This window comes from Methanobrevibacter sp. (genome assembly GCF_045611865.1).
Lineage (GTDB): Archaea > Methanobacteriota > Methanobacteria > Methanobacteriales > Methanobacteriaceae > Methanocatella.
In genome coordinates this window covers 1-57,671 of sequence record NZ_JAZKXX010000060.1, presented here as the reverse complement: position 1 = coordinate 57,671, position 57,671 = coordinate 1, and the positions used below count along the sequence as shown (strand labels likewise).

52 protein-coding genes, 1 pseudogene and 1 riboswitch are annotated in these 57,671 nt (G+C 33.1%); of the genes and pseudogenes, 18 read left to right on the top strand and 35 right to left on the bottom strand.

From position 1 onward, the window contains the following. Positions 1-124: 124 nt before the first annotated feature. Entirely contained in the window at positions 125-7,075 is a 6,951-nt protein-coding gene (locus ACKI32_RS05950) for an Ig-like domain repeat protein (protein WP_407414487.1), read from the bottom strand. 458 nt (positions 7,076-7,533) lie between these two features. On the opposite strand from ACKI32_RS05950, the gene cfbB reads away from it, so the two are divergent. Together cfbB and ACKI32_RS05940 are read left to right on the top strand one after the other, a co-directional pair. Further along, complete coding sequence (cfbB, locus tag ACKI32_RS05945; protein WP_407414485.1) at positions 7,534-8,883, top strand: Ni-sirohydrochlorin a,c-diamide synthase; 1,350 nt, start codon at positions 7,534-7,536, stop codon at positions 8,881-8,883. After that, positions 8,884-9,918: an oligosaccharide repeat unit polymerase family protein gene (locus tag ACKI32_RS05940; RefSeq protein WP_407414483.1), complete on the top strand. Its 1,035-nt coding sequence runs from the start codon at positions 8,884-8,886 to the stop codon at positions 9,916-9,918. It abuts the gene before it with no gap. Here the strand turns inward: ACKI32_RS05940 and ACKI32_RS05935 are convergent. After that, a complete protein-coding gene (locus ACKI32_RS05935) occupies positions 9,899-10,780 on the bottom strand; it encodes a restriction endonuclease (RefSeq protein WP_407414481.1) in 882 nt (293 codons plus the stop codon). The two genes, ACKI32_RS05940 and ACKI32_RS05935, sit on opposite strands and share 20 nt — an antisense overlap. Before the next feature lie 268 nt (positions 10,781-11,048). Between ACKI32_RS05935 and surE the strand changes: the two genes are divergently transcribed. Further along, positions 11,049-11,825 carry a 5'/3'-nucleotidase SurE gene (surE, locus tag ACKI32_RS05930; RefSeq protein ID WP_407414479.1) on the top strand — a complete coding sequence of 259 codons (777 nt, stop codon included), beginning with the start codon at positions 11,049-11,051 and terminating at the stop codon, positions 11,823-11,825. Positions 11,826-11,830: 5 nt separating this feature from the next. On the opposite strand, the gene ACKI32_RS05925 is transcribed toward surE, so the two are convergent. Further along, entirely contained in the window at positions 11,831-11,974 is a 144-nt protein-coding gene (locus ACKI32_RS05925) for a hypothetical protein (protein WP_407414477.1), read from the bottom strand. A 75-nt stretch (positions 11,975-12,049) separates the two neighbouring features. On the opposite strand from ACKI32_RS05925, the gene ACKI32_RS05920 reads away from it, so the two are divergent. Next, positions 12,050-12,241, top strand: coding sequence for an LSM domain-containing protein (locus ACKI32_RS05920; protein WP_407414474.1), 192 nt, complete (start codon positions 12,050-12,052; stop codon positions 12,239-12,241). A 37-nt stretch (positions 12,242-12,278) separates the two neighbouring features. Here the strand turns inward: ACKI32_RS05920 and ACKI32_RS05915 are convergent, their stop codons facing one another. The 5 genes from ACKI32_RS05915 to ACKI32_RS05895 all read right to left on the bottom strand — a co-directional run bounded on the left by ACKI32_RS05915 (position 12,279) and on the right by ACKI32_RS05895 (position 17,137). After that, positions 12,279-13,286, bottom strand: a complete 1,008-nt coding sequence (locus ACKI32_RS05915) for a methanogenesis marker 12 protein (protein ID WP_407414472.1) — start codon at positions 13,284-13,286, stop codon at positions 12,279-12,281. Between the two features lie 39 nt (positions 13,287-13,325). Then, entirely contained in the window at positions 13,326-14,318 is a 993-nt protein-coding gene (ilvC, locus tag ACKI32_RS05910) for a ketol-acid reductoisomerase (protein WP_407414470.1), read from the bottom strand. Positions 14,319-14,427: 109 nt separating this feature from the next. Then, positions 14,428-14,955, bottom strand: a complete 528-nt coding sequence (locus ACKI32_RS05905) for a beta-class carbonic anhydrase (RefSeq protein WP_407414468.1) — start codon at positions 14,953-14,955, stop codon at positions 14,428-14,430. A gap of 1 nt (position 14,956) precedes the next feature. Next, a complete protein-coding gene (gene ilvN / locus ACKI32_RS05900; protein WP_407414466.1) occupies positions 14,957-15,442 on the bottom strand; it encodes an acetolactate synthase small subunit in 486 nt (161 codons plus the stop codon). Then, positions 15,443-17,137, bottom strand: a complete 1,695-nt coding sequence (locus ACKI32_RS05895) for an acetolactate synthase large subunit (RefSeq protein ID WP_407414464.1) — start codon at positions 17,135-17,137, stop codon at positions 15,443-15,445. An 83-nt stretch (positions 17,138-17,220) separates the two neighbouring features. On the opposite strand from ACKI32_RS05895, the gene ACKI32_RS05890 reads away from it, so the two are divergent. Together ACKI32_RS05890 and ACKI32_RS05885 are read left to right on the top strand one after the other, a co-directional pair. Then, the gene (locus tag ACKI32_RS05890; protein ID WP_407414462.1) at positions 17,221-17,553 is read left to right on the top strand and encodes a DUF2085 domain-containing protein; all 333 of its coding nucleotides are present in this window, start codon (positions 17,221-17,223) and stop codon (positions 17,551-17,553) included. After that, positions 17,543-17,794, top strand: coding sequence for a zinc-ribbon domain-containing protein (locus tag ACKI32_RS05885; RefSeq protein WP_407414460.1), 252 nt, complete (start codon positions 17,543-17,545; stop codon positions 17,792-17,794). Before ACKI32_RS05890 ends, ACKI32_RS05885 begins: the two co-directional genes overlap by 11 nt. Here the strand turns inward: ACKI32_RS05885 and argF are convergent. The 3 genes from argF to purD form a co-directional block, all read right to left on the bottom strand. Continuing rightward, positions 17,786-18,691 (bottom strand): ornithine carbamoyltransferase, encoded by a 906-nt coding sequence (argF, locus tag ACKI32_RS05880; protein WP_407414458.1) that lies wholly within the window; start codon positions 18,689-18,691, stop codon positions 17,786-17,788. The two genes, ACKI32_RS05885 and argF, sit on opposite strands and share 9 nt — an antisense overlap. A gap of 61 nt (positions 18,692-18,752) precedes the next feature. Next, positions 18,753-19,598: a TMEM175 family protein gene (locus ACKI32_RS05875; protein ID WP_407414456.1), complete on the bottom strand. Its 846-nt coding sequence runs from the start codon at positions 19,596-19,598 to the stop codon at positions 18,753-18,755. Between the two features lie 21 nt (positions 19,599-19,619). Continuing rightward, on the bottom strand, positions 19,620-20,930 hold the full coding sequence (gene purD, locus ACKI32_RS05870) for a phosphoribosylamine--glycine ligase (RefSeq protein ID WP_407414454.1): 1,311 nt from the start codon (positions 20,928-20,930) through the stop codon (positions 19,620-19,622). A gap of 93 nt (positions 20,931-21,023) precedes the next feature. On the opposite strand from purD, the gene ACKI32_RS05865 reads away from it, so the two are divergent. Beyond that, positions 21,024-22,394, top strand: a complete 1,371-nt coding sequence (locus ACKI32_RS05865; protein WP_407414452.1) for an MATE family efflux transporter — start codon at positions 21,024-21,026, stop codon at positions 22,392-22,394. A 32-nt stretch (positions 22,395-22,426) separates the two neighbouring features. On the opposite strand, the gene argS is transcribed toward ACKI32_RS05865, so the two are convergent. The 8 genes from argS to ilvD form a co-directional block, all read right to left on the bottom strand. Further along, positions 22,427-24,127: an arginine--tRNA ligase gene (gene argS, locus ACKI32_RS05860; RefSeq protein ID WP_407414450.1), complete on the bottom strand. Its 1,701-nt coding sequence runs from the start codon at positions 24,125-24,127 to the stop codon at positions 22,427-22,429. Positions 24,128-24,146: 19 nt separating this feature from the next. Further along, entirely contained in the window at positions 24,147-24,572 is a 426-nt protein-coding gene (locus ACKI32_RS05855; RefSeq protein ID WP_407414448.1) for a signal peptidase I, read from the bottom strand. Positions 24,573-24,576: 4 nt separating this feature from the next. Further along, positions 24,577-25,851, bottom strand: a complete 1,275-nt coding sequence (gene hemL / locus ACKI32_RS05850; protein ID WP_407414446.1) for a glutamate-1-semialdehyde 2,1-aminomutase — start codon at positions 25,849-25,851, stop codon at positions 24,577-24,579. 9 nt (positions 25,852-25,860) lie between these two features. Next, the gene (locus ACKI32_RS05845) at positions 25,861-26,490 is read right to left on the bottom strand and encodes a cobalt-precorrin-8 methylmutase (protein WP_407414444.1); all 630 of its coding nucleotides are present in this window, start codon (positions 26,488-26,490) and stop codon (positions 25,861-25,863) included. A gap of 63 nt (positions 26,491-26,553) precedes the next feature. Then, on the bottom strand, positions 26,554-27,756 hold the full coding sequence (locus tag ACKI32_RS05840; protein ID WP_407414442.1) for an NAD(P)/FAD-dependent oxidoreductase: 1,203 nt from the start codon (positions 27,754-27,756) through the stop codon (positions 26,554-26,556). Positions 27,757-27,780: 24 nt separating this feature from the next. Further along, entirely contained in the window at positions 27,781-29,100 is a 1,320-nt protein-coding gene (gene aspS / locus ACKI32_RS05835) for an aspartate--tRNA(Asn) ligase (protein ID WP_407414440.1), read from the bottom strand. Between the two features lie 202 nt (positions 29,101-29,302). Next, entirely contained in the window at positions 29,303-30,580 is a 1,278-nt protein-coding gene (hisD, locus tag ACKI32_RS05830; RefSeq protein ID WP_407414438.1) for a histidinol dehydrogenase, read from the bottom strand. Between the two features lie 7 nt (positions 30,581-30,587). Continuing rightward, positions 30,588-32,237, bottom strand: coding sequence for a dihydroxy-acid dehydratase (ilvD, locus tag ACKI32_RS05825; RefSeq protein WP_407414436.1), 1,650 nt, complete (start codon positions 32,235-32,237; stop codon positions 30,588-30,590). A gap of 105 nt (positions 32,238-32,342) precedes the next feature. Here ilvD and ACKI32_RS05820 point away from each other — a divergent pair, with 105 nt between their 5' ends. Next, positions 32,343-33,455: a radical SAM protein gene (locus tag ACKI32_RS05820; RefSeq protein ID WP_407414434.1), complete on the top strand. Its 1,113-nt coding sequence runs from the start codon at positions 32,343-32,345 to the stop codon at positions 33,453-33,455. Between the two features lie 166 nt (positions 33,456-33,621). Here ACKI32_RS05820 and ACKI32_RS05815 read toward each other — a convergent pair whose 3' ends face one another. From ACKI32_RS05815 to ACKI32_RS05805, 3 genes are all read right to left on the bottom strand, one after another. Then, positions 33,622-34,122, bottom strand: coding sequence for a hypothetical protein (locus ACKI32_RS05815; protein WP_407414432.1), 501 nt, complete (start codon positions 34,120-34,122; stop codon positions 33,622-33,624). Beyond that, on the bottom strand, positions 34,122-34,901 hold the full coding sequence (locus ACKI32_RS05810; protein WP_407414430.1) for a ParA family protein: 780 nt from the start codon (positions 34,899-34,901) through the stop codon (positions 34,122-34,124). The genes ACKI32_RS05815 and ACKI32_RS05810 overlap by 1 nt, the downstream gene beginning before the upstream one ends. Positions 34,902-35,313: 412 nt before the next feature. Then, positions 35,314-36,615 carry a TrpB-like pyridoxal phosphate-dependent enzyme gene (locus tag ACKI32_RS05805; RefSeq protein ID WP_407414428.1) on the bottom strand — a complete coding sequence of 434 codons (1,302 nt, stop codon included), beginning with the start codon at positions 36,613-36,615 and terminating at the stop codon, positions 35,314-35,316. A 92-nt stretch (positions 36,616-36,707) separates the two neighbouring features. Here ACKI32_RS05805 and ACKI32_RS05800 point away from each other — a divergent pair, with 92 nt between their 5' ends. Beyond that, positions 36,708-37,739, top strand: coding sequence for a DUF1786 domain-containing protein (locus ACKI32_RS05800; RefSeq protein ID WP_407414426.1), 1,032 nt, complete (start codon positions 36,708-36,710; stop codon positions 37,737-37,739). 1 nt (position 37,740) lies between these two features. Beyond that, positions 37,741-38,400 carry a PHP domain-containing protein gene (locus ACKI32_RS05795; RefSeq protein WP_407414424.1) on the top strand — a complete coding sequence of 220 codons (660 nt, stop codon included), beginning with the start codon at positions 37,741-37,743 and terminating at the stop codon, positions 38,398-38,400. A gap of 6 nt (positions 38,401-38,406) precedes the next feature. Here ACKI32_RS05795 and albA read toward each other — a convergent pair whose 3' ends face one another. From albA to ACKI32_RS05765, 6 genes are all read right to left on the bottom strand, one after another. Continuing rightward, positions 38,407-38,682, bottom strand: a complete 276-nt coding sequence (gene albA / locus ACKI32_RS05790) for a DNA-binding protein Alba (RefSeq protein WP_407414422.1) — start codon at positions 38,680-38,682, stop codon at positions 38,407-38,409. A gap of 180 nt (positions 38,683-38,862) precedes the next feature. After that, positions 38,863-40,401 (bottom strand): 2-isopropylmalate synthase, encoded by a 1,539-nt coding sequence (locus tag ACKI32_RS05785; RefSeq protein ID WP_407414420.1) that lies wholly within the window; start codon positions 40,399-40,401, stop codon positions 38,863-38,865. Between the two features lie 63 nt (positions 40,402-40,464). Further along, positions 40,465-41,664 carry a PQQ-binding-like beta-propeller repeat protein gene (locus ACKI32_RS05780; RefSeq protein ID WP_407414418.1) on the bottom strand — a complete coding sequence of 400 codons (1,200 nt, stop codon included), beginning with the start codon at positions 41,662-41,664 and terminating at the stop codon, positions 40,465-40,467. A gap of 11 nt (positions 41,665-41,675) precedes the next feature. Then, positions 41,676-42,830 (bottom strand): ABC transporter permease, encoded by a 1,155-nt coding sequence (locus ACKI32_RS05775; RefSeq protein ID WP_407414416.1) that lies wholly within the window; start codon positions 42,828-42,830, stop codon positions 41,676-41,678. Beyond that, entirely contained in the window at positions 42,817-43,866 is a 1,050-nt protein-coding gene (locus ACKI32_RS05770; RefSeq protein ID WP_407414414.1) for an ATP-binding cassette domain-containing protein, read from the bottom strand. The genes ACKI32_RS05775 and ACKI32_RS05770 overlap by 14 nt, the downstream gene beginning before the upstream one ends. Beyond that, positions 43,850-44,254: a PadR family transcriptional regulator gene (locus ACKI32_RS05765; RefSeq protein ID WP_407414412.1), complete on the bottom strand. Its 405-nt coding sequence runs from the start codon at positions 44,252-44,254 to the stop codon at positions 43,850-43,852. The genes ACKI32_RS05770 and ACKI32_RS05765 overlap by 17 nt, the downstream gene beginning before the upstream one ends. Before the next feature lie 67 nt (positions 44,255-44,321). Here ACKI32_RS05765 and ACKI32_RS05760 point away from each other — a divergent pair, with 67 nt between their 5' ends. Both ACKI32_RS05760 and ACKI32_RS05755 read left to right on the top strand, forming a co-directional pair. Then, positions 44,322-45,035 carry a sugar phosphate isomerase/epimerase family protein gene (locus tag ACKI32_RS05760; protein ID WP_407414410.1) on the top strand — a complete coding sequence of 238 codons (714 nt, stop codon included), beginning with the start codon at positions 44,322-44,324 and terminating at the stop codon, positions 45,033-45,035. A 112-nt stretch (positions 45,036-45,147) separates the two neighbouring features. Beyond that, on the top strand, positions 45,148-45,711 hold the full coding sequence (locus tag ACKI32_RS05755) for a Bsp6I family type II restriction endonuclease (RefSeq protein ID WP_407414408.1): 564 nt from the start codon (positions 45,148-45,150) through the stop codon (positions 45,709-45,711). 2 nt (positions 45,712-45,713) lie between these two features. On the opposite strand, the gene ACKI32_RS05750 is transcribed toward ACKI32_RS05755, so the two are convergent. Both ACKI32_RS05750 and ACKI32_RS05745 read right to left on the bottom strand, forming a co-directional pair. Further along, positions 45,714-47,009 carry a DNA cytosine methyltransferase gene (locus ACKI32_RS05750; RefSeq protein ID WP_407414406.1) on the bottom strand — a complete coding sequence of 432 codons (1,296 nt, stop codon included), beginning with the start codon at positions 47,007-47,009 and terminating at the stop codon, positions 45,714-45,716. Beyond that, the gene (locus ACKI32_RS05745) at positions 46,999-47,193 is read right to left on the bottom strand and encodes a CopG family transcriptional regulator (RefSeq protein ID WP_407414402.1); all 195 of its coding nucleotides are present in this window, start codon (positions 47,191-47,193) and stop codon (positions 46,999-47,001) included. The genes ACKI32_RS05750 and ACKI32_RS05745 overlap by 11 nt, the downstream gene beginning before the upstream one ends. Before the next feature lie 177 nt (positions 47,194-47,370). Between ACKI32_RS05745 and ACKI32_RS05740 the strand changes: the two genes are divergently transcribed. After that, entirely contained in the window at positions 47,371-48,426 is a 1,056-nt protein-coding gene (locus tag ACKI32_RS05740) for a hypothetical protein (protein ID WP_407414400.1), read from the top strand. On the opposite strand, the gene ACKI32_RS05735 is transcribed toward ACKI32_RS05740, so the two are convergent. After that, positions 48,407-49,201 (bottom strand): HAD family hydrolase, encoded by a 795-nt coding sequence (locus tag ACKI32_RS05735; protein WP_407414398.1) that lies wholly within the window; start codon positions 49,199-49,201, stop codon positions 48,407-48,409. The two genes, ACKI32_RS05740 and ACKI32_RS05735, sit on opposite strands and share 20 nt — an antisense overlap. Before the next feature lie 104 nt (positions 49,202-49,305). Here ACKI32_RS05735 and gatA point away from each other — a divergent pair, with 104 nt between their 5' ends. From gatA to ACKI32_RS05720, 3 genes are all read left to right on the top strand, one after another. Continuing rightward, complete coding sequence (gene gatA / locus ACKI32_RS05730; RefSeq protein ID WP_407414396.1) at positions 49,306-50,676, top strand: Asp-tRNA(Asn)/Glu-tRNA(Gln) amidotransferase subunit GatA; 1,371 nt, start codon at positions 49,306-49,308, stop codon at positions 50,674-50,676. A 112-nt stretch (positions 50,677-50,788) separates the two neighbouring features. Beyond that, a complete protein-coding gene (locus ACKI32_RS05725; RefSeq protein ID WP_407414394.1) occupies positions 50,789-52,282 on the top strand; it encodes a DJ-1/PfpI family protein in 1,494 nt (497 codons plus the stop codon). After that, on the top strand, positions 52,282-52,707 hold the full coding sequence (locus ACKI32_RS05720; RefSeq protein ID WP_407414392.1) for a hypothetical protein: 426 nt from the start codon (positions 52,282-52,284) through the stop codon (positions 52,705-52,707). The genes ACKI32_RS05725 and ACKI32_RS05720 overlap by 1 nt, the downstream gene beginning before the upstream one ends. Position 52,708: 1 nt before the next feature. Here ACKI32_RS05720 and ribB read toward each other — a convergent pair whose 3' ends face one another. Further along, complete coding sequence (gene ribB, locus ACKI32_RS05715) at positions 52,709-53,389, bottom strand: 3,4-dihydroxy-2-butanone-4-phosphate synthase (protein WP_407414390.1); 681 nt, start codon at positions 53,387-53,389, stop codon at positions 52,709-52,711. A 51-nt stretch (positions 53,390-53,440) separates the two neighbouring features. After that, positions 53,441-53,573: riboswitch (FMN riboswitch) on the bottom strand. A gap of 44 nt (positions 53,574-53,617) precedes the next feature. Next, positions 53,618-53,992, bottom strand: coding sequence for a DUF120 domain-containing protein (locus ACKI32_RS05710; protein WP_407414388.1), 375 nt, complete (start codon positions 53,990-53,992; stop codon positions 53,618-53,620). 123 nt (positions 53,993-54,115) lie between these two features. On the opposite strand from ACKI32_RS05710, the gene tfrA reads away from it, so the two are divergent. Continuing rightward, a complete protein-coding gene (gene tfrA / locus ACKI32_RS05705) occupies positions 54,116-55,759 on the top strand; it encodes a fumarate reductase (CoM/CoB) subunit TfrA (RefSeq protein ID WP_407414386.1) in 1,644 nt (547 codons plus the stop codon). Here tfrA and ACKI32_RS05700 read toward each other — a convergent pair. Then, the gene (locus tag ACKI32_RS05700) at positions 55,752-57,056 is read right to left on the bottom strand and encodes an amidohydrolase family protein (RefSeq protein WP_407414384.1); all 1,305 of its coding nucleotides are present in this window, start codon (positions 57,054-57,056) and stop codon (positions 55,752-55,754) included. The two genes, tfrA and ACKI32_RS05700, sit on opposite strands and share 8 nt — an antisense overlap. A 39-nt stretch (positions 57,057-57,095) precedes the next feature. Continuing rightward, positions 57,096-57,302, bottom strand: a complete 207-nt coding sequence (locus tag ACKI32_RS05695) for a histone family protein (protein ID WP_407414382.1) — start codon at positions 57,300-57,302, stop codon at positions 57,096-57,098. A gap of 241 nt (positions 57,303-57,543) precedes the next feature. Here ACKI32_RS05695 and ACKI32_RS05690 point away from each other — a divergent pair. Further along, positions 57,544-57,671 (top strand): annotated as a pseudogene (locus ACKI32_RS05690) (ATP phosphoribosyltransferase); the annotation flags it as partial.

Here is a 57,671-nt window from a genome sequence, read left to right as displayed (position 1 = left end):
CAGGATTAATGTGAATTTAATTAATCAACAGTGATATTTTGTTGAATCTTAAAAAAAGTTTATGGTTTTTTATTAATGTGATGTATGGTTAAAAAAATAAAAAAAGAATAGAGATTAAAAATCTCTATTTTTTAATAACAAGTTTTTTACTAACAGCGTCTTTTCCGTAAGTTGCTTTGTAAGTGTATTTACTACCAACTTTAAGTTTGCTTACCATAGCTTTAGTAACTTTCCAGTAACCAATACCTTTAGCATTAGTTGTTACTTTGTAGGTTGTGCCTCTGAATTTAATTTTGATAGTTTTCTTAGCAAGATATTTACCATCAACTTGTTTCAATGCAACTTTAACTTTAGTAACTGTACTGGATTTTTTAACTGCTTTGTTAGCAACTTTAAGTACGTGAGTAACTTTTACAGTGTTTTTAACTTTTGCATCTCCGCAGGAAGCTGTAATAGTGTATGATTTAGGAGCAAGTTTAGTAGTTTTAAATGCGTAGGTTGCATAACCTTCTGCATCAGTAGTAACTTTCTTAGTAGCACCGTTGATTACAATAGTTACAGTTTCACCAGCAGCAGGTACACCATCTTTAGTTACAAGAACTTTGTAGGTTGCAGTACCAGAGTAAACAACTGCAATGTTTTTGTTTTCTGAAATTACGTATACAGGAACACGTACATTAATAGCAGCAGTTTGAGCATCTTCAGAGTATATAGCAGATCCACCATATACAACTGTGATGTTGTGGTCACCAGCAGGAATGTCTGCTACAGGAATAATAGCAGCACCATTAGTTACTTCAGCACTAGCAACGTATACACCATCGACATAAATTCCAACAGCTAAAGTAGCTTTATTATCAATAGTTACGATAACATTAGCAACTTCTCCTAAGGTAATGTTGTTAGTTTTAACAACTAAGTTAGAAGGTAATTTTGCAACAGTGAAAGCAATAGTGTTTTGTCCAAATGTTAAGTTTGCGTCACCGTCGTAAACAGCTGTGAAAGTGTAATCGGTAGCTTCAAGTACACCAATGTTGTAAGTACCAACACCATCAACTAAAGGAACAGAGATATTAGTATTTAAACTTACACTATCACCTGTTGCGTATGGGATAGTAATAGTAAGAGTAGCATCTTCACCAATAGTTTGAGTGTTAACAGTAAGAGTAATTACAGGAGTACCTTGAGCAACAGTTACATTACCCATTACAGTGGTTTTATCGAAATTATCATTTCCGCCGTAAGCAACAGCAATATCGTGAACACCAGCACCTAATACACCAAGAGGAACAACTACAGGTTCACCAGCAGTGAAGATACCTTCAGTAACAGGGAGAGTGCCCATAATTATAGTGTATGCACCATCAGCATTGCTTGTAACGGTTACAGAAGCTGCTTCTGGGTAAGTAGCATCATTACCTACAATAGTAATAGTAGGAAGACCTTTAGCTACAGTTAAGTTACCAGTTGCAGGATCAGCAACATAATCGTTACTATCATACTCAACAGTGAAAGTGTAATCTCCAGCAGGAAGTGCGATAAGAGCAATAGTGTTTTCACCAGCAACTAAATCTCCAGTAGTATTATAATACATAATACCGCCTTTAGCTACTTTAATAGTGTAAGTACCAGCTTGGCCAGCTTTTACAACTACAGTAGCAACATTAGGATAAGCTACAGGTAAAGCATTAGCTTCAATAGTAGTAACTGCTTTTGCAATTTGGAATACATCACTAGTATTAGTTACACCAGTGTAGTTTTCGTTTTCAAGATAGTTTACTTTTGCAGTGTATTTACCACCATCTAAACCAACGATAGCAACGGTAGTAGCATTGTTTGCTGCTACAGCACCAACATCAATAGATTTAACAACAACGCCAGAAGCATCAACTATATCAATAGTGAAATTACCAGCAGCATCACTAATGAATGTTACAGTAGCATTGTCAGGGTAAGTTCCACCAGTTACAGCAGTAACATTTACAAATGGAGTGAGTTTTGCTATGGTGATTGTAATCACATCAGTAACGCCAGCGTAAATACTGTTACCAGTGTAAGTAACATTAAGTGTGTATTCACCAGCAGGTAAGTTAGATCCTAAATCAAAGGTGTAGTTTTTATCACCGTCTACAGTTACACTACCAACATCAGAAATGATAAGAGTACCAGTAATAGTAGCTTCATCATTTAAATTACCGAAAGTAACATTTACTTTAGCATCGTCTTTATAGGATGCATTATTGAAAGCAACGTTAATTACAGGAGTAATTTTAGTAACGTTGAATGTAGCTTGTTCTAAACCACCGTTGAAGTTAGGGTCATTTAACACTACAGTAATTACGTGTTCACCAAATGCAGTAACTTTAGGTATGGTTACATTAGCAGTTTCATTTACTAAAGGTAATTCTTGTTCAGCTAATATATCACTACTTATTTTAACTGTACCAGTACCATAAGGAACAGTGACAACAATAGTTACGTTATCATATACACTGTAAGTATCTTTAACATCAATGTTAATTACAGGAGTAGCTTTAGCTACATTAAAGACATATTGAGCTTCGTCAACTGTGAAATTACCATCAAGAACTGCTTTATCTACAGTAGCTGTGTAAGTACCATACCCTAACATGTTAAGTGTTTGAGTAACACTTGCCATGAAACCAGGAGTTGTTTCAATAGTTACATTGAACTCTTGAGTGCCTACTTTAATAGTATAAGTACCACTTACATTAGCAGATACAGTAGCAGTAGCGTTTTCAGGGTAAGTAACGTTAGTAACTTCAATAGTTAAATTAACTTTAGCTTGATTAATTTTAACAGTTGCAATATTAGGGTTTAAGTATGGCATGTAATCTTTAATGTTAGCAGTTAATTTAACAGAATAATCACCAATAGGTAAAACATCTAAAGTTACATTACCTTTACCGTTTACAACATTTACAGTGTAATCTTTTTCAGCTACAGTTACAATATATTCACCATCAGTATCTGATTCAACAACAACGACAGCATCTGCAAGGTAAGGTACCACAACATTAGCTACAGTTGGGTGAACAGGACCATAAGTAACAACAACATTAGCTTGTTCAGTAACTTCTGTGTAATTAGCATTTTTACTAGTTACAGTTACTAAATATGCGTTGATAGGTAATCCTTCAAAGTCGACTGCGACATCTGATGAGTTAACAAATACTTCTTGAGTAGCATCTCCAACACTTACGATGTAAGTACCGTTAATATTACTATTTACAATGTGTACAGTAACATTTGCAGGATATTCTACATTTGAAACACTAATATCAAATGTGGTAGTGCCTTTTGCTACTTCAAATGTAGTAGTGTTGAATGGAGTTGCACTTAAATCATAATATATGAATGCAGGATCTGATTCAATAGGAACTACTTTAATTGTGTAAGTTCCAGCACCTAAAAGTGGTAAATCAACTGTTTTATCAGTGTCATCACCGTTAATGTAAGCTAAAGGAGATGTTGCATCACCAAGGTAAATTGCATAACCTTTTTTGGTTGTAGCTTCAGTACCTTTAACAGTAGCAGTGAGTGTTACTTGAGATATGGCTGTACCATCATAGGTAATGTTAGTAGCAGCAATACTGTATTCAAGTAAACCTTTGGTAACTTCGAAAGTCTTGTTAAGTTTTACAGGGTCATAATAATCAATAGTAGCAGCTACATCAATAGTGTAAGTTCCAGGAAGCAAATCATCAGTAATTGTAGTTTCTTTAGCTTCACCAGCATTTAAAGTTACAGGATAGGTATTAATTACAGTAGTACCATTAAGTACGGTAATAGTGTAAGCTCCACCAACAGTTGCATTAAGGATTACAACAGGTTTATTTGGATAGGATACATCATCAACTGTTAAATTAACATCAACAGTACCTTTATTTACAGTGAAGTCAAGTGTATCAACTTTAGAATTTGTGTAGTTGTCATTTTCAGCAACAATACCCCATAATGCTAAAGTGTATGTACCAGGTAACATTTCAGTGAAAGTTACATTACCAGTACCATTTACAACAGTTACATCAAATACATCAGCACTGGATTCTGAACGAATTTGGTATTTACCGTCAACATTAGCAGTTACATATGCAATACCTTTAGTAGGATAATCTACATTAGCAACAGTAAATGTGGCAACTACAAGTCCTTTGTCAATAGTGAAAGTAGTTTGGTTAGTTTCGGATGGATAAAGTTCCATAATACTTTTTACAGTAGCTGTATAAGGACCAGGAGCTAAAACATCGAAAGTTACACTACCAGTTCCATCAACAACATGTACAGTATAAACATCACCAGTTTCTATTATTGTTACATTGTAATCACCATCAACATCAGCAGTTACAACTGCAGTAGCATTATCAGGATAATCTGCACCCATAGCTTCGATAGTAAGACTTTTTACAGCGCCTTTTACATTAAATGCGTTGGAAGTAGTACTATTTGCGAAACTTACATCATCACCAGGATATGAAAGTACAGCAGTGTAAGTACCAACACCAAGGGTTACATTTAATTTACTTGGTTCAGTAGGGCTATTTATTAAAGAAATAGGAATTTCTTTAACGGTTACATTTTTAGCATCTTTAATAGCAATAGTGAAGTTTACTGGAAAACTTACATCTGCAAGATAATAAGGTTGATAAGCGCCTAATTCAATAGTGGTATTTTGACCAAGAGTAGCATTATCAATATCCTTAATACGAAGGTAAACAGGCCATTTTTCTGCTTCAAATGTGAAGTCAGTGGAATTAGGATTATAGTTGTAATTATCACCAAGATATGCTACATTAATAGTGTATTTACCTAATGCAGTAATTTTATCAGCAGGAATTACTAAACCATTATCTTCTCCATCAGTAAGTGTACCTGTTGCGATAGTTTCACCATTCATGGTAATTACTAAAACACCATTAGGACCTAGACCAGTACCATGATTTGATAAATAAACATCAAGATCTACTTCGCGGTTAACTAAAGCTACTCCATATGTAAGAGTAACATTAATTTGTGGAGTTACTTTAGCAATAGTGATAGTTTTGTTAATCTCTTTTTCTTCAATATTGGTTAAATCAGTAGGTGTGAAATAAGCATAAAGTGTCCAATCACCAGCTTCATCATTATAAGCAGCAGGAATGGTAAATTCAGCAACACCATTAGATACTGCTACAGTACCAACGAGATTACTGTCAAACCATAACTCAACATTACCCTCGTAATCTTTAACAGTCACATTTACTTTAATATCTTTAAATAACTCAACTTGACCAACAACAATAGTCATTTCAGGAACAGCTTGAGATACTTTGAATGTAGTATTAGTAGTACACTCTTCGTATTTGTCGTCTAAAGCTTTAACTGTAATAATCCAGTCAGCAGCGTCGAGTTTACCTTTATTAATAGTTGCAGTACCATTAGTTAAAGCAACGGTTTCGAAATTATCAGCATCGCCTACTTTTACTACAGATACACTAGCATTACCAACATCTTTATTTAAAGTAATAGTGAATGTTGCATTATTACCATAAGTAATGTTTTCTACAGCAATGTCAATAGTAGTAGTTAATTTAGGTACTGTGAATGGAACAGTATCAGCATAATTAGCATAATTACCATCAGAAATAAATGTAATTTCTAAATCATAAGATCCAGGTTGTAAATTTGCATCGAAAGAAGCTGAACCAGTTACATGAGTACTTTGGATATATGTGTCACTACCAATTTTTGCAGTTATATAACCAGCTGCATCACTTGGTAATGCAATGCTAATAGTTTGTTCACCAATTTTAGTTTGATCAACAGTTATGTTTTTATCAGTTATTACAATTGTTTTTGCAGCTACTTCAAATGCTGGTTGATCATTTTTAGTAGCAGCATTGAAGTTATCATCTCCACCATATTGGATTAAAACAGAGTAACTTCCAGTAGCAGCATTTTCAATTACATAAGTTGCAACACCTGTTTTATTAAATGTTAAGGTTTCTTTAATACCACCAGGAGTAATACTAATATTAACATCACCAGTAGCGTATAAATCACCAAGGTCATCATCATGGAATGGAGTTGCAGTTATAGTAAGGTTAACATTATCATTCCATTTTGGAGTACCAGGTGCAAAAGTTAAAGTTAAAACAGTATCTTGTTTTACAGGAGCTATATTAACAGTAGCAGATACAACATCAGCAGCTGCTAAAGCAGTGTTGGTAATTTCAACTCTTTGTTCGCCATAACTTTTTGCATTAGCTTTACCACTTACATTTCCAGCTTCCCATGTAGGAGTAGTTGTTACTGCAACATCATTGAATGTAACAGCCCAAGTACCTACACCATATTCAACTTCTACAATATTATTATTATCATCCACAATACGGGATGTTCTATAATTAATTTCTTTAAAGTTAGTAGCAGGGTCAACAGAAGCTTCAACATAAATTGTAGATTCACTAGTTAATGAACCAGCCATAAGTGTTGCAAAATACAAAGTTCCATTATATGCATTATTATCTAAAGATAATTTTCCATAAGATACAATTCCACCATGAGCAGTTTCACCAGCAATGTCAAAAATACAATTATTCACGGTTAAATCACCATGTGCAGTGATTGCTCTATTATCATAATTAAAATTATTATAAAATGTAACATTGTCTAAAATTAATGTACTACCAGACTCGGTATAAATAGCACCACCATGTTCAGAAATTTGGGAATTCCATACTGCATTTTTTAAAATCATATTTTTTAAAGTTAATGTACCAGCAGAATTAACAATAAATATTCCACCTTTTCCATCAGCGTCAATTGTATGTCCTTGACCATCAATAGTTCCAATTCTATCAATAGTAACTACAGTTTCACTTTCATTTCTTATATAATCAGAAGTTAATACAACATTACCAGCAGCAGCAACATCTGTACTAAGATCCGTAAAATTCTTTACACCATCTGCTATAGCCACATCCGTGTTAGATATGGACAGTGCATCATCGTCAGCTGCTCCTAAATCAGAAGCATCTTCAGCTGCACTTACAGCAGAGACAGATATAATCATTATTAAAAATATTAATAACGTTATCACCGATTTCTTCATATTTAAACCTCTTCGAATTCGAATCGTATTTTAAAATAAATATAAAGATTTACATTAAAATACAGTATTATATTAGATAGACATTTTATTTAAACTAATAGGTTTTTTTTCGTTAAAAAAAGACAAAAAATATTAAATAGACAAATAAATCATTTAAAATTTATTAAATGTTAACAATAAAATATCCAAATTTCTAGACAGTTGTATATTTTAAACCATTTTTGGTAAACATGAAAATGGGAAGAAAATTTGCAGAAATGTAAAAAATATTTTTATACAATATTTTCCGGCTATCCCTATAATAATATATATTATATATTAAAATTAAATCCCAATTCCCGAAAATGAAAAAACAATCATTGCCAAATGTTTAATAACATAGATAATTTAATAAAACCCACCCCATAATATATTATAATATGAGAATAATTTTAGCGGGAACAGGTAGTGCGGTTGGAAAGACAACAATATCTACCGGAATAATGAAGGCTTTAAGTGAAAAATATAATGTTCAGCCATTCAAGGTTGGACCCGATTACATTGATCCGTCATACCATACCCTTGCCACAGGAAACACTTCAAGAAACCTTGACTCATTTTTCATGAAAAAGGGACAAATCAGAGATTCCTACCTGAAGGCTATGGATAAAAAAGACATTGCAGTCATTGAAGGTGTAAGGGGACTTTATGAAGGAATCGATTCAATAAATGACATCGGCTCAACCGCAAGTGTTGCAAAGGCTCTGAAAGCTCCTGTGATTTTGATAATCAACTCAAGAAGTCTTGTTAAAAGTGCCGCCGCTTTGGTTTTGGGTTTTAAAGCTTTAGATCCAGAAATCAACATTGCCGGTGTTATCCTAAACAAGGTCAAAAACAAGGCACACTTCGAAAAGACCAAAAGGTCAATTGAAGAGATTACAAAAACCGAAGTCATCGGAGGAATCATAAGGGATGAGAGCATTTCAATCGAACAAAGGCATTTGGGCCTTGTTCCGGCAAGAGAAAGGGAAAACTCACTTAAGTTCATTGACCTGTGGAGTGATGTGATTAAAAACTCAATCGATTTGGACCGTCTTGTTGAAATTGCAAATACCGCACCGAAAATAACCTCTGAAATCATACCAATCTGGAACAAAGGCAATAGACAGCCTGTAAAGATTGCAGTTGCATATGATGAGGTATTTAATTTTTATTATAAGGAAAATCTAGAATCACTTGAAGCTAACAACGCTAAAATTCAGTACTTTTCACCATTAAATGATGAGGATTTGCCTGATGCTGACGGCCTGTACATAGGCGGAGGATATCCTGAGCTGTTTTCAAAGGAGTTATCTCAAAATAAAAGCATGTTGACACAAATCAAAGAGTTCCACTTGGAAAATAGACCGATATTTGCTGAATGCGGAGGCCTTATGTATCTTATGAATTCAATACATGACGACAGGCAGGTTGGAATCTATCCATACAAATCCGTCCTTACCGATAGGGTTCAGGCACTAAAATACACAATTGCCGAGGTAACCCAGGATAACATCATCTCCAAAAAGGGTGAAACCTTCAACGGTCATGAATTCCACTACTCAAAGGTAATAGTTAACGAACTTAAAAATCCTCTAGCATTTAAAATCACAAGGGGTAAAGGTTCATATAACCTTCAGGACGGTTTTATCGAAAAAAACACCCTTGCAAGTTATGTTCACACACATGTAGCTGCAATGCCTGATTTTGCAGCTAACTTCACAACATCTGCAAAGGAATTAGGAGATTAAATGAAAAGAGATTTTTTCAATCCCTTGATTGTTGTTGTGGCAATTCTTGCCTTTCTGGCGATGGGATATATCGGATCATTCAACTACCGATTCGAAGACCCGTTAAGCACAGGGGTAATCCTGACTGTAATATTTTCATGCATAATATTTACGGCAGGTGTTTTGGCCGTTAAATATAAGGTAAATATTGAAAACGTCAAGGACATCTCCTTTTTAAGTGAAAGACTGCTTTTAGGCTTAGCAATTCTTGCCCTGATCCTTCAAACAATTAACATGATTTTACTTGGAGGAATTCCACTTTTTGACAGCGTCTTAAAGTCAAATGCAACAACAAACATTTGGAGAGTTGCCTATCCTTTATTTTTAATAGCTTTAAATCTTCTTTTAGCTAAATACTACAACAGAAAATACCTAATCGTCATACTTCTAGGTGCATTAATCTTCGGTCTTAACGGTTATAGAACCTCTGTTTTGGGAATCTTGGGAAGTTCATTTATAACATTATACTACCTGGACAAGATTTCAAGAAAAGCGGGAATAATATTCATTGCAATAATAGCCGTTGGAATTATGGGTGTCGGATACATTGCATCACAGTCCATTGCAAACCAGACCTGGACATTAAATCCTTTGGAACTAATATTTTACAGGGCCGCCTTTACCCTGGAAGTATTTGAAAAGATAATGCCTCTTGCAGGAACCACAAACGGAAAAATATTAAGCATGATTTTCTCATCAGGAAGTCCGAGAACATTTATCGGCCAGTACGTCCTGCACTACGACGTGTGCCTGACATCAACACTGTTTGGACCTGTATATTTAGACTTCGGCCTGATAGGCCTTACAATTCAAATGTTATTTATGGGAGTGTTTTTAGGACTCATCCATAAACTAAAAAAAGGAATTGGAATAGGAATTTATTCCATAATATTAACACACACTATTATTTGGATAGAAACCGGACCAACAGACATTATGATATGGTTTTTATACCTAATCGGCCTTATTTACATAATTATACAAAGATTAAAATAATCAATATAATCAATGAAATAAAGAATACAAATGTTCCTCTGATAATGAATTCACTGTTTCTTTCTGTGTATAGGGATAAACCATAAGACATTAAAAGGGCAACAAACATTTCAATTAAACCTGTTATGCCAGCATCCATTTTAAGTAAGTTACCACAAATGTAAGCAATAATGTAGGCAACAATAACAACGAAAACGATTAAAACAATAGGATTGCTGATAAGTTTAAAGAATAGGGAATCAGCTCCGCCACCAATTAAATTACCTGAACTATATCCGGATAAACTGCGGGTAGTTTTTTGGCCCTTATTTAAAATACCAGACAACATGTTAGTTCTTGGCTCATCGACCTGTCTGTATAAAGTATTTTTGTAAACGTGCGGATTTTGATCTCTTCTCTGCATTAAATACTCCATATCTGATGCATCATAGGAGTATTCAGGATAATCCTCTTCAATATATCCTCCGTCATAATAAGAAGTATCCCCAACACCTTGTTGGTTCATATTGTCCTGATATCTCTTAGCCATTTCAACTAAATTGTCCCTGTCGACCAATTTGATGTTTTTTCTAAGAGCATAGTTTTTAGCTTGCTGTGAGAAATAACAGGAAGCAACAATAGTGACTTTGGAAGCTTTAAGGCTATCTTGGACCTGTTCCATTTCCCTTAAAACATCCACACCAATCTCAAATGTTTTATCATAATTCTTACATGCTACAACTACCCCAAAATCCCCAATTGTAGTAGGTAGAATAGCATAAATATCAACAACTCTTTGTGAGGTCTTAAAATTCTTATAAACCTTAAAACCTGAGTCCTCCATTACTTTCGCTATAAAATTAATCAATTGTGGTTTTTCCAAGTTTCCACCCTTAGTGTATTTTTGTTAATATTATAATTTATCTTATTTATGCAAGAATACCTCTACTTCTTTAAGCTGAGGATGAATTGCACAAAGAATATGAGTAGCACTTACTTCACAAATACTCTCTTACTAATTTTTAATATATGTATTAATTATTTAAATACATATTGTAAAAAACCATTATAATGTTTTGGGTAATCTGTTTGATGAAGGTTGTTATCATAAATAAAAAATTATTTAAAAAACAAACTACCCAAATTAATATATGAAAGCATTAATAAGTAATGATGATGGAATAACCGCATCAGGAATACTTGCTTCAAAAAAAGCGATTGAAAATTTATGTGATACTTATGTAGTGGCTCCTGAAATCCAACAAAGTGGAATAGGCCACGCAATAACATTATATGAACCATTAAGAGTAAATGAATACACACTTAAAGACGGAAGTTTGGGTTATGGTGTAAGCGGAACTCCAACAGATGCCGTTACACTAGCACTATTTGAAATCATGGATGAAAAGCCGGATTTGATGATTTCAGGAATAAACACCGGGTTTAACCTTGGTCAAGCTGAACTCACAACATCAGGAACACTTGGAGCTGCAATCGAAGCTGCAAGCTTTAACATCCCAACAATAGCAATTTCACTGGAAGTAACAAGGGATGACATCAAATTTGAAAACGGAGATGTTGAAATCGATTTTAGCTTTGCGGGAAAAATGCTAAACAAACTAGCAAAAATAGTTTTAAAAAAAGGTTTACCTGAAGGAATTGACCTATTGAATGTTAATGTCCCTGCAAACCCTTCAGATGAGAATTTTGAAGTTGTTAAATTGGGCCGTAGGATGTATACCCCAATAATTCACAAACGCTTAGACCCGCGCCACAAACCATACTATTGGATTGGCGGCATTCCATATGAATCAGATGCGCCTGGAAGCGATGGTTATGAACTAAAAAGAGAACAGAAAACTACCATAACGCCATTGAAAATTGATTTAACAAGTGATATGAGTTTATTAAAAGAATGGTTGGATTAAAATACTTACATGTTTAAATCTTTAAGTATTTTATCTCTTTCTTCACGAAGTTCATTTAAAACTTTTTCATCACTACAACCGTCTTTTTTAAGTTGGGCTATTGTACGAGTAATAGCTTCTAAAGTACTTTCTAATTGATTTATTGCCATGATTATATTATAAACATTAAAGTATTTAAAGATGAAACATTAATATTAATGTAGAATTACCAAGGATTTGAAAAAATGAGTGACGATGTAAACAAATTATTCAGACAATTTAAAAATAAAAACGTATCTGTAGATTTAAGAGGAGATTATCAAACCGAAGGAAAAATAATAGCAATAGATAACTACTTAAATCTTGTTTTGGAAAATGAAAACGGCCTTGAAACAATAAAAGGCGGAAATATCATATTCATAAGTATTAAAGAATAGACTCATTTTTTTAAAAAACCATCACTAAAAAAAAGAATTAAGAAATATTAACTTCAATGCCTAATATTTCTTTTTTTCCATTGTAAACATCCATCGCAATTTGAGCTGCACCAATAGCTCCGGATTCAGCTGAAATTACTTTTAGAGGATATTTATCTTTGAAATATTTATTAATTTCATCTGCAAAATTAAACGGTTCGGTTGCACTTCCAATAGATCCTGTTAAAACAATTCCTTCAATGTCATTTTTACATACAACATCCAAACCCGCTATCTCCATTGCAACAGTCATTATCAATGTATCAATAGCCAATTTTGCCTTTTCATCACCTACTTTGTAATTTGAAAGCAGTTGATTTTTCATGTTTGCCACTTTACCATCAATTCCAGCGATTTTAATGGCCCCCGCATGTGAAAAGCAATCGTTTGCAGACCTTCCGTTATCGTCAATGTCTCTGAGCATTTCCAAATCAAGTGGTCCGTGGACAACACCCATTGCACCCAGACATGCATCAATTGCACCTTTGATTTTTCCATCCTCTATTAGGATATCTACACTGTTTGATGAGATATCGGCAACGATGAAGTTATTCCATCCTGTTTCCTTTAAGGCATTGTATGAAATGCTTACCTTTTCAGGACTTGCCTGGTGTGAGTAAGCTGCTCTGAATAATTTATCTAGGGAAGTGGAATCCTTGTGAAGGCCAGGAATCATTATTGAATCAATATCCAACCTTTCAAGCTCTGAAAATACGGATGTTCCACCGCCAGTTACCTTACCTGCACCGCTGATTGACAATATTCCCCTGTCTTTTACTTTGGATGTAGGTATAATCTCGCTTATTCCATCACCCATCGCATAGGTGATTGCCATTAGCTTAACTGAACTTAAATCAACACGTTTTTTCAACTCTTCGGTTGCAGATACAAGACCCTTTTTGCTTTCCTCTCTTCCGATTTTAAATACATCAATAACCTCACCGGATGATGACATTATGCAAAAAGAGATTCCAGTAGTTCCATGGTCCATTCCAATAAATACCATTATTATCACAAAAAAATAAAATAAAAAAAGAAAAAAGACTTAATCGTCTTTTTGTAATCCACAAGCTTTTCTAAGTCTTTTACCAACAATTTCAATGTCTTTTTGACCTTCAGCAGCTCTCATTTCTTTTAAGTTAGCGCCGTTGGTAGCGTTTTCATCAGCCCATTGTTTTTTGAAGGTTCCATCTTGGATTTCTTTTAAGACTGCTTTCATACCGTCTTTTGCTTCTTGAGTAATGATTCTGTTTCCTCTAGTTAAACCACCATACTCAGCAGTATTACTTACATCGGTCCACATTCCAGCAAAACCTTTTTCATAGATTAAGTCAACGATGAGTTTTACTTCGTGACAAGTTTCAAAGTAAGCGATTTCAGGTTGATAACCAGCTTCAACTAAAGTAGTAAATCCTGCATTGATTAATTCAGTGATACCACCACATAAAACTGTTTGTTCACCGAACAAGTCAGTTTCAGTTTCTTCTTGGAAAGTGGTTTCTAAAACGCCAGCTTTGGTTAAACCACAAGCTTTTGCCATACCTAATGCAAGTTGTAAAGCATCTCCAGTAGCATCTCTTTCAACTGCTACTAAACCAGGAATACCGAATCCTTCTTCGTAGGTTCTTCTTACCATAGATCCAGGTCCTTTAGGTGCAAACATTACAATGTTTACGGTTTCATCAGGTTTGATTAATCCAAAGTGAATGTTGTAACCGTGGGAGAATGAAATGGTGTTTCCAGCTTCAACATATGGTGCGATTTGTTCTTTGTATACTTTTTCTTGGATTTCATCAGGAAGCAAGATGTGAATGATGTCAGCCTCTTTAGCTGCGTCTTCAATAGTTTTTACAGTCATTCCATCTTCTTGAACTAAGTTCCAAGAACTACCGTTTTCTCTAACACCAACAATAACATTAGCTCCACTGTCAGCCATGTTTCTGGATTGTGCTCTACCTTGAGAACCATAACCGATTACAGCAATGGTTTTTCCTTCAAGAGCGTCAGTACTTACATCTGCATCGTAATACATTTTCATTTAAAATCATCTCTTTAATCTTTAAGATATAGTAAAATATCACTTAATAAATATAATTTTCAATATTAATAAAACTAACCAAATCAAAAAAAAATTTAAAAATAGATGATTAGTAACCATCTACTAAAACTTTCAACTCACCGCTTACAATATCAATTATAAGACCATGTACCGGTACATCAGGAATCAATGGATGGTTTTTGATTTTTTCAACGACGTTTTTAACGTTTTCTTCTTCGTCTTCAAATCCTCCAATCCATTCGGCCAAATCATACTTGGCAATGTCTTCTTCAGCAATTCCACGTGCAAGCATTTTTTCTTTTAAAGCTTCAGCATCTGCACCGGCCATACCACATTCAGTATGTCCTACAACCAGAACCTCTTCACAGCCTAAATTATAAAGAGCAGCACCGATTGATCTGATTGCGTCTTCGCCGACAATTGAATTTCCTGCATTTCTTACGATTTTTGCATCTCCTCTTTTAAGACCAAGTGCAGGTTCAAAAAAGTCAATCAATCTGCAATCCATACAAGTTAGGATAGCTAACTTTTTAGCTGCATGGTGAGACATTTCCTCGCCCTCGAAGTTTTCAACAAATTTCTTATTATCCTCTAAAACATTTTCCAAAATAGTCATTTTATACTCCCCTTGCCATTGCTGTGAGGCCGGTACGTGAAATCTTTTTGATTCCATAACCTTCTACTAAAGATATGAATGCATTAATCTTTTTTGTATCTCCAGTCAATTCAATAATCAATGTTTCTTCGGTAACATCAACTATCTTTGCCCTGAAAATATTTGAATATTGCATTATTTCGGCTCTTGCCTTTTCATTAGGGATATTTACTTTAACAAGACATAATTCCCTTTTTACTGCATTTTTAGTAATATCTTTAATCTTGATAACATCAACTAACTTGTTTAGTTGTTTTGTAACTTGTTCTAGGCCTTTTGTATCTGCATGCACAGCAATTACCATACGTGATAGGCCTTCTACTTCTGATACTCCAACGGTTATGCTGTCAATATTGAAACCTCTTCTGTTAAACAAGCCTGCTACTTTCTGTAGAACTCCAGGCTTATCTTCAACTAATGTGGAAATAACATGGTATCCTTTCTCCATTTAATTCACATCCTTTTCAAGTTTATATTCACCAATCATCTCATTAATTCCAGCTCCTGGAGGAAGCATCGGAAGTAATTCATCTGGATCAACAACAATATCCAATAATATTGCTTCATTATCCTTAATAGCTTTAGATAAAGCATCTTTTGTCTCACCAGGTTTTGTAATTCTAACTCCATTTATGCCAAAACTTTCTGCGAGTTTGACAAAATCAGGACTATTGCCCAATAAAGTTTGAGAGTGTCTTTCATTATATAATAAGCTTTGCCATTGATATACCATTCCTAAAGTTCTGTTTTCTAGAACCACTGCAATTACAGGTATATCATATTCACGAACTGTTGCAAGTTCCTGACAAACCATTAAAAATCCACCATCTCCATTGATGGAAACGACAGGATCATCCGGACAAGCCACTTTTGCACCGATTGCTGATGGGAATCCAAAGCCCATAGTACCTAAACCACCGGATGAAATGAATTTACGTGGCTTTTGAGTGTCATAGAAATGAGCCGCCCACATCTGATTTTGACCTACATCGGTTGTAAGAATAGATTCTGGGGTTAAAACCTCTGAAATTTCCTTAATAACAGTTTGAGGTTTAAGTGGAACATCACTATAAGTTACACGAGGAAGTAAATCCTGTTTTCTTTGTTTTATCATGTTTGTCCAGTTAACAACATCCTGCGGTACGGTATAATCATTTAAAACCTTATTTAGGGATGACAATATGTTTTTAGCATCACCTACGATTGGTAGGTCCACATCAACATTCTTACCGATTTCAGCAGGGTCTATATCAATATGAATAACTTTTGTATCAGGAACAAAACTATCTAATCTACCTGTTGTTCTATCTGAAAATCTAATACCAACAGCAATTAATAAATCAGCTTCATTGATTGAATCGTTTGATACCTTACGTCCATGCATACCAAGCATTCCTAATGCCAAGTCATCAGTTTCGTCAATAGCTCCTTTTCCTAAAAGTGAAGTCATTACAGGAGCATTAATAGTTTCTGCAAGTTTTTTAAGTTCACAACATGCATTGGATATAATTACGCCTGCACCAGCTAAAATCAATGGTCTTTTAGCCTCTTTAATTAAATCACGAGCCTTTTTAATTTGCCTGATATTACCTTTAATGGTTGGATTATAGCCAGGCGTATCGATTAAAGTATCATCGAATTTGGTAAGTTCCCCTTCCTGAACCTCTTTTGGAACATCAATCAAAACAGGACCAGGCCTTCCGGTTTTTGCAATTTCAAAACTGGATTTGACCATTGAAGGAATTAAATCAGGATCTTTTGGCTGATAACTATGTTTAACAATGGGCATAGTTATTCCAATAATATCCGCTTCTTGAAATGCATCATTACCAATCAAATGAGTAGGAACTTGTCCAGTAATAGCTACAATTGGAGAAGAATCCATATAAGCAGTAGCAATACCGGTTACAAGGTTAGTTGCACCCGGACCAGAAGTTGCCAAACACACACCCACACGACCAGATGCCCTTGCATAACCGTCAGCTGCATGAGCTGCGCACTGTTCGTGTCTTACCAGTATATGATCCATATCTGCATCATATAACATGTCATAGAATGGTATGGTTTGTCCGCCAGGATAACCAAATATTGTCTTGACCCCCATATTTTTGAGGGATTCTATTATCGCTTCTCCGCCTCTCATTTTCAAAACCTTTATATCTATTATGCAATTACATATGTAAATGAAAATATATATAATTATGTAAGCGTAATAATGTGAATAAAATGAACATTGCAAAATACATCTGCCACCAAAAACCGGAGCGAAGTTTCTTTATCAAAGGTCGTCAATTTCCAGTTTGTGCAAGATGCACAGGTTTTTACACTGGATTGGTTGTTTATTTAATTTGGAGCTTATTTAACTCCCATAGCTACGATTTAAATATGTTAATCATATCAATGATATTGATGGTTCCGGTGGCAGTTGATGGCATGACACAATATTTCGGTCCAAGAGAAAGTACCAATACCCTAAGGTTCTCTACAGGATTCATTGGTGGAATAGGTTTGATAATATTTTTAAAAATAATAATAAGGTGGGTTTTAGTTGTATTGTAGACATTGCGGTGAAGAAAATCCTGAAGAAGCAGTATACTGTAGAAATTGTGGTGAATTACTAAAAGAAGAAAAAGCAAAAAAAGCAGAAGTAATCGAAAGTCCAACTTACCAAAAAAGAGAAAATAACTACCAAAATAGCCAAACAACTACAAAATTCAGTACCGATAAATTTTCTTGGATGGAATGCTGCTTATGTGTAATTGGGGTTTTTATTATTTTTGCAATTATCGGATTACTTTAAATAATAGTATAAAACAGCCTTTTGAGCATGCATTCTGTTTTCGGCCTCATCATAGATAACAGATTGAGGCCCATCTATAACCTCACTGGTTACTTCTTGGCCTCTGATTGCAGGCAAGCAATGCATGAAAATAGCACCATCATTGGCTAAACTCATCAAATCAGTGTTTACCTGGAACGGCGCAAAATCAATTTCTCTTTGAGCGGCCTCTGCCTCATCGCCCATACTGACCCAAACATCGGTATATACCACATCTACATTTTCAAGGGCAACACCAATATCATCGCTAACAGTAATTTCAGTACCATTTTCTGTAGCATATTCTTTAGCAGTATTTAAAATAGCTTCATCAGGCTCATAGCCTTTAGGGCATGCTACAGACATGTCCATTCCTAAAAGTGGGGCAATCAATAAAAGGGAATTACAAACATTATTACCATCACCGACAAAACAGATTTTTTTACCTTCCCAATTACCTAAATGCTCTTTAATTGTCAACATATCAGCCAAGGCTTGACAAGGGTGTTCCAAATCAGTCAATCCACTGATAACGGGCACATCAGAATGTAGGGCTAGCTCTTCAACATCACTATGTTTGATGGCTCTAATCATTATTCCATCAACAAAACGGCTTAAAACCTTAGCAGTATCTAAAATAGGTTCTCCTCTTCCCATCTGCAAATCATTGGAAGACAAAAAGATAGCTCTTCCACCTAACTGGTACATTCCAACATCAAATGAAAGTCTTGTTCTTGTTGATGACTTTTGGAAAATCATTGCTAATGTTTTACCTTCAAGAGGTTTTTCTTCCATCTCTCCCGCTTTGATTTTACTAGCCAAATCCAAAATGTCTTTTACATCCTCTTTGATGTCAGTTATTGACAATAAACTACCCATTTAAATCCCCTTTTAAATATGATAAAAAAAGATATATGTAGAATATATATATTAAATGTTTCTATGATTTCATCTTAAACATGATATCACGAACTGCAGAGATTACCGGGACAAGTAAGAATAGATATATGAAATTGCTTGACACGTTGAAGTCCAGGAGATTTACAATAACTGTCAAGCCCATCAATATGAAAAATGTATGGTAAATATAATGTCTTTCATCATGTGAAGGTGTTTTCTCAAGAAAATTCCTAGAATAAGAATAATAATACATCAACAAGAAGAATACGATTGTTAAAAATATATTTAAACCAAAGACTGCCTCAGATAAGAAGAAATGTGAGTATTTTCCAATTAAAGAAGTTGTAAATGGGATAAATGAAATGCAAATTAAGAAAATTATGTTAATCCACAAATATATAATATCAAAAGTTTTTATCTTAATGAATTCATGGTGGCAGATCCAAAAGGAACTGATTAAAACAAAACTAACTATAGTAATGCCAATTGTTGGGGTTAATGTTGAAATGAATACTATAAAATCGGAATAATTAGCAATTTGAAGTTCTGGAAGAGCAATAGCAAATACCAATAATGTCATTACCATTCCAAAAATACCATCAGTTAAACCCATCAAACGGCCAGGATCTATATTAACATCACTTTGCAGGGCTTTTTTGAAACGTTGGTAAAAACTTATTTTTTTACTAGTCCTTTTGAGCTTTTTTACTTCTCTACGGGGACTTTGATGTTTATCAGTTTCTTCATCTAAAGAATCTAAAAAATTGTCTATTTTTTCAATAGTTTTACTATCATCAGTATTTTCCCTTAAAACTTCCAATTGATTGGAAATATTATTTTTTAACTCATCCACATCATCAGAAGTATATTTTTTAATTTCAATCACCAAAAAAAGAAAAAAAGAAATTTAGTTTAAAATTTCTTTCATATGTTCAACACGTTTGTTTACAAGGTCTGTTGTTCCCACATCTCTTCTGTGGTAGACATTACCTTTGACAAACTCGCATGCCTTTTCAGCTACTTTTTCAGCTTCTTCAATGGATTCACCACTAGCTACAATACCCAATGCTCTTGAACCGGACAAGTGAATTCCATCGTCTTCCTGACTTACGGCTGCATAAAATACTTTAGCACCAAGTTCTTCAATAGCTTCCTCATCAACTTCAATGAGTTCTCCAGCATATTTTGTTTCCGGATATCCATCAGGAACAATGTATTTACATACACTGGCTTTGTTTTCAAATTCAGCTTTATCTAGGTTACCGTCAACAATAGCTTGACAAATATCAACTAATGGAGTTTTTAAAAGTGGTAAAACATTCATAGCTTCAGGATCACCAAATCTTGCATTGTATTCTATGAGTTTTGGTCCATCAGCGGTTAACATGAATTGACCGTATAAAATACCTTTGTAAGGTTCTGCTTCCTCAGCAATAGCTTTCAATGTAGCTTTCATAATTTCTACAGCTTTATCATAATCATCTTGGCTTAAAAATGGTAACAGACCACCAACATCAGAGTAGGAACCCATACCACCAGTAATAGCTCCAACATCACCTTCAAATGCATGAGGATGGTCTTGTGCTGCAGGCATAGGAGCTAAGTTTTCACCGTCACAGAATGCCTGGATGGTAAATTCCTCACCGATTAATCTCTCTTCAATGATTACTTGAGCAAATCCGCCCATGACATTATCAATTACTTCACATGAGTATTCCTTTGCTTCCTCATTGTCTTTTAAGTGGTCACCGACAATTTTTACTCCTTTACCACCGGTTAAACCTACCGGTTTTACTACAACGTCACGGTCAAACTCATCCAAAAATTTAGATACGTCTTCAGAGTTATCAAATACTTTATAGACAAGTGACCCTTCAATTTCATAGTCTTCAAAGAGTTTTCTCATAAATGATTTATCGGTTTCAATACGTGCTGCACTTTGGGTTGGTCCAACACATTTAATTCCATTTTTTTGAAGTTCATCCACGATTCCTTTTCCAAGTGGAGCTTCAGGACCGATAAATGCAATGTCAATATCATTTTCAACTGCATATTCTGCTACTTTTTCAACTTCCCCTTCGTCACCTTGCTTGAACTCGGCAATTTTACTCATTCCAGGGTTTATTTTACTCATGTAGCAGTATAATTCTACATCGTCTTTTAGGGCATCGGCAATAGCATGTTCACGAGCACCTGTTCCAACAACTAAAACTTTCATAGTAAATTCTCCTATAAAAATATATATTTTTAAAAATATTTAATACTAACTTACATATAAAAGAGTATAGTTGCTATACAAGAGAGGTAAATTATGGAAAAAAATTCAAACATAGAAATGATAACAGGAGACCCAAAAAAGGCAATAAACAAGTTATCAGTACCAATTATAGCAAGTATGTTCCTAATTTTTGCAAACAACATTATTGACAGTATTTGGGTAGCAGGACTTGGTGCAGAACCACTAGCTGCACTTGGATACATCACACCACTATTCATGATACTTGTCGGTTTTGGAAACGGACTTGGAGCCGGTGGTAACTCATTGATATCAAGATATATCGGAGCGGAGGACAAACACTCCGCAAACAATGCGGCAATACACAACCTGATTTTAAGCCTGATATTTTCAATAGCTATTTCAATAATATTTTTAGCATTGATGAAACCAATGCTTTTGATGATGGGAGCAAGTGACGTTCTAAATTATGCAATGGACTATGGATTTATAATATTCATCTGGACATTTGCAATATTAATGCCACCAATCGTGGGGGGAGCATTCAGAGCAGAAGGAGACATTAAAAGGGCAACAGTTCCAATAGCACTTGCTGCGATAATCAATATGATATTGGATCCAATATTTATCTACACATTAAATATGGGAATTCAGGGAGCAGCATGGGCAACAGCCCTAGGGCCATTCATAAGCCTGCTTTTAATGTTCTACTGGATATTCGTTAAAAAAGACACTTACCTCTCATATAACATAAAAGATTTCCATAATGACCTTAAAATGTATAAGGATATACTCGTAGTCGGTATTCCTGCAAGTTTAGAACAATTGGTATTGTCCGTTTTAACAATATTTGTAAATTACATGCTTACAATCGTATCTGGACCTGTGGCAGTGGCAGTATATACTGCAGGTTGGAGAATAGTAAACATCGGAATGCTTCCGGCAATTGGAGTTGGAACAGCAGCAATATCAGTGGCCGGAGTGGCATTTGGTGCAAAAAAATATGAAAACCTAAGAGTAACTGCAAGATATGCCGTTAAAGTGGCTTTAATAGCTTCAATAATAGTGTGCATAATATTAAATATATTTGCAAATCAAATTGTGTTTATTTTCTCATATTCTGAAAACAGTGCCAATTTGGCGCCTCTAATAGCTGGTTTCCTACAGTTAATGTGCCTATTCATCCTATATGTTCCATTTGGTGCAAGTGCAGGTAATGTTTTCCAGGGTGTTGGAAAAGGAACAATATCATTTATCCTAACAGCATTCCGGGAATTCATTTTAGTGTTAATCTTTGCATATCTACTAGGATTTACATTCAATATGGGTGAATTTGGAATATACTGCGGAATGCTTCTAGGTGGTGGAATCGGTTCGCTGATATGTTACGGATGTATTGAGCTTTACATCAACAAATTAATCAAAAGTCAACATCCTGCTAATTAAAAAAAAGAATTAAAGATGAGTTAACAACTCATCTACATTTTTTCAGGTGCAGAAACACCTAAAATATCTAAAGCATTTTTAATAGTTGTTTTAGCTCTATCAACTAAAATGAGTCTTGTATCTTCCACGTCAGAACCTATAACCTGTTCTGTTTTGTAGAATTTATTGAATGAACCGGCTAAATCCTGACAGTATTGTGTGATATTGTGAACCCTTTTCTTATTGGCACAATCCTCAACGACTTGTGGGAATTTAGCGATTTGTCTAATTAAATCTTGTTCCGCTTCATCAGGAGTCCAATCATCACTGACAGTCAAAGAACTGATATCCTTACCGGATTTGTCAAGCAATTTACATGCTCTTGCATGTGCATATTGAATAGAAGCACAACCTCTTTCAAAACTTAATGCTTCATCCCATTTGAAAGTCAAGTGTTTTTCAGGAGACAATTTAGCTATGAAGAATCTTACAGCTCCAACACCGATTTCTTCAGCCATTGGTGCAATTTCTTCTTCAGTTAAATCAGGATTTCTTGATTTGATTTCATCATGTGCTCTTAAAACAGCTTCATCAATCAATTCATCAACAGATACGAATTTACCTTTTCTTGTTGACATTGATCCTTCAGGAAGAGTAATGAATTCGTAAAAGATTACTTCAGGAGCTTCTTGTCTAAATATCTCTTCAAAAATTATTTTGATTTGTTTTGCAGCCAATTTATGGTCTGAACCTAAAATATCAAGGACTGTGTCACCTAAAGTAGCTTTATATTTGTGATAAGCCAAATCTCTAGTAGAGTAAAGTGAAGTGCCATTGGATCTTCTTAAAACAAATTCTTTTTCAATATTGAAGTCTGTTAAATCAATGTATAACACATCGTTTTCTCTGGTAAATCCTTCTCTTTGAATAAAGTTAACTGTACTGTCTACATCACCGTTTCTTACAAATTGACCTTCCCACACAAAGTCATCATGGACAATGTTCATTCTTTGAAGGGATTCCTTCATACCTGAAATACATTTTGATACAACATCTTCAAAGACCTTGTTTAACTCTTCATCAGCGCCTTCTTCGTATTTTTGAATCAATTCATCTACTTTAGCATTTAAAGCTTCATCTTCTTCAACAGCCTTATTTGCATCAAAGTATAATTTTCCAATCTTGTGGTCAAGTTTATCGCCTTCATAGTCTTCTATCTTAAGACCACATTCAGTTATACCGCATACGATAATAGCAATTTGCCTTCCCATATCATTAACATAATATTGTGTTATGACATCCCTTCCGGCCACTTTCAAAAGTCTTGCAAGGGAATCCCCAAAAATGGAGTTTCTAATATGTCCAATGTGAAGCGGACCGTTAGGGTTTGCTGAAGTATGTTCCAAAACGATTTTTTCTCCATATTCCGGAAGTTGACCGTAATTTTCATCTACTTTTTCCAAAAGCAATTTTGAAAATTTATCATAGTCAATGAAGAAATTAACGTAAGGCCCAAAGTTTTGAACTTTAGAAAATATTTCTGGAACTTCAATTTTTTCAACCAAATCTTTTGCAACTTCAGGAGGTGAAGTCCTTAATTTTTTAGTAAGTGCAAATGCAATTGTACTTGCAAGGTCACCTAAATCTGGATTTGGAGGAAATTCCAATTTGAAATTCCTATCGATTTCTACATCATATTGATCCAATGCTTTATTTATAGCATCAATCGCTTGTTTTTCAATTTCAAAATACATTAACTCACCTAAATAATAATTATAATCCTCTTAACCAGAGGGAAAGATATCCGATTTTTGGAATAACAACCAAATTATCGCCAAATGTTACTACCTTTTCTTTAATTTGGCTTGGATTGACATAATATGGATCCGGAGAGTTGTTATTGTCTCCCTTAATTACATACATCGTAGTTCCGTTTATATCGGCCGTACCAATAATTCTATGAATAACAGGTTGGTCATACCATGCAGCATCATAAACAACAACATCACCAACTTCAACATCCTCTGGGTTGAACTCGCTAATACCGAAGAGGTCTGCTTTTTCAACCAAAACAATGTCTCCTCTGTAAAATGCAGGTTCCATACTACCTGAAACAACTACATTTAAATGTTGAGCGGCAATTAAAACTATAATTAGAATAATTACATATGATGCCATTTCTTTATAATCTATATCCATAATATTACCTTCTTCTTTTCTTAAATGCGGCTTCTAGAGCTATTTCAATAGCTTCAGAAGTTTTCTGTAAATCTGCCATAGAATGGGCATTTGAAATAAAATTACATTCAAATTGTGAAGGTGGAATAAACACACCTTGTTTTAATAAAGATTTAAAGTATCTTAAGAATTGTTTTCTATCTGATTTTTGTGCATCAGCATAGTTGTAAACTGGTGCAGGATTGAAATAAATTTGAAACATTGAAGCAAGTCCAACCGGTTGAATATTATACTCTTCCTCATCAATGATGGATTGGATATTTCCACGAAGGAAGTTTCCTTTACGCTCTAATTCTTTGTAAAATGCATCATCAAGTTGAGTTAAAGTAGAAATACCAGCTTGAACTGAAATAGGGTTTCCTGAAAAAGTACCTGCCTGATAAACTGGGCCATTAGGAGCAATCAACTCCATAATTTCTTTTTTACCACAAAAGGCACCCATTGGAAGTCCACCACCAACAATTTTACCGAGGGTTGTTAAATCAGGAGTGACACCATAATACTCTTGAGCTCCACCACGTGATGCTCTAAAACCTGTGATAACTTCATCAAATATTAAAATTATATTATTTTCTTCAGTAATTTTTCTTATAAATTCTAAAAATCCTGGTTTAGGTTCAATGCAACCAACATTGCCCATGACTATTTCCATAATAATACAAGCAATGTTTTCACCTTCTTTTTCAATTAACTCAGTTAATGCTTCTTCATCATTAAAAGGAACGGATAAAGTATTTTTAGTTGTATCTTCAGGAATTCCTGGACTATCAGGTAGGGTTGCAGCACCAGATCCCCCTTTTACAAGGACATAATCATGCGCACCGTGATATGCTCCTTCAAATTTAACTATTTTGTCTCTTCCAGTAAAACCTCTCGCAAGTCTTATTGCGCTCATTGTAGCTTCAGTTCCACTATTACAAAATCTTACCATCTCAGCAGAAGGAATTCTATCAATAACCTCTTTTGCAAGAGTTATTTCATTTTCGGTTGGAGCACCATATGCTGTTCCAATAGTTAATTGATTGGAAACTTCCCTTACAACTTTAGGATCTGCATGTCCAAGTATTAATGGACCATAAGCTAAACAATGGTCAATATAAGTTTTTCCATCTACATCAGTGATTTTAGAACCTCCAGCGCTTTTAACAAAAAACGGATATGGTTTAAAAGCACGAACTGGAGAGTTTACTCCACCAGGAAAATATTTTTTAGATTCATTGAACAATTCTTCAGAATACATTATATCACACTATAAATGTTGGATTAATGAATTTACACAAGCTACAGCAATTGGTGTTCCACCTTTCGGTCCTTCAACAATAATATTTGGAATATCTGAATTGTGTAGAGCCTCTTTTGAGTCAGCTGCCCCAACAAAACCAACAGGAACTCCAACAATAGCTTTAAGATTCATTTCACCTTTTTGGTATAAATCCATAGCTTCAAAAACAGCAGTAGGAGCATTACCAGAAACTACAATACCTTCAAAATCATTACTTGCCGCATATCTCATTGCTGCGGCCGCTCTTGTAATTTGATTTTCTTTAGCGATTTTAATAACTTCTTCATTTCTGATATAACACTCAACTTCCCCATCATATCTTGTAATACCATATTTAACCATGTTGATATCAGTTAAAATGGTTTCATTATTTTTAAGGGAAGCCATAGCTGCATCTACAAAATCAGGACTTATTTTAACTAATTTTGCATACTCTGGATCTGCAGTTGAGTGAACAATTCTCTCAACAATGTCTCTTTCAGCAGGATTTAAATCTTTGACATCATCTCCAATAAGGCCACGGATAATTTCTCTACTTTTAGTAGCAATATCTAAACCTTGTTTAGTTGATGCACCCATGAACATTTTGTCTGTCATAATGTTAGTTATATATTAAATATATGTTAAATATTTTGTTAAAAATCAAAATTTTAAAAAAAATTATTTTTCACTAGCTGAAAGCCCTGCTAGATAACCAGTTGAAAATGCAATTTTCAAATTATAACCGCCAGTAGGGCCGTGTAAATCTAAAACTTCACCAGCAAAATACAAATTAGGAATCAAAGTTGACTCCATAGTCTTTGGATTAATATTGTCCAAATCTACTCCACCAATAGTCACCTTTGACAAATCTCTATTAAAATCAGTTATTTCAAAAGCAAATCTCTTTAAATTTTCAATTAAACGATTCTTACTTTTCTTGTTGATTTTAGATAACTGTATTTCACCATCCAAATCACTTTGGGCTAAAAAGAAATCAATAAAATTATTTGTTAAAAACAGCTTGAGATAATTTTTAAGCATTGTCTTTCCCTTAAGCTGAAAATCATTTGTGAATTTCTCTTTAAGGTCTTCACGAGTGAAATCAGGGCATAAATCAATGGCTATTTCAATATCAAAATCAGGATCATTTTCCAACAGATTATAATCAAGGCCCTGGGAAATCTCATTGCTTAAATTAATTATTCCCGGCCCTGTTAAGCCAACATGTGAAAACAATACATTGCCCTTAACTTTTGATTTTTTATAACTTATAACAACATCATATAACGTAATACCGGCAATATCTGACAAGTCTTCTTTAGTTATTAATGGAACAAGTCCGTATTTAATGTCAGTTAAAGGTTGTGAAGTTAATGAATAGTTTTTTATGTTACATCCAGTCTGTGGATAAGTTATACCGCCAGTGGCTAGGATAATCTTGTCAGCCTTTATCTTATCGTTTATTATAAAGTCATCTGTGATAGAGCTAACTTCAAAGTTATAAGTTATAACAACATCATCCAGATAATCAGTTAAGATATCCAAGACATCACTAGATTTTTCAGACATCGGAAATATTCTACCCTCATCTTCCTCAATGAAATTTAAGCCTTTATCCTGAAAAAGCGAAAGGAGCATTTCATTTGTAAATGTAAAAAAAGAGTGTTTTAAAAAGTTTTTTTGAGGATAAATATTCAATAGCTTTTTAATTGGTTTTTGGTTTGTGATATTGCATCTTCCCCCACCTGTCAAAAGAAATTTGCGACCAAGTGAGGAGTTTTTCTCAAGCAACACTACACTTGAGGAATTCTGGCTTGCAGCAATCGCCGCCATTATTCCTGCAGGGCCACCACCAATGATAGCTATCTCATATTCTTCCATATCAATCTTAAAAAAGAAAAAAGATTAAGGGGTTAATCTGTGTCTGTCTCTTGGGAAGAGTACACATTCACGGATGTTTTGAGAACCTGTAAGTACCATAGTTAACCTGTCAGCACCTACACCCCAACCTGCGTGTGGAGGCATACCATATTTAAATGCGGTTAAGTAGCTTCCAAATCCATCAGGATTAAGGCCTTTTTCTTCAATTTGTTTTACTAAAAGATTATATTGGTGTACACGGGTAGCACCAGAAGATAATTCTAAGTTGTTGTACATTAAATCGAATGCATGAGCATATTTTTCATCATCTTCAAATGGCATTACGTAAAACGGTTTTATTTCAGCAGGCCATTTGGTTAAGAAATAAAATCCTCCCATTTCTTCGCCTAATGCTTTTTCAGCTTCACGGGATAAGTCTTCTCCCCATTGCATTTCAACTCCAGCCATATTGACAATGTCAACAGCATCGTCGTAAGTTACAACTGGGAAATCTCCTGAAGGAACTTCCAATTCATGACCTAAAATTTCTAATTCATTAGCACAATTTTCATTGACATCATTTAAGACTTGAATAATCATGTCATTTAATATTTTCATTACATCCTCATCATCAGCAAATGAAGCTTCAGCATCTATAGAAACAGCTTCATTTAAGTGTCTTAAAGTATCGTGCTCTTCTGCTCTGAAAATTTGACCGATTTCAAATACTTTATCCATTCCTGCACCCATCATCATTTGTTTGTATAATTGTGGGGATTGACCAAGGAATGCTTCTTTTTCAAAGTATGCGATTGGGAATAATTCAGTTCCTCCTTCAGTAGCGGATGCTACTAGTTTAGGAGTGTTAATTTCATAAAATCCATTATCATAGAAGAAATCTCTGATAGTATGGAACATTTGACCTTTGATTTTGAAAATTGCAGAAACGTTTTCTTTTCTGATATCTAAGAATCTTGAATCTAGTCTTGTATCAATTCCTGCTTTTACTTTTTCTGTTGGATCCATTGGTAAAGGTTGATCAGCCATATTTAAAACTTTTACTTCTTTTGGTATAATTTCAACACCATTTGGTGCTTTTGCTGATTCTTGTACTGCACCTTTAATTGCAACAACGGATTCTTTTCTTAAGTCTCTTAATTGTTTTAATACGTCTTCATCTACTTTTTTACTTGGAGCGGTTACTTGAACTCTACCAGTTACATCACGAATGATTACAAACATGATTCCACCGAAATCACGGATTTCATGTACCCAACCCATGATAGTAACATCACTACCTGCTATTTCAGGATTGTGTTGGTTTGCATAGTGAGTCCTTCTCCAATCATTTAATAAACCTTGCAAATTATTCACCTTTTTGTGGTTTGTAAAAATAAAATAATGATAAAATTTTCATTATAATCATAATATTAGTTTTAATGTTTTATAAAAGTATGTAATAATAGCAGAAATAATAAATCGAATAGATTTAAAAAAAATATGTGAAAGTTTGGGAAATCCCTAAAACTGCCACATTTAAGATAAGAGTAGTTGTTTTAGAAAATAGTTACTCATCTCTTAATCTTGTTTTGAATGAATTTGCATGAGCAAAGAATCCTTCATATTCAGCTATTGGAACTGAAGTTTTAGATAACTCTTTAAGACCTTCTTTTGTAATCCTTTGAACTGTAGGTTTTTTAATAAACTCTTCAGTAGAAAGTCCTGAATACATTTTTGCTCCACCACCGGTTGGAAGAACATGATTGGTACCAGACCCATAGTCTCCAGCTGCAACAGGTGAATATAAACCTAAAAATATTGAACCTGCATTGTTGATGTGTGATAATGTTTCATCATCATCTATTGTAGATATGATTAAATGTTCAGGAGCATATTCATTTGTCACATGAATAGCCTCCTCGAGTGTGTTAGTGATAATAATTTTTCCACTTTTAGATAATGATTCTTCAATAATTTCACGTCTTGGTGCAACTTTTGTTAACTCTTTTACATACTCATCAGTTTTAAGTGCCAAGTCTTTTGAATTGGTTACTAAAAAACATGAAGCATTAGGATCATGTTCAGCCTGTGCCAATATATCAGTTGCTAAAAATTCAGGATTTGCACTTTCATCTGCTAATATTAACACTTCAGATGGGCCGGCCGGAAACTCTATATCTACTTGACCATATACTAGTTTTTTTGCAGCGGTAACAAATATATTTCCAGGACCTACAATTTTTTCAACTTTAGGTATTGATTCTGTTCCATATGCAAGTCCAGCTATAGCTTGTGCCCCACCGACCTTATAAATCTCATCTGCACCTGCAATGTCAGCTGCAACTAAAATAGCATCAAGAATTTTTCCATCCTTTTGGGGTGGTGTTACACATACGACTTTTTTAACACCAGCAATTTTTGCAGGTATAACAGTCATCAAAATTGATGAAGGATATGCTGCACGACCTCCTGGAATATAACAACCTGCAGAATTGATTGGTCTTACAATTTGACCTGCAGTGATTCCCGGATTAACTTCAATATTCCATTCATTTGGAATTTGTTTTTTGTGGAATTTCTCAATATTGGATGCGGCTTGCTTTAAAGCAACAAGTAAAGAGTCGTCTAAAGTGTCATAAGCCTCATTAATTTCATCTTTGGATACTCTTAAATTTTCTATTATAACACCATCAAACTTTTCAGTATATTCTCCAATAGCCTTATCACCATTTTCCTTGACATTTTCTAAAATATCAGAAACAATGTCTAAGACTTTATTAACATCTTCTTCTGATCTTTTGATGGTTTCGTGTAAATCAATATCAGAATAAGTAAGTATTTCCATTTTAACACTACCTTAAAATAGCTCCAGTATCAGCAGAGTGAACAAGCTTTTGATATAGTGCTAACCATCCATCAACATCACTTTCAGGGTGTTTAACAGATTTTAATCTTTCTGAAATTTCTTCATCAGTTAACTCAACATTTATCAATCTATTGTTAATGTCAATTTCTATTATATCACCATTTTGAATTGCTACAATCGGTCCGTTTTCCATTGCTTCAGGTGATACGTGGCCTATACAAGGTCCTCTTGTTCCTCCTGAAAATCTACCATCGGTGATTAAACCTACATTCTTGATATTCATTCCTGCAAGAGCTGAAGTTGGATTTAACATTTCACGCATTCCAGGACCGCCTTTTGGTCCCTCATATCTGATAACAACGATATCCCCTTCTGAAATTTCATGGTCAAATATTGCTTGGGTAACATCCTCTTCAGAGTTATATATTTTTGCAGGGCCTTTAAGATACATTAAATCATCTGCAACAGCGCCTTTTTTAACGACACTACCATTAGGTGCAAGGTTTCCTTTTAGGATTGCAATTCCACCGTCTTCATGTACAGGATTGTCTAAAGTATGAATAACTTCAGTGTTTTTATTTTCAAAGTTTTTCAAGTTCTCCTTAATTGTTTTTCCTGTGACAGTTAACTGATTGGTATCAATTTTATCACCTAATGTTTTTAAAACAGCTTGAATTCCACCAGCTAAATGTAAATCCATCATGGAATCTTCACCAGCAGGAGAAATAAGTGCAATGTGTGGAACATTTTTAGAAATCTCATCAAATAATTCTAAATCAACATCAACACCGTTAATTTCATTAGCGATAGCTGGAATGTGAAGTGCAGTATTAGATGATCCGCCTAATGCCATGTCAACAGCAATCGCATTGTTGAATGCTTCTTGGGTCATGATATCTGATGGTTTAATGTCATCTTTAACAAGTTCAATTATTTGGCGACCAGACTCAAATGCGATTTTATTGTTTTCTTCTGTTCTTGCATGGGTGGTAGCACAAGTTGGAAGGGATAAACCAAAAGTTTCTGTTATACATGCCATAGTATTGGCTGTAAATAAACCGGAACAGCTTCCAGCACCTGGACATGCACATCTTTCAAGTTCCAAAACATCTTCTTCAGACATTTTACCGGCTGAATAAGCACCGACAGCTTCAAATACTGTAATTAAATCAGCAGGTTTTCCATTATATTCACCAGATGCCATCGGCCCACCAGTAACAACAATTGATGGAACATTAACTCTTGCTGCTCCCATAATCATTCCAGGAACAACCTTATCACAACTTGGAATCAAAACCAATCCGTCAAATGCATGGCCTTTAGTCATGGATTCAACTGTAGCGGCAATAATCTCACGTGAAGGAAGGGAATATTTCATTCCTTCGTGGTTCATACTGATTCCATCACAAACCGCCATTGTATCAAACTCAAATGGAATACCTCCAGCTTCGATAATACCTTGTTTTACAAATTCAACAAGTTCCCTTAAGTGAATATGGCCAGGTACAATATCTGTAAAACTGTTGGCTATTCCAATGAATGGTTTATCAAAATCTTCATCCTTAAGACCACAAGCCCTTAAAAGGGATCTGTGTGGTGCTCTTTGAATTCCTTTTTTAACATTATCACTTTTCATCTAATCACACAATTTAATCAAATCATTATTATATATTTATTTAATTATTATTATAATTGATAGTTTAACAAAAAAATAATTAATTTAAAAAACATAAGTATTAGTATGACCACATTAGAGAAGATGAAAATCTTAACAGATTCCGCTCAATATGATTTATGTGATTATGTAAGTCACAATAAAAGTTCTCAGGTAAATCTACCCGGGATATATGAAGCAACTGGTCATAACGGATGTAAAATCCCTCTTTTTAAAACACTCTTAACCAATAAATGTAAAAACGACTGCAAGTATTGTATTAACCAATCAAAAAGAAATTTTACACGACTTGAACTGTCACCTGAAGAACTTGCAAGAGCATTCCTCGGATATTATAATCGAGGTTTGGTAAATGGATTGTTTTTAAGTTCAGGTATTTCAGGTGATGTAGATTCTACAATGGAAAAACAAATAGAAACTGTAAGTCTACTTAGAAAAAAATATGGATACGATGATTATATTCATCTTAAAGTTGTTCCAGGTGCAAGTAAGGATTCTATTGCAAGAGCAATGGCACTTGCAAACAGAGTCAGTATAAACATTGAGGCTGCAACACCTTCTGGTCTTGCAGAACTGTCATCCACAAAAGATTATAAAAAGGACATTCTTAGAAGGTTATCCTGGATAAACAGCATGCAACATAAAAGTACAACATATCCAAATTCTACTCATACCACCCAACTGATTGTCGGTGCAAACGGTGAAAGTGACAAGGAGATTTTACAGAGAATGGAAAAAATCTACAAAAAATCTGAATTGAAAAGAACATATTTTTCTGCATTCACCCCAATTGAAGAAACTGAATTTTCAAATAAAGAGGCATGTTCAACAGATAGAACTGCAAAATTATACAACGCTGACAGTTTACTTAATGATTATCATTTTAAAGTTAAAGAACTGGTATTTGATGAAAATGATAAACTTTCACTTACGCAAGATCCAAAAATTTTAGCTGCAAAAAATATGAATATATTTCCTGTAGAAATTAATTCAGCCCCACTTTTTGAACTGATAAGAGTGCCGGGTATCGGTATAAAATCAGCACATCAAATAATTTCTATTCGTAGAAAAACTCCATTTACATCAAAAGAACAATTGAGAAAATTAGGGGTTATAGTAGATAGAGCCGAACCATACATTAAAATAAGTGGGGAATATCAAACTACTTTTGATTTTTAACTTTTTTTATTGATTTATTTAATATTTAAAGGAATAAAATAATCAAATATTTTATTGTAGAATCAATTAAAATAATAGAAAAAAATTTTTATTAATAGATTTATTGAAAATATCAAGTAGACAATTTCAAATGTAAAATATAATATATTATAAAAAAAGTAGAAAATTAATAGTCATCAAACAACGCCCAAATTTCAGGGTATTTTTTAGAAACTGCCTCTTCAATTAAAACTGATGCTTCTTTTGAAATACTGAATTCAGGTTCTGTTTTCCTTAAATATCTGAAAACTGCAGAAGATCTTGAAGACCATAAAGTAATCCTTGGATTTTTATCAACAATCTCTTTTACTTCAGCTATATGTTCGTTTTGAATCTTAACTTCCTCTGGAACTTCTTCAGGAACTGGTTCTTCGACAACTTCCTCTGGAACTTCCTCTTCTTGAACCTCTTCTACAGGTTCATTGTCTTCTTTTTGAGCTTCTTCTTCTTGAATTTCTTCAAATATATTTTTTTGCTCTTCTTTTTGAGGTTCAACTTTTTCTTCAACAGTTTCTTCATTGTCTTTTAACATGTCTTCAAGAGACTGTGTTGAATTACTGTCGAAATCCTCATCATAAAAATTAGGAATTAATGAATCTAAACCTTTTCCAAGTCCTTTTCTAGCCATTATAATTCCTCCCCATCCCGTTTAAGGATTTCTTTAGCTAGTTTTAAATAAGCTTTTGTTCCTGTACTTTCCGGATCATATACCAAACATGGTTTTCCATAACTAGGAGCTTCAGCCAATCTAATGTTTCTTGGAATGATTGTTTTAAACAATAAATCTGTTCCACTGAAATAGCTTTTTAATTCTTTGTGAACGTCTCTACTAAGTCTAGTTCTTTTATCAAATAGAGTGAGGAGAATTCCTTTAATTGGAGTCGGACTTCTAAGTCTTTTTTCAACTAATTTTATTGTATTAATTAAATCAGCTACACCTTCTAAAGCATAATACTCAGCTTGGATAGGTATTAATACGCTATCTGAAGCTACTAATGCATTGACAGTAATTACACCTAATGAAGGTGGTAAATCGATGAATATGTAATCAAATAATGGAACAACATCTTTTAGAGTTTCTTTGAGAATTATATGATAATTTTCACGTTTAGAAAGCTCCATTCCAGCACCACTTAGGGATATATTACTTGGGATAATAAATAAATTTTTAATAAACGTAGGAATTGTTGCTTTTTTAACACTAATATCCCCTATGATAGCATCATATATTGTATTTTCTATCTTAGTTTTATCAATCCCAAAACTAGTTGTAGCATTAGCTTGGGGATCCATATCAACAACTAAAACAGATTTTCCCATTACTGCTAGGGATGTTGCAGTATTAACAACGGTAGTTGTTTTACCACAGCCCCCTTTTTGATTCATCACCGCAATTACTTCACTCATTAAAGAATTCTCCTATATCTAATAAGTTTTAAGTTATTAGTTATGATTTATAACTTAAAAATTTTAAGTTTAAAAGAATAACGAATAAGTTACTCAGTATAAGTTAAAAGGATTAAGTTATTCCTTTTAAATTAAAACTTAAAGGAAATAACTTTTAAGTTCTAACTTCTAAGGGATAGGAAATAAGTTTTAAGTTAAAACTTCTAAATTATAAAAAATAAGTTTTAAGAAATAACTTATCATAACTAACTTTTAACAAATAAGTTATATTTTATAACTTCTCTCTTATAAAGTATTTGTTTTCACAAATAAGTTATTAGTTATTTGTTAGTAGTTATAAGTTATAACTAATAATTAAAAAATGATAAGTTATAAGTTATAACAAAAAAATATTAAAAAAAATAAAGAAGGATTATTTAGCATTTTGCATAGTTCCTTCAAAATAGCTAGCATATCCTTTTAAGTCTAACATTCCATGACCTGAGAAGTTAATGACAATAGTTTTTTCTTCTCCGGTTTGTTTACATTTCAATGCTTCATCAATACCAACTTTAATTGCGTGAGTAGTTTCTGGAGCTGGAACAATACCTTGGTTACGAGCAAAAGTAATTCCTGCATTGAAACAATCAACTTGATGAGCAGATCTAGGTTCAATGTAGCCTTCTTTAGCTAAAAGTGAAACGATAGGTGACATTCCGTGATATCTTAAACCTCCAGCATGAACGGTAGGAGCAACGAAATCATGGCCTAAAGTGAACATTTTAAGCATTGGAGTAAATTCATTGGTATCTCCAAAATCATATTCATAAGAGCCTTCGGTAAGTGTTGGACAAGCACTAGGTTCAACAGCAATAAATTGAGTATCTGAATTTCCATCAATCTTATCTTTAATGAATGGGAATAAAGATCCTGCCAAATTACTTCCACCACCAGCACAAGCAATCATTACGTCAGGTTCTTCTTCAGCAATTTCAAGTTGGGTTTTGAGTTCCTGACCTATAACAGTTTGGTGTAACATTACGTGGTTTAAAACACTACCTAATGAATATTTAACTTCATCATTTTCTAAAGCTTCTTCCATAGCTTCAGAAATAGCAACTCCTAAAGAACCTGGGTGGTCAGGAGTATTAGCTAAAATTTCACGTCCAACTTTAGTGTTTTCACTAGGGGAAGCAAAGACATTACTGTCGTAAATATGCATGATGTTTTTTCTGTCTGGCTTTTGATTGAATGAAACTTTAACCATATAAACAGTACATTCAATGTCTAATAAATTACAAGCCAAAGATAAAGCGGTACCCCATTGGCCTGCACCGGTTTCTGTAGTTAATCTTTCAACACCTTCTTTTTTAGCAAAATATGCTTGAGGAATAGCAGAATTTAACTTATGTGAACCGGTAGGAGAAGAGTCTTCCCTTTTGAAGTAAATTTTAGCAGGAGTATTCAAATATTCCTCGAGTTTATTTGCTCTTACTAATGGAGATGGTCTACCCATTTCCATATATAATTCTCTAACTTCATTTGGAATCTTGACATAACGATCAGTAGCGAATTCTTGTTCTAAAGCAGCTTTAGTAAAAGCAATTTGTAAAGATGAAATTTGATCTTTTCCTTCACTGTTCTTAGGAGCAGGAAGTTCTACTGGTAAGTCAGCAAGCATATTGTACCATTGTTTTGGCACTTCATCTGATGATAATTCTATTTTATAAGTCATAGTAATAAGTTTAAATAATGTACTATTTAAAGCTTTGTTGTACAAAAATGTACTATTAATTTATTAATAATATAAAAAACACATCTTAAAATATGAGAATTTTAGCTATTGATGTTGGAACAGGAACACAGGACATAATGATTTATGACACAGAAAAGGAACTGGAAAACTCAATTAAACTGGTTTTACCTTCTCCCCATTTGTATGTGTCTCAACAAATGATAGAAATCGAAAATGACATTTATTTCAAAGGAGAAATAATGGGTGGAGGAAAAATAAAAAAAAGCATCCTAGAACACATGGAAAAAGGATACAAAGTTGTAATGGAACCAAATTGCGCAAGAACTATTCGTGATGATTTAGAGCAAGTAAAAGCAATTGGAATAGAAATTGCTGAAGAGGGTAAAGATTACAAAGACTTTACAAAGATTACATTAGGCGACATTAATATCAAAAAATTATCAGAATTCCTACTTGGTTATGATTTAGAGTTTGACTTTGATAAAATTGCAATTGCAGTGCAAGATCATGGATACAATGAAAATATGGGAGACAGGGATTTCAGATTTGAAAAAATCCGTGAAAAAGTTAAAGAACCTATATCTCCGCTAGAATTTGGATTTGTTGATGATTTACCAGACTACTTTACAAGAATGCAGGCTGTAAGTAGAACAATAAAAAATGAAGGAATAGAAGATTTGCCATTGATAATGGACACAAAATTTGCATCAATAGCTGGAATGTGTTATGATGAAGTAGCTAAAAAATTAAACAGTTTTATTGTAATAGATATCGGAAACGGTCACACAACAGCTGCATCAATAGAAGATGGTAAAATTCAGGGAGTATTTGAACATCACACTTCAAGTCTTACTGGCGAATCCCTTGAAAGATATATGAAGAGACTTGCATCAGGTGAGATAACTCACGAAGAAGTTCATGAAGACCACGGCCACGGTGCACATGTTTTAAATCCAATATCAAAAATAGAAAAGGTAATAGTTAGTGGTCCAAAAAGAGAATTAATCGAAAAAACAAATCTTGACTGGCATCATGCAGCTCCAGGTGGAGATGTAATGATGACCGGTACAATTGGATTAATAAAAACAATTCTAGGAAGATAAAATGCTTAAAATGGATTCACATATTCACACTGAATATTCACCTGACTCTAATTCAAAAATTGATGATATTTTAAAAGTAGCCGAAAGAAAAAATATTGACATCATTGCAATCAGTGATCACAATACAGTTGATGGAACTAGTGAAGTAATTAAAAAAACAAGAAACACAGATATACTTGCCATTCCATCAATAGAAATTTCTTCAACAAAAGGCCATATTCTTGGTTTTGGGTGTGAGGAAAATATACCTCGTGACCTATCACCACAAGATACTATCGAGAGAATTCATGATTTGGGGGGTCTTGCAATAATTCCCCATCCTTATTGTTTTTACAGGCATGGACTACTATGTAAAAGTGACTATAAAGATTTAAAAATTGATGCAATAGAGACAAAAAATGCAAGATTCATCGTGGGATATTGCAACCACAAGGCAAAAAACCTATCAAAAAAAGAAAACATTCCTGAACTTGGTGCAAGTGACGCTCATTATTTTAAATTCGTTGGCGATTGCTTTAGTTTAATCGACTGTGAAAAAGACATCGATAGTGTTTTAAAAGCAATAAGAAAAAACAAGACAGAAGCTCATGGAAAAGGAACTTCAAACATTTTACTTTCAAAATATTTATTTGAGAAGAATATTTTAAAGAAATTTGATTGAAAAGAATCAGTTGTTCTTTTCAATTAAAATTTCAATAATAGACACATTAGTCTTTTCGTTGTTAAAGTTTTCAATTTCTTCAGTAGAAATTTGAATATCAGTAACATCAGACTCCGGTACAAACCTATTTCTGACGATTTCAGCAGTGTCAACGGCACGACTAATAGCTTTACCCCTGGCTCTTAAAAGAACACTTTCTGAGCCTTCATTAAACTGTGTAACTACTGCCAAGACGTAATTCATTACAGGTTTACTACCGACAAATATAGTATTATTCTCCATATTTATTTCACCATATTAAGTTTAGGTCAATTAATGTATATAAAATTTTACATCCTATGGTAAAATTAGCAAATAAAGGTTATAAACTGATGAATAATATTTAATCGATATTTAAAACATTTAATAATAAAATAAAAAATAATTAGAAAATAAAAAAATAATTAAATAAATTATAAAAAATTAATTTATTTTAGTTCGTTTAATCAATAACAATTTATTAATTGAATCTAAAACAGCTAAAATACTAGCCATGACAATATCCTGGTTGGTTGACCTACCAGTGGATTTATTTCCGTCAGGATCTGAACTTATAACAAATACTTCAGCTAAAGCATCAGTACCACCAGTAATAGCTTCCAAATTATATTCTTCAAGTTCAATATCCATAGTATCCTGAATCAATAATCTAATGGCATTTAAGGCAGCATCAACAGGTCCAACACCAGTGCTGGCAGCTTCTTTTTCCACACCATCGATTTCAAGTTTAACTGTGGCTGTCGGTGAAACACCTCCACCTGATGAAAGTCCCAAACCCTTCAAGACAATAGGGGTTTCACGTGCTGATGACAGCTCAGTTATTGCAATAGCTATTAAATCATCATCAGTAACACACTTACCACTATCACCTAAAGACTTAATCTCATCAAATACCTTACAAAATTGCTTATCATCCAAATCAATATGATAATCTTTTAACTTTGATTTTAAAGCATTGGCTCCGGTGTGTTTTCCCAAAACAATACGCCTTGAATGACCAACCATCTCAGGTGAAATAGGTTCATAGGTAGATGAGTTGTTTAAAATTCCATGAACATGAATACCTGATTCGTGGGCAAAGGCATTGGCTCCGACAATCGGTTTGTTGACAGGCATTTTAACACCAGTAAAACGACCTACCAAATTAGATAGACTATACAGTCTTGTTGTATCAAGACCCAAATCAATTCCATAAGCTACTTTTAAAGTTATGACAAGTTCTTCAAGAGAACAATTTCCGGTTCTCTCACCCAAACCATTGACAGTGACGTGAGCCTGATTGGCTCCACATTCAATGGCAGTTAGAGTATTGGCAGTGGCAAGTCCAAAATCATTGTGGAAATGAACACTGATAGGTGTTTTGAAATTGTTTTTAATGTCTGTTATTAACTCACGGGTTACAACGGGAGTCAAAACACCAACAGTATCAGGAATATCTAAAAAATCCACACCGGCATCTACAACATTATTAAACACATCAAACAAGAAGTCCCTTTCAGTTCTTGTTGCATCTTCGGCTGAAAATTCAACAGTGAGGCCGTGATCTTTTGCATATTCAACCGCTGAAACTGCAGTTTCAACAATTTTTTCCTTTGACATTTGAAGCTTGTAGTCACGATGCAATGGGGAAGTTCCGATGAATGTATGAATATATTCTAAATCGGCATCCAAAACAGCGTCAATGTCTGAGGTTAGTGAACGTGCAAGACCAACTAAAGTAGAATCTAAATCCATTGATTTAATTTCACGAGCTGATTCAACTTCAGCATTAGAAGAAGCAGGAAAACCAACTTCTATTTTATCTACGCCCAAATTATTGAGTTTGGTAGCAATTTGAATTTTTTCATCAACGGTCAATGCAACACCTGGTGTTTGCTCACCGTCCCTTAGAGTTGTATCGAAAATATAAATTTTATCTGAAAGGTTCATATTTTCATTTTTTAGAGTTTCCATATTTTTCATTAATACACCTTGATTAAAATATTGAAATATGAGTTAATAATTTTAATTGTTAAAGATAGAAAATTATTTTCTACCTTTAAACTTCTTAACGAGAACAACTGCAACGATAATTACAATAATTAAAACTGCAATTGAATAAAACATCTGTACTGAACCGGGTACTTCAGATTTATTGATATTTAGGGAATATAAATATCCTGAATCGTCACCGAAAAATAAGCTATTGCCATTTATTACAGGTGAGGATGTTATTGCAGAGTTAAATAAAACTGTTCCCGGATTGTAAGTGAACTCTTCTAAACCTGTGTATTTATTTAACACATAAAAAACACCATTATTTGATCCGAAAGCAACCAAATTATCTTTAAGGGCGGGTGTGGATAATACCTTATTACCAGTTGAAAAATTCCATTTGATTGTTCCGTCACGATAATCTAAACAATATAAACAGCCATCAGAAGACCCGACATATAAACTGTTATCATATTCATCGACGGTCGGTGAGGAGATTACATTATCATTTAAATCCACACTCCAACTTAAATCCCCGTCTTCTTTTAAACAGTATAAATTACCATCTGAAGAACCGAATACCACTGAATCATTTACATAACTTGGAGAGGACAACACTTCATCTCCAGTTGTAAATTCCCAATTTTTATCTTCATCGGTTCCAATTGAATACAACTTGCAATTAGTAGAGCCTATGTAGATATTGTCTTCAACAACAATAGGAGAAGATTTTAATTCACCGCCTAATTTCTTATTAAAAACTTCATCACCGGATTTATCAACACCGTATAAATGACCGTCATTGCTTCCGAAATAAATTACATCATTATAATATACAGGAGTTGACTCAACGTCTCCACAATCATATTCCCATGCAATTTCATGGTTTTTAATGTTAATGGCTTTAAGACCATCTTCACAACCGATGTATAATCTATTATCGTGGACAATAGGTGAGGAACTTGATTTTGAATCCAAATCTATATCCCATTCCTCTTCACCAGTTTCCATGTCAATGGCTTTTAAGATTCCATCAGCTGAAACGACATAAATATAATCGTTGTAAATTGCAGGTGAAGAATGGATTGGTGATTCTATGTTAAATGTCCAAAGATTAGTTACAAAATCTGAACTTCCATCCCTGTAGGCAGTGTGATCAACACCTCCAGCAAATGAATTCCAATTTTCAGCAGCAATTGGAGATAAACATAAAAGACAAATAATTAAAGAAATTAATACTTTTTTATACATTTTAAAACCTCCTATACATCCCTATTAAATCGTTTTACACCCATTATGAAGAATAATACTGTAAAACCTAAAAGAATTACCAAATCCAACCAAACATCCCCTAAGGTTTGACCTTTAAGCATTATACCCCTCATTGCATCATTAAGATAAGTTAATGGGAATAGGTAAGCTAATTTTTGGAAAATCCATGGCATTGTTTCAATTGGATAAAATACACCGGAAACAAACATCATTGGCATGGAAAATGGCATGACTATCTGGGCATAATCCTCCTGAGTTTGGGTTCTTGCGGAAAGCATAATACCAAATCCTACAAAACACAATGCACCAATGACTAAAACAATGAATGTTTGAAGAATTCCACCTTTAATACTAACATTAAATAATAAAATAGCCATTGCAATCAGTATTAATGCCCTAAGCAGTTCAATCAATAATTTTGAGGCAATTTTACCACCAATAACGGTTGAAACTGAAGTAGGAGTCATGAATAATCTTGCAAGCTCACCGGTTTCTCTTTCACCGGCAATAGTTGCTCCCATACCCATCATACAGCTCATCATCACTGTCATTCCAAGAACTGCAGGAACTAAAAAGTCAATATATTTAATGTTTCCATAAATTCTGTTAATGTGTAAACTAATGTCATCCTTGAAATTGTTAAGGGAATGAACAACAGACGGTTCAATTTCAGCATCCTGAGTTGAAACACTAGTTTGAGAGGCAACCATATTAGATAATCTGTAAAAAATTCCTTGAGTTGAGGATTCAAGAATTTGAGCTGCCATTTGATCTGATGAGTCCAAATAAAGCGTTACCGATTTTTGAGTCGATGAATCCTCATCATAATCAGAAGGTAAAATAATCGCAGCTTTTACATTTCCTGAATTAACAAGCTCCTTTCCCTCATCCAAATCATCAATAACTTTAACAACATGATATGTTTCTGTAGTCTTAATTGTGTCCAAAGTTAAATCTGTTAAATCACCATGGCTTTGAGAAACAACAACAATAGGCAAATCTGTCATTTCCCCGCCCATTCCATAACCAAATAATAAAATCATTATTATCGGAAAGACAATAATAGCAACCAAACGGCTAGGATGTCTTTTTAGAGAAATTAATTCCTTTTTAATCATCCACCAAAATTTATCAAGCTCTATCATTTTCATCGACCTCGGAAGTTGCTTTTATGAATACGTCTTCAAGTGAAGGTTCTTCTGTATAAATTGATTTTATAATACCTCCAGATGAATAAATATCATTTAATACGTTTTGTACAGCTAAATCATCGAAACTATCAATTCTTAAGTTAATACGTCCATTGTGAGCAATTTCAATGCTATTAACATTATTTGATTTTCTGATAGATTCAATAATTTCATCATTCTGATTTTTTAAAAGAATTGACATTTTTCTACTACTAATATTGCTTATATCCTCTTGAGTAGATGTTGAAACTTTATTTTCCTTGGAAATTTTATCCAACGTATTTACCATTTCATTTCTATTATCTTCCAAAAGAGAATCTTTAAGGCCTTGTGGAGTATCATAAGCCACTAAATTACCTGTATTAATAATTCCAACATTATCACATAGCATATCTACTTCATGCATATCATGAGAACATAAAATAATAGTGTGGCCATTGTCGTTCAGTTCTCTGATTAAATCCCATAAAGTACGTTTTGTTGTTGGATCAAGACCTATGGTTGGTTCATCTAAAAATAAAATTTCAGGTCTGTGAACTAAACTAGCAACAAGAGAAGCCTTTTGCTTTTGACCACCAGACAGCTGACTTACACGTTTATCTTTTGCATATTTGATGTCAACAAGTTCCATCAAATCTTCAATACGTGAATCTCTTTCATTTCTTGGAACTCCGTAAAAATCAGCACACATCTGTGAGTTTTCCATTATTGTCAAATCCTTATACAAACTGACTTGTTGCGGAACCATTCCCAAAAGATTTCTAACCTCATTGGGGTTTTTTCTAATATCATAACCGCCAACTGTAGCGCTTCCTGAAGTAGGTTGAATTAAACAAGTAAGCATTTTAATTGTTGTAGTTTTACCGGCTCCATTTGGACCTAACATTCCAAAAATACTTTTATCGGGAATTTTTAAATTTAGAGATTTAACTGCCTTAAAATTATTGTTATAAACTTTCGTAAGATCAAAAGTTTCAATTGCATTTTTCATTGTTAATCTCCTTTCCAGTCATATCTTCAATATATTCAATCCAGGAGGGGTGAGTTAAAATTGAACTCATATATTTTCGAATACTATTTAAAACTAACTCGCCCTTAGGAGTTATTGAATAATATTTGACCCTTTTATTGTTTTCATTAACTTTCCATTCGCCAATAATTAATTCATTTTTTTCCAATTTTGATAAAATCGGATAAATTTTACTTGAATTAATATTATTTTCACATTCAATATCATCAAAGTTAAAAAAATCATCTAATTTCTTCATAATCCCATATCCATGGATTGACTGTTTGGAAATAATCCATAAAATTAGATTATGAGTAATTCCATTAGTAAAATATTTTATGATTTTTTTAGGGGTTTTTTCTTCTATCATAATTCACCATATGTCAAAAATTGATATATGTTAATATTTATTATATTGAAAATTCATATATTTAAATATGATTATAGGATTTACAACACTTGCACTATTTATGAAAGATCACAACCATATCATTAATCTGGCTAAAAAACACGATTTTGAAATGATTGAAATACTGGCCGAAGAGCCTTTTTATACAAAAGATAATTTAGAATTTAAGGATTGTGGCCTTGATATAAGAATGCACGCTGCAACAGTGGACATTAATATAGCTAGTATAAATTCAGGAATCAGGGATGAAAGTGTTCGCCAGATGATATTCTGCGGGGAATATGCTGAAAAAATAGGTGCAAAAACAATAACAGTACATCCCGGAAAAATCGGCAGAAACGAACCACGTCTCAGAAACTGGGCACTTGAAATGGCAATAGAAAGTGTCGGAAAAATAATCGATAACACCAATGTGGAAATCTCAGTGGAAAACATGCCTGTGCGTGAAGCATTTTTAGCAAACAAAGTTGAGGAACTTGAAAGAATTCAGGAAGAAACCGGTTGTAGCCTAACCATAGACACAGGTCATGGAAACACATGTGGTAACCTGGAAGAAATGCTTGAGTTAAAAAACATTAGCTATTGTCATTTAAACGATAACAATGGAATAAAAGACCAGCATATAACTTTAGGTGAAGGAACACTCGATTTGGAATTATTAAAAAAGATTGACATTGGAATAATTGAATTGAATAATTTTAATAATATTTTAAAAAGTAAGGAAGTTATTGAAAACTTATAACTTCTATATTATTTTTTTAATAGTTATTAGTTATAAGTTATAACTTATAAGTTAAAAGATATAATTTCATAATAGAAACAATATTATATCAACAGAAAAAATAAATAAAAATATGAAAAGGGAAACTAAAGAGCTAATTTTAGATGGTAAACATTATTGCGCTGAAGTAGAAATTGTAGAAAAAAGCGATAGTAAAAGTTTGCTCCAAATGTATAACTTATGGAATAAATTATCAACCAAATTAAATGAATATGGATGTAGAAGGCTTAATTTTCCAGAAATTAGTGAATTAATATTTTGTTTAGTTTATGATTGTTGGAGAGTAAATAATGTCTCAGGTATTGAACATAGTTCTTTTGATTGTTATAACCCTAAAACACAATCTAGAATACAAATAAAAGCTACAAGTGTTAAAGATGATTTAACATCATTTGGACCTAGATCAATATGGGATGAACTTTATTTTATGGATTTTTATCCAAATGAAACATACGATGGTTGTTTTGATGTTTATTTAATTCCAAATGAAAGTGTTTATAACTATCCAATGAATAGAAATGAAACATTTAGAGATCAGCAAAAAAGAGGAGTGAGACCTCGTTTTCATATTAAAAAAAGTTTAATTAAACCACTTAAAATAAAACCAATTGGTAGTTTTAATTTAAATGATTTATAAATTTATTTTTTAACTAAATCTAAAATTTCACTGACAGCCTTTTCAATCCAATAACTGGCAATTGGTGGAACAGCTTCACCAATTTGAGCTCTAATTTCAGAAGTTTTACCATTGAATAGATAATTATCAGGAAATGTCTGTAGTCTAGCTCTTTCCCTATTAGTTAATCCTTGTCTGTCATATTCATAATGATATCCACCAGTCCCCCCTCCACCATATGCAATAATAGTTGGAGAAGGTTTTAAAGGATGAATTCTTTTATAAATATTGCTCATAAGACCTTTAACTTTCCATTCAGTATTATCTACAGCTTTGAAGTTATAATAAGGTGGAATGTGATGCATCCTTTCAATAACTTTTCTATTACGTCTGCCTCTGTTATTAGAATCATCTAAAAATTGCTGTTCATCAACTTTTTTACCTAAAAATCCAAGGATTTCTAAAATTTCTTTATGTTTATCCATTGCATTTTTAAATTCATCATCAGTTACTTTATCAATGTTATTAGCTTTGAAATAATCTTTTTTAATATCAAAATCTAAATTCTGAAATTCTTCAAACCATTTAATTGCAGATTCATTATCTATACCATCCATTGAATGTTCAAATTCTTTAATAATTTTAACATATTGATCATTTAAATCTGTTAAAACTTTCCCTTCAAATACTTCTAAAGGAGTGATAGGATATTTATTTAATAATTGATTAAAAAGATACTCATTAATAATTTCATAAACTTCATTACAAACCAATTCTTTTTTAAGACCAATGATGATTAATCTTTTTCTTGCTTGAGGAGCACCAATATCTGCAATATTTAAAATATCATTGTAGATTAATTCATAACCTGCATTAATAAAATCTTCCTGAATAGCTTCGTAAGCAGCGCCTTTATTAGCTGAAACCATACCAACAACATTTTCAAAAACAAAAACTTTAGGATTACTAGATTCCAAAATTCTTAAATATTGTTCATATAATTTTCCTCGAGTAACGGTAAATCCAGCTCTGTTATCACTACCTCTTAAAACAGAAAAATCTTGACAAGGCGGACCACCCATTATCACATCAGTTTTATTAGAAACCTTTAATTCATGAACATCTCCACAAACAGCAACACCAACTTCATCATTATAGTTGTTGATATCCTCTAGAGGAAGATTATGATTATCTGTATATGTTTTTAGATGTGGTTTTAAAATTTCATTAGAAACTATTAATTCATAATTATTTGAATTATGAAACCCCCAATCTAGCCCACCTGCACCAGTGAAAAGACTAATAATTTTATTTTTCATAATTATCCTCCATTAATTTTGATTTGAGTACTTCAGATATTACTGAATTTTCTAAAAGCCAGAATAAAATAATATTTCTGACTACTTCAGAATCACTATTTCCTAATTCTCCTTTGAATTTTTGAAGAAGGTTATATTGTTCTATAGTAAAATTAACTTGTACTCTTTTAATATTATCACTCATATTTACACCATATTAGAGTATTATTAGAGTATAATCTGTGTATCTTAATATATTTTCAATAATATTTAAATCTATCGCAAGTGCGACAGTGTGTAAAATCACTTTTACACACTTTAAAAAAGAATAATTATTTAAAAAATAAAATTTTTATTATAAAAATTTAAAAGAGGAATAAAAATGATAAATAATGAAAATCTAAGTATTCTAAAAGTGGATATAACTAAAAAAGACTTATATAGAACCTGCTATTGGACCGCACTAAAATACAAAAATGACAGAAACCATTACCAAAAAGTTGGGAATAAAACTGAGATGATTGGTTGTTATTTAGATCATTGGATACAAAAACTACCTGAAAGATTAATATTAAACCAACTAGTTGAAAAAAAAGATTATTCAATAGTTGAGGATAATTTTATTTATGGTCAAGACACAAAAAAGAATTCTCCTGATTTAATTGGTCTAAAAAAAGAAAACAAAATTATTCCATTAGCTTTATACAATAATGGAAATTGGAAAATGGTTAAAAATGCTCCTTTTGTTGAAGTAAAAACATTTAAAAATAATCAATTGTTAGTAACAATACCTGAATCACAATTTGATGATGATAAATATTACGTAATAGTAAAATCTAATTTAAAAGAAGATTATTTATTGAATATCTTTGATGATAAATTCTATGAAAAATGTGATTTAGATGAATTTGAAACATATAGTGACTTAGTTTTATCAGATGATAAATTAATTAACCCATCTAAAGTGGAAAAACCTAAAAATATAGGTTCATATGAGCTATTAGGTATATATAAAGGATTTCAGATAAAACAAATAGCAATAATGGCAGAAAAAAACAAATATTACTATTTGAAATCAATTAGAAATAAAAACAGTGAAAACAAGATAAATAAAGAATTAAAAAATGGATTATATTGTCATTCCAATAATGAAATTTTATGTTGTCCATTTTGTATAAAAAAAGAAGACAAAGATTCTAAAATCATCTGCAAAAATGAAGGAAAAACATTTATTGATGTTTTAGTTGAAGGAAAAGTTAGAATTGATAATTATGAATTAAATGATGGAAACTATCGTCTTAAATTCGAAAAATTTGATAAAACATCAGAATCAATTGAAGTTATAGTACCTAGAAATACATTGCAAGTTGTATTTGATTCCAAACATGAAGAATTGATTAAAGAATTGGATGAATTTGTTAAAAATCAATCATTGTAACGTCAAAGATATCTTCAATAACATAATCTGTCTTGTCCAACATCTTTGGAGAGACTTCTTCCTGTTGTTCAATGGTCAGCACACTAACATCAGCCTTTTTAAACGCTAAAATATCGTTTAAACCATCCCCAACCATCATGACCTTATAGCCAGCATCCTTTAAGATAGACACTACCTCACATTTGCCTCTAGTAGAAACAGTTCCATAGGCATTGTCTTCTGGAACATCCAGCATATTGGCCAATCTGTTAATGGCGCCTTTTCTGTCTCCTGAAGCAATATAAATTTCTATTCCACGAGATTTCAAGGTTTCGATTGTCTCAAATACTTTCGGGAAAAACTTACCAGCGGAAGTAATGGTATATGCAACAACACCCAAATCCATATCAACAATTAATGCAGATCCATTGCACAATTCCATTTGTGGAATTTTTTCACGTAAAATGTCAAATCCATCAGTGATGTCTGAAATGGTGGTTGACTTTTCATTGTCTAAAATATCCTTAACCTCAGCTTTGGAAACCTGTTTTGTTGAAAAGCTGATATCAAAGTCAATGTCATATTCTTTGATAACATCGGAAATTAAGGTATCCTGATTTAATTTTAAAAGTTTATTTGTGTTGAATTGAAGAACAACCAAAGCCAATGAATCGGCTGCATCAATTAAATCAAGTGAGTTAATGTCAGTGAATAAATTTCCATTTAAAACATCCTTAATAACTCTGTATCTTTCAATTAATGTTCCTGAGTTATCAAATACTATAGCTTTTTTCATGATTATAAATATATCAAAAAAATATTTAAAAGTTTATGAAACTTTATAAACTTTAAAAAACAAAATAGAAATATTATAAATTTACGATTATTTTAGGTGTTTTAATGAACGTTATTGAAAAGTTAAACTCCATTAAAAATGGAGAAATGACAGCTAAAGAAAATGTAGAAAACTTCATTAAAGTTATCGATGAAAATAACGAAACCATTAATGCATTTCTTGAATTAAATAAGGAAAATGCATTATCACAGGCAGAAGCTATCGATGAAAAAATAGCTAATGGAGATGAAGTTGGTGCTTTAGCTGGTCTTGTATTTGGTATAAAAGCAAACATTAATGTTGAAGATATGATTATTTCAGCAGCTTCCAAAACCCTAGAAGACTACATTGGAAGTTATAACGCTACTGTTGTTGACGAAATCCTAAAAGAAGATGGAATAATCATTGGTATTTTAAATATGGATGAATTTGCAGCTGGAAGTTCAACTGAAACTTCATACTATGGACCTACCCAAAACCCAAAGGCTATGGGCAGAATCCCTGGTGGTTCATCTGGTGGATGTGCAGCAGCTGTTGCAGCTGAAATGTGTGATATATCTATCGGCTCTGACACTGGTGGGTCTATCAGAAACCCAGCATCCCACTGTGGTGTAGTAGGATTTAAACCAACATATGGTGCTGTTTCAAGACAAGGATTACTCGATTTATCAATGAGTTTGGACCAAATCGGACCTCTTGCAAATGATGTAAGCGGCATTGCAATTGCACTAAATACTATTGCAAAATACGATGAAACCGAATGTACAACCCTAAACTGGGATAAACCAGATTTCACCGAAGTATTGGATGATACCAGTCTAGAAGGCATGAAAATAGCTGTATGTAAAGAATTCATTGATGTTACCGATGAAGAAATCAACAAAACTGTTAATCAAGCTATCAATAAATTAGTTGACGCTGGTGCTGAGCTTGTTGAAGTTAGTTTCGATTATATTGATTTATGTTTACCAACATACTACTTAATCAACTACGTGGAATTCTTCTCCGCTACAAGAAAATACGATGGAAGAGATTATGGTTCCAGAATTGAAGAAGTATGTGGAGATGAAGTTTTAAGAAGAATCAAAATCGGTTCTCACATTGCAGAAGCTGAATTTAGTGGTAAATATTACAAACAAGCATTAAAAGCAAGATCTGTTATTAGAGGTGAAATTACCTCAATGCTTGAAAATGTTGATTTAATTGTAGGTCCTACAGTTCCAAAACTTCCTCACGAAATAGGTCAAGAATTAGAACCTATGGAAATGTATGCTTACGATATTTTAACAGTAATAGCTAACCTTGCAGGAATTCCAGCAGCAAGTATACCTGCCGGTGAAGTAGATGGTATTCCTGTTGGATTGCAAATACAAGCTAAACCATTAGATGACTTAAAAATTATTAAAGCTATGAGTGTTTTCGAAAACACTCAATAATTCTCTTTTTTTAAAATTTTAAACTATTAAAGTGTGAATACAAAAATAATTTTACACTTGAAATACACCTTTATATACTTTATAAAATAAACTTATATTCAGAGGTTATTTTATGACAAGAATTGGACTTGCCTATATTAGTGGAGCGGTTCCGGGATTTGAAGATTTTGGAAATTTACCAACAGATATTGTTAAAGAAAACGGATTAGTAAATGGTAATAAGGCTTCAGAAGAATTAGATGCATTAATTATTCCTGGTGGAACATTAATCGAGTCAAATGATATAAATATGGATTTAAATACAGAAATTAAAAAAATGGCCCGTGATGGAAAACCAATTATAGGAATATGTGCCGGATTTCAATTATTATCTAATCAAATAGATATCGGTAGAAAATCCCCAGTCCCTATCGTAAAAGATGGTTTAGGGCTAATCGATGTAAATTTCTCACCATTAATTACAAGTGATCGTGTAAAAGCAAAAGTATTTAATAACTCATTTTTTGTAAAAAACCAAACTGAAGACGTTGATGGTTTTCATACACACACTTACGGTAAAGTTGAAGGAGATGCTAAACCACTATTTTATTCTCAAGTTCAAAGAATGAATTATGGAGATACAAATGAAAAAGGAGACTATAACATATTTTCTGGTGCATGTAACGATGATGGAAACGTTATTGGAACCATGATTCATGGAATATTAGATGAAAATCCAGTTCTTGTAGAAAATCTATTAGAACAAATAGATGCTACAAACATTGATGAAATTTACAATAGAAATATCGAAGTAAAAAAATTCCTTCAAAGTGAAGTTGGAATAAACACTAACATAAAAATACCTGAAATTACACCAAATGAAAAACCTAAATACCTAATGATTGGAAGTAATGGGTCCGATTCCGGTAAAACATTTATTTTAACTGGCCTTGCAGGTGCACTTAGAAAAAGAGGATATAAAGTTGCACTTCTAAAAGTAGGCCCGGATGTACGTGACATTATACCAGGATTATATTTGACAAAAGGTAAAATGGAAGACTTTGCCTCTGTAAAAATTGGACACTTAGGCTGGAAAGATATTGAATCTACAATAAAAAAATTGAACTCATCAGACTATGACATTGTATTGATTGAAGGTGTAATGAGTGTATTTACAGGATTGTTAAATGAAAAAGTTCCATTTTCAGCAGCTGAAATTGCAATGTCATCAAATATCCCAATGATATTAGCTTCAGGTGTTAATAAAGGTGGAATTGAATCAGCAGCTATAGATTTGGTTTCCCATGCAAATATGCTTGAAAAATTCGGAGTCTCTGTAGAAGCAATATTACTAAATAAAGTTTACAACGATAATATATTCGACAATGTAGTTCCATATATTCAAAACAACACAAATGTCAAAAAAGTACTAAAACTTCCTAAATTAAAATCAGCTGATATGAGAGGATTTATTCCTGAAGTTGAAATAAGATATGAATTATTCACTCATCATGCAATGGAATTAATCGAAAACAATCTAAATATTGATGAAATAATCGCTATGGCCCGTGAAGTCGAATTTAATAAAATTTACTCCTTTGATGAAATCAAAAGTAAGGTGATTTAATGGCACTTAACTTAAGCCCTGAAAAAGGTGTTAAACTCACAAAAAAAGACCGTGCACATGTTTTAAAAAAAATTAAACAGGGTTGGAAAGCAACTTGTTTTATTCCTGATTATGTGTTTGATGAAAACGGTGACATACAAATCGGGTCTGATAAAAATCGTCGTATTGTAAGGGTTGTTAGAATAAAAGAAGACGGAATTTACATTGAAAACGCCCTAAAAAGTAAGACATTACGTATTGTATGGGATAAAATTGCCTTAATAGGTAAATCAAAAGAAGTCAAAGATGGTATAGAAATAAAAATGCATGACGGTAAATACGTTGCCTTTAGCATCTATAATTCCTATAAAATCCAACAAATAACACAATTCATTGTAGAGTATATTAATAATAAAAAATTTAATAATGCTAATATGTATAATTAGCCTATTCTAAATATTTGTTAATGATGTCTTCGCCTCTAAGTAAAACCAAATCGTTTTCTTCGGCGTATTTGCGAGCATCAGCAATTGAAGTAGCTTGTCCGGTTTCACCATCCATCATTTCACAAACTACACAAACAGGAGTAACACCAGCTAACTCACATAATGCAAGGCCAATCTCTGTGTGTCCTTGTCTGTTTTTAACAAGCCCATCTGCTCCTCTTAAAAGACATACATGACCTGGAGACCTAAAAGTAGCTCCAAATTCATCAAATCTTTCTTCTTTCATCATTAAAGCCATTTCACTAATGGTCATTGCCCTATCATGGTCAGTTACACCAGTGAAAGATTTTCTATGATTTGCCCAAACTGAAAAAGATGATCTTTCATCGTATGGAATGTCAGTAGGTGCAAGTTCAGCCAATTCTGGGAATTTTTCGGTAGCTGCTTTCATGATATCAACCATAAATGGTAAATGAATAGCTTCACAAAAATCAGCATGTAAACAATTGCAGATTAAACCACCAGCGTCGTTTCTCATGGTTGCAATTGATTTAGGGGTTACAAACTCAGAAGCGATAATCATATCAACTTCTCCTTCCCTATCATCATCATCGAAAACTAGTACAAACTCACCATTTCTAATGGCTTCTAAAGCTTTATCTAAATTTGTTTCTTGATTCATAGTAACATCTCCTTATTTACTAGAACCAGGGTTAAAAATAACTAAACAACTATTTTTTCTCTTCCATCCGGACTGTCACCGTCGGTTTTGGAATTTCACCAAATCAACACGTTTTTTGTGCTCGTGGACTTATTTTTTAAAAATCACCACCGGTGGGGAATTGCACCCGCCCCTGAGAACGTATTATCAAATATATTCATCATGTATAAAATACTTTTTGGTAAAAAATCAAAATTCAAGAGATACAATATCCTCATCTTTAAGGTCTAATTTATCTCTTAATTTATCCTCAGCGATAAATTCTAAATAGTTTTCATCATGGGTAGTTTTAGCTGGAAAAACAATTGCTCCATTAATATCGTCATTTAATTTTGCTTCAATATATTTAACAGCTCCAAAACCTTCATCAGGTTTTATTAAATTTTCACAAGAGTCTTTAATTTCATTTATTTCATCTAAATACTCTTCACTGACAACAACATTTAATGTTCCAGGATAGGGAACAAAACCTAAATTTTTCTTAAATTCGTTGGTGTAAAAATCTTGTGATAAAAAAAACGCTGCTTTTCCAAGGCCGGTTGTAACTTCCCCATTAATTTTCATAAAACACCCTCATTCTATAACAATACATTAATTCTTTTAATTTATAAATATTTTTGAAGAAATTTATTTAACAATTAAAAATAATAAGTATTACTATAACAAAATTTTTACAGGGTAATACAAATGGAAATAAAAACTATCTCAACAGACGTATTAATCATCGGATCTGGTGGAGCAGGTTCAAGAGCTGCTATTGAAGTTGACGATGCAGGTTTAAAAGCTATTATTGTATCTAAAGGTTTATCATTTAGGTCAGGATGTACTGGAATGGCAGAAGGTGGATACAATGCTGTTTTTAAAACCGTTGATAAAAACGACTCAATTGATGCTCATATTCATGACACTCTTAAAGGTGGAAGCTATCTCAATGACAAAAAGCTAGTTGAAATACTTGTCAATGAATCACCGAAAAGATTAATAGATCTTGAAAATTATGGTGCATTATTTGACCGTCAAGAATCAGGCGAAATCGATCAAAGGCCTTTTGGTGGTCAAACCTATAGAAGAACCTGTTATCAAGGAGATAGAACAGGTGCTGAGTTATTAAATGCATTAAAAGAAGAAATCATTAAAAGAGATATTGAATGCATTGAAGAAGTGATGATAACTTCACTTGTAACTGATGGCAATCAAGTAATCGGTGCTACTGGTCTAGATTTAAAAGATTCAAGTTTAATATACTTTAAAGCAAAATCTGTAATACTTGCTAGTGGAGGAGCTGGACAACTATACCCTGTAACATCCAACACCTTCCAAAAAAATGGAGATGGTTTTGCTATAGCATATAGAGCCGGAGCCAATCTGGTTGATATGGAACAAATCCAATTCCACCCAACAGGAATGGTGGCACCTGAATCTAAAAAGGGAGTATTGGTAACTGAAGCCGTAAGGGCAGAAGGTGGAAAGCTCATCAATACTGATGGTGAAAGATTAATGTCAAAATATGCTCCAGAAAAAATGGAACTAGCTACACGTGACGTTGTTGCTCGTTCAATTTATCAGGAAATTATTGAAGGAAGAGGAACTGAAAATGGAGGAGTTTATCTTGATATCTCACACTTAGATGACGACTACATTGATGAAAAACTCGAAACAATGGTTTTACAATTTGAAAATGTTGGTGTAGACATTAAACATGGGCCAATCGAAGTAGCTCCAACAGCGCATCACTTTATGGGTGGTTTAAAAATAAATACTGACGCTTCAACATCCCTTAAAAACCTATTTGGTGCCGGAGAAGTCTGCGGTGGAGTTCACGGAGCAAACCGTTTAGGTGGAAATGCCCTAGCCGATACACAGGTATTTGGAAAAATAGCGGGTGTGAGTGCATCTGAAGCCTGCAAAACCACTGACTTAAAGACAAATGACAGCGAAGTTAAAAAAGAAGCTTCAAGAATTGAAAATCTAATTAAAAAAGGCACTATAAAGCCTAAAGAGTTTAAAAATAACATCAAAAATTTAATGTGGCAAAAAGTAGCTATTGTAAGAGATGAAAAAACCTTAAACGAAGCTTTAAAAGAACTTCTAGAAATGAAAGAAGAGCTTGTTAATTTAGATGTTAGTGATAAAAAACAATATAATAATGACCTTGTAACAGCCCTTGAAGTAATAAATATGGTTGAAATTTGTATTTTAACCGTTAAATCTGCAATCCTACGTAGGGAAAGTAGAGGAGCACACTTTAGATCTGATTTTCCTGAAACTAAAGATGAATGGAAAAGAAGTATTGTAATAAATAAAGAAAAAATAGAATTTGAAGCTAGATAGCTTCTTTTAATTCTTTAATAGCTTGTCTAGCCTTATCATAAATTTCTTGTTCATCCAATACGGTCAACTCTTTATTTTCCATTAATATTTTACCATTACAAATGGTTGTATCAACATTAGAACCATTAGCTGAGTAAATAACATTAGAACTTAAATAAGAACTATCCGGAACCATATTGGCTGAATTTGTATCTATTAAAATAATATCTGCTTTTTTACCAACTTCAATTGAGCCTATCTCATCATCAAGGCCTAAAGCTTCAGCGCCTTTAATAGTACCCATGGCTATTGCTTCATCTGAAGTTAAAACCTTAGGGTCAAGAGTTGATACCTTTTGAAGTAGGCTTGCTGTTTTTAACTCTTCAATTAAATCTAAATTATTATTTGAAGAAGCACCATCAGTTCCAATAGAAACACAAATATCATTTTCAATTAATTTGGAAACAGGAGCAATTCCTGAAGCCAATTTCATATTACTGCATGGGTTATGTGATACTTTAACATTGTTTTTCTTAATTATTTCAATCTCGTTATCACTTAACCATACTGAATGTGCAGCAACAACATCAGGACCTAAAAATCCAATCTTATCCAAATATTCAAATGGCCTTAATCCTTTTTCCTCAGATACGTCATTAATTTCCTTTTGAGTTTCACTTACATGAATGTGGATTCCCATATTGTATTCATCAGCTAACTCACGGACTTTAACTAATAACTCTTCAGAAGCCGTGTATGGAGAATGAGGACCGAAAAATACTTTAATTCTTCCATCAGCCATTCCATTGCAGGAATTATATAATGTTAAATTTTCTTTAATTTCGTTTTCACGTCTTTCGCTGTCTCCAAAATCAATCATTCCATATGACAATACTGCTCTGATTCCTGCCTCATCAACTGCACGGGCAACATCTTCCATATAAAAGTACATGTCTGAGAAAGTAGTTGTTCCTGACTTGATAAGTTCAACTGCCCCCAAAAGAGCACCAATATAACAATAATCACCATTAAGATTAGCTTCCATTGGCCATATATGATCATTTAACCAACTATCTAAACTCAAATCGTCTGCTAATCCTCTAAATAAAGTCATTGATAAATGAGTATGAGTATTAACTAATCCTGGAAGTAAAATCTTTCCAGTGGCATCAATAATTTTATCTACATTATTTTCTTCGATTCCATCTGAAATTTCAGCAATTATATCATCTTTGATTAAAACTGATTTCTTTCCTTCAAAATTTTTGTTTGGACTTAAAATAAATGCGTTTTTAATTAAAATAGTATTATCACTCATAATAACACCTAAAAAAAATAAAAAAGATAATTAGCTAATTTATAAGTTTTTGATAGCTAATTTAATATCATCTGCTTTAACAGTTTTACGTTTTGCGATTTTAGCAACATTGTTTGCTTCTTTAGCAACATCACGAGCAACTTCTTCTAAGTATGCAGCTAATTCAGCTTTTGCATCTTCGCTAACTCTTTCTGCACCAGATTCTTTAATAATTCTTGCGATAGGAGCTTTTGGTATTTCAGACATATTTTCACCTCACAAAATTCAATTAAAACTTATGATTATAACAGCCAAAATCATAAGTTAAATAACATATAAGATAACCTTATATTTAAATATTTTGCAAAAATAGGGGATTTTACACAAAATAAGATAAAAATAATAACACAAAATTAATTATAACTTATAATAATTATTACTATGAAAAAAAAATATTAATAATAAGGATATAATAAAATATAACTGGAAAAAAATTTTGAGAGATATGATGAAAATAAAAATTGCTGTTCCTTCTAAAGGAAGAATAAGTGAACCTTCTATAAACATCTTAGAAAAGGCAGGTTTAGGATTAATTGATAAAAGCAATCGCAAACTAATTTCTAAAACATTTAATGA

Bases quoted from the DNA above. Each gene is read 5' to 3' on its own strand.
- ACKI32_RS05950 (WP_407414487.1), bottom strand. From the start codon at position 7,075: ATGATTATATCTGTCTCTGCTGTAAGTGCAGCTGAAGATGCTTCTGAT.
- cfbB (WP_407414485.1), top strand. From the start codon at position 7,534: ATGAGAATAATTTTAGCGGGAACAGGTAGTGCGGTTGGAAAGACAACA.
- ACKI32_RS05940 (WP_407414483.1), top strand. From the start codon at position 8,884: ATGAAAAGAGATTTTTTCAATCCCTTGATTGTTGTTGTGGCAATTCTT.
- surE (WP_407414479.1), top strand. From the start codon at position 11,049: ATGAAAGCATTAATAAGTAATGATGATGGAATAACCGCATCAGGAATA.
- ACKI32_RS05925 (WP_407414477.1), bottom strand. From the start codon at position 11,974: ATGGCAATAAATCAATTAGAAAGTACTTTAGAAGCTATTACTCGTACA.
- ACKI32_RS05920 (WP_407414474.1), top strand. From the start codon at position 12,050: ATGAGTGACGATGTAAACAAATTATTCAGACAATTTAAAAATAAAAAC.
- ACKI32_RS05915 (WP_407414472.1), bottom strand. From the start codon at position 13,286: ATGGTATTTATTGGAATGGACCATGGAACTACTGGAATCTCTTTTTGC.
- ilvC (WP_407414470.1), bottom strand. From the start codon at position 14,318: ATGAAAATGTATTACGATGCAGATGTAAGTACTGACGCTCTTGAAGGA.
- ACKI32_RS05905 (WP_407414468.1), bottom strand. From the start codon at position 14,955: ATGACTATTTTGGAAAATGTTTTAGAGGATAATAAGAAATTTGTTGAA.
- ilvN (WP_407414466.1), bottom strand. From the start codon at position 15,442: ATGGAGAAAGGATACCATGTTATTTCCACATTAGTTGAAGATAAGCCT.
- ACKI32_RS05895 (WP_407414464.1), bottom strand. From the start codon at position 17,137: ATGAGAGGCGGAGAAGCGATAATAGAATCCCTCAAAAATATGGGGGTC.
- ACKI32_RS05890 (WP_407414462.1), top strand. From the start codon at position 17,221: ATGAACATTGCAAAATACATCTGCCACCAAAAACCGGAGCGAAGTTTC.
- argF (WP_407414458.1), bottom strand. From the start codon at position 18,691: ATGGGTAGTTTATTGTCAATAACTGACATCAAAGAGGATGTAAAAGAC.
- purD (WP_407414454.1), bottom strand. From the start codon at position 20,930: ATGAAAGTTTTAGTTGTTGGAACAGGTGCTCGTGAACATGCTATTGCC.
- ACKI32_RS05865 (WP_407414452.1), top strand. From the start codon at position 21,024: ATGGAAAAAAATTCAAACATAGAAATGATAACAGGAGACCCAAAAAAG.
- argS (WP_407414450.1), bottom strand. From the start codon at position 24,127: ATGTATTTTGAAATTGAAAAACAAGCGATTGATGCTATAAATAAAGCA.
- ACKI32_RS05855 (WP_407414448.1), bottom strand. From the start codon at position 24,572: ATGGATATAGATTATAAAGAAATGGCATCATATGTAATTATTCTAATT.
- hemL (WP_407414446.1), bottom strand. From the start codon at position 25,851: ATGTATTCTGAAGAATTGTTCAATGAATCTAAAAAATATTTTCCTGGT.
- ACKI32_RS05845 (WP_407414444.1), bottom strand. From the start codon at position 26,490: ATGACAGACAAAATGTTCATGGGTGCATCAACTAAACAAGGTTTAGAT.
- ACKI32_RS05840 (WP_407414442.1), bottom strand. From the start codon at position 27,756: ATGGAAGAATATGAGATAGCTATCATTGGTGGTGGCCCTGCAGGAATA.
- hisD (WP_407414438.1), bottom strand. From the start codon at position 30,580: ATGGAAATACTTACTTATTCTGATATTGATTTACACGAAACCATCAAA.
- ilvD (WP_407414436.1), bottom strand. From the start codon at position 32,237: ATGAAAAGTGATAATGTTAAAAAAGGAATTCAAAGAGCACCACACAGA.
- ACKI32_RS05820 (WP_407414434.1), top strand. From the start codon at position 32,343: ATGACCACATTAGAGAAGATGAAAATCTTAACAGATTCCGCTCAATAT.
- ACKI32_RS05815 (WP_407414432.1), bottom strand. From the start codon at position 34,122: ATGGCTAGAAAAGGACTTGGAAAAGGTTTAGATTCATTAATTCCTAAT.
- ACKI32_RS05810 (WP_407414430.1), bottom strand. From the start codon at position 34,901: ATGAGTGAAGTAATTGCGGTGATGAATCAAAAAGGGGGCTGTGGTAAA.
- ACKI32_RS05805 (WP_407414428.1), bottom strand. From the start codon at position 36,615: ATGACTTATAAAATAGAATTATCATCAGATGAAGTGCCAAAACAATGG.
- ACKI32_RS05800 (WP_407414426.1), top strand. From the start codon at position 36,708: ATGAGAATTTTAGCTATTGATGTTGGAACAGGAACACAGGACATAATG.
- ACKI32_RS05795 (WP_407414424.1), top strand. From the start codon at position 37,741: ATGCTTAAAATGGATTCACATATTCACACTGAATATTCACCTGACTCT.
- albA (WP_407414422.1), bottom strand. From the start codon at position 38,682: ATGGAGAATAATACTATATTTGTCGGTAGTAAACCTGTAATGAATTAC.
- ACKI32_RS05785 (WP_407414420.1), bottom strand. From the start codon at position 40,401: ATGAAAAATATGGAAACTCTAAAAAATGAAAATATGAACCTTTCAGAT.
- ACKI32_RS05780 (WP_407414418.1), bottom strand. From the start codon at position 41,664: ATGTATAAAAAAGTATTAATTTCTTTAATTATTTGTCTTTTATGTTTA.
- ACKI32_RS05775 (WP_407414416.1), bottom strand. From the start codon at position 42,830: ATGATAGAGCTTGATAAATTTTGGTGGATGATTAAAAAGGAATTAATT.
- ACKI32_RS05770 (WP_407414414.1), bottom strand. From the start codon at position 43,866: ATGAAAAATGCAATTGAAACTTTTGATCTTACGAAAGTTTATAACAAT.
- ACKI32_RS05765 (WP_407414412.1), bottom strand. From the start codon at position 44,254: ATGATAGAAGAAAAAACCCCTAAAAAAATCATAAAATATTTTACTAAT.
- ACKI32_RS05760 (WP_407414410.1), top strand. From the start codon at position 44,322: ATGATTATAGGATTTACAACACTTGCACTATTTATGAAAGATCACAAC.
- ACKI32_RS05755 (WP_407414408.1), top strand. From the start codon at position 45,148: ATGAAAAGGGAAACTAAAGAGCTAATTTTAGATGGTAAACATTATTGC.
- ACKI32_RS05750 (WP_407414406.1), bottom strand. From the start codon at position 47,009: ATGAAAAATAAAATTATTAGTCTTTTCACTGGTGCAGGTGGGCTAGAT.
- ACKI32_RS05745 (WP_407414402.1), bottom strand. From the start codon at position 47,193: ATGAGTGATAATATTAAAAGAGTACAAGTTAATTTTACTATAGAACAA.
- ACKI32_RS05740 (WP_407414400.1), top strand. From the start codon at position 47,371: ATGATAAATAATGAAAATCTAAGTATTCTAAAAGTGGATATAACTAAA.
- ACKI32_RS05735 (WP_407414398.1), bottom strand. From the start codon at position 49,201: ATGAAAAAAGCTATAGTATTTGATAACTCAGGAACATTAATTGAAAGA.
- gatA (WP_407414396.1), top strand. From the start codon at position 49,306: ATGAACGTTATTGAAAAGTTAAACTCCATTAAAAATGGAGAAATGACA.
- ACKI32_RS05725 (WP_407414394.1), top strand. From the start codon at position 50,789: ATGACAAGAATTGGACTTGCCTATATTAGTGGAGCGGTTCCGGGATTT.
- ACKI32_RS05720 (WP_407414392.1), top strand. From the start codon at position 52,282: ATGGCACTTAACTTAAGCCCTGAAAAAGGTGTTAAACTCACAAAAAAA.
- ribB (WP_407414390.1), bottom strand. From the start codon at position 53,389: ATGAATCAAGAAACAAATTTAGATAAAGCTTTAGAAGCCATTAGAAAT.
- ACKI32_RS05710 (WP_407414388.1), bottom strand. From the start codon at position 53,992: ATGAAAATTAATGGGGAAGTTACAACCGGCCTTGGAAAAGCAGCGTTT.
- tfrA (WP_407414386.1), top strand. From the start codon at position 54,116: ATGGAAATAAAAACTATCTCAACAGACGTATTAATCATCGGATCTGGT.
- ACKI32_RS05700 (WP_407414384.1), bottom strand. From the start codon at position 57,056: ATGAGTGATAATACTATTTTAATTAAAAACGCATTTATTTTAAGTCCA.
- ACKI32_RS05695 (WP_407414382.1), bottom strand. From the start codon at position 57,302: ATGTCTGAAATACCAAAAGCTCCTATCGCAAGAATTATTAAAGAATCT.